Annotated in this window: 49 protein-coding genes, 1 other RNA gene and 1 pseudogene (2 of these 51 only partly in view); 35 read left to right on the forward strand and 16 right to left on the reverse strand. The window is 41.1% G+C overall.

What is annotated here, in order from left to right; all coding sequences use genetic code 11:
- The 10 genes from NO991_RS13245 to NO991_RS13290 form a co-directional block, all read left to right on the forward strand.
- Positions 1–152 carry the final stretch of an isoprenyl transferase gene (locus NO991_RS13245; protein ID WP_371352116.1) on the forward strand. Its footprint begins 628 nt before the window's first position, so the window shows 152 of its 780 coding nt (coding positions 629–780); its start codon lies off the left edge, out of view; the stop codon is at positions 150–152.
- A 22-nt stretch (positions 153–174) separates the two neighbouring features.
- Positions 175–1,041 carry a phosphatidate cytidylyltransferase gene (locus tag NO991_RS13250; RefSeq protein WP_054553119.1) on the forward strand — a complete coding sequence of 289 codons (867 nt, stop codon included), beginning with the start codon at positions 175–177 and terminating at the stop codon, positions 1,039–1,041.
- Positions 1,038–2,237: a 1-deoxy-D-xylulose-5-phosphate reductoisomerase gene (gene ispC, locus NO991_RS13255; protein ID WP_371352117.1), complete on the forward strand. Its 1,200-nt coding sequence runs from the start codon at positions 1,038–1,040 to the stop codon at positions 2,235–2,237. Before NO991_RS13250 ends, ispC begins: the two co-directional genes overlap by 4 nt.
- Before the next feature lies 1 nt (position 2,238).
- Positions 2,239–3,591 carry a sigma E protease regulator RseP gene (gene rseP, locus NO991_RS13260; RefSeq protein ID WP_300420398.1) on the forward strand — a complete coding sequence of 451 codons (1,353 nt, stop codon included), beginning with the start codon at positions 2,239–2,241 and terminating at the stop codon, positions 3,589–3,591.
- A 104-nt stretch (positions 3,592–3,695) separates the two neighbouring features.
- Complete coding sequence (bamA, locus tag NO991_RS13265; protein WP_166341552.1) at positions 3,696–6,167, forward strand: outer membrane protein assembly factor BamA; 2,472 nt, start codon at positions 3,696–3,698, stop codon at positions 6,165–6,167.
- A gap of 12 nt (positions 6,168–6,179) precedes the next feature.
- Positions 6,180–6,698 (forward strand): OmpH family outer membrane protein, encoded by a 519-nt coding sequence (locus tag NO991_RS13270; protein WP_054553115.1) that lies wholly within the window; start codon positions 6,180–6,182, stop codon positions 6,696–6,698.
- A gap of 9 nt (positions 6,699–6,707) precedes the next feature.
- Positions 6,708–7,748 carry a UDP-3-O-(3-hydroxymyristoyl)glucosamine N-acyltransferase gene (lpxD, locus tag NO991_RS13275; protein ID WP_054553114.1) on the forward strand — a complete coding sequence of 347 codons (1,041 nt, stop codon included), beginning with the start codon at positions 6,708–6,710 and terminating at the stop codon, positions 7,746–7,748.
- A 10-nt stretch (positions 7,749–7,758) separates the two neighbouring features.
- Positions 7,759–8,211 (forward strand): 3-hydroxyacyl-ACP dehydratase FabZ, encoded by a 453-nt coding sequence (gene fabZ / locus NO991_RS13280; RefSeq protein WP_054553113.1) that lies wholly within the window; start codon positions 7,759–7,761, stop codon positions 8,209–8,211.
- A gap of 2 nt (positions 8,212–8,213) precedes the next feature.
- A complete protein-coding gene (gene lpxA / locus NO991_RS13285; RefSeq protein WP_054553112.1) occupies positions 8,214–8,984 on the forward strand; it encodes an acyl-ACP--UDP-N-acetylglucosamine O-acyltransferase in 771 nt (256 codons plus the stop codon).
- Between the two features lie 109 nt (positions 8,985–9,093).
- Entirely contained in the window at positions 9,094–9,462 is a 369-nt protein-coding gene (locus tag NO991_RS13290; protein WP_054553111.1) for a septal ring lytic transglycosylase RlpA family protein, read from the forward strand.
- Here NO991_RS13290 and cydC read toward each other — a convergent pair.
- Genes cydC through NO991_RS13315 form a run of 5 tightly spaced genes read right to left on the reverse strand, consistent with a single transcriptional unit; the run spans position 9,459 to position 15,849 of the window.
- Positions 9,459–11,219, reverse strand: coding sequence for a thiol reductant ABC exporter subunit CydC (gene cydC, locus NO991_RS13295; protein WP_300358894.1), 1,761 nt, complete (start codon positions 11,217–11,219; stop codon positions 9,459–9,461). The genes NO991_RS13290 and cydC overlap by 4 nt on opposite strands.
- Positions 11,212–12,972 (reverse strand): thiol reductant ABC exporter subunit CydD, encoded by a 1,761-nt coding sequence (gene cydD, locus NO991_RS13300; protein WP_300358897.1) that lies wholly within the window; start codon positions 12,970–12,972, stop codon positions 11,212–11,214. Before cydD ends, cydC begins: the two co-directional genes overlap by 8 nt.
- Positions 12,962–13,114: a cytochrome bd-I oxidase subunit CydX gene (gene cydX, locus NO991_RS13305; RefSeq protein WP_054553108.1), complete on the reverse strand. Its 153-nt coding sequence runs from the start codon at positions 13,112–13,114 to the stop codon at positions 12,962–12,964. The genes cydD and cydX overlap by 11 nt, the downstream gene beginning before the upstream one ends.
- A gap of 12 nt (positions 13,115–13,126) precedes the next feature.
- A complete protein-coding gene (gene cydB / locus NO991_RS13310) occupies positions 13,127–14,266 on the reverse strand; it encodes a cytochrome d ubiquinol oxidase subunit II (protein ID WP_138617138.1) in 1,140 nt (379 codons plus the stop codon).
- On the reverse strand, positions 14,263–15,849 hold the full coding sequence (locus tag NO991_RS13315) for a cytochrome ubiquinol oxidase subunit I (RefSeq protein ID WP_054553106.1): 1,587 nt from the start codon (positions 15,847–15,849) through the stop codon (positions 14,263–14,265). The genes cydB and NO991_RS13315 overlap by 4 nt, the downstream gene beginning before the upstream one ends.
- A gap of 421 nt (positions 15,850–16,270) precedes the next feature.
- Between NO991_RS13315 and lpxB the strand changes: the two genes are divergently transcribed.
- The 6 genes from lpxB to NO991_RS13345 all read left to right on the forward strand — a co-directional run bounded on the left by lpxB (position 16,271) and on the right by NO991_RS13345 (position 24,225).
- The gene (gene lpxB, locus NO991_RS13320; RefSeq protein WP_300358903.1) at positions 16,271–17,428 is read left to right on the forward strand and encodes a lipid-A-disaccharide synthase; all 1,158 of its coding nucleotides are present in this window, start codon (positions 16,271–16,273) and stop codon (positions 17,426–17,428) included.
- Positions 17,418–18,023 carry a ribonuclease HII gene (gene rnhB, locus NO991_RS13325; RefSeq protein ID WP_138599325.1) on the forward strand — a complete coding sequence of 202 codons (606 nt, stop codon included), beginning with the start codon at positions 17,418–17,420 and terminating at the stop codon, positions 18,021–18,023. Before lpxB ends, rnhB begins: the two co-directional genes overlap by 11 nt.
- Positions 18,023–21,514: a DNA polymerase III subunit alpha gene (dnaE, locus tag NO991_RS13330; protein ID WP_054553103.1), complete on the forward strand. Its 3,492-nt coding sequence runs from the start codon at positions 18,023–18,025 to the stop codon at positions 21,512–21,514. The genes rnhB and dnaE overlap by 1 nt, the downstream gene beginning before the upstream one ends.
- Positions 21,515–21,530: 16 nt before the next feature.
- Positions 21,531–22,487, forward strand: a complete 957-nt coding sequence (gene accA / locus NO991_RS13335; RefSeq protein ID WP_054553102.1) for an acetyl-CoA carboxylase carboxyl transferase subunit alpha — start codon at positions 21,531–21,533, stop codon at positions 22,485–22,487.
- Positions 22,488–22,577: 90 nt separating this feature from the next.
- Entirely contained in the window at positions 22,578–23,888 is a 1,311-nt protein-coding gene (tilS, locus tag NO991_RS13340) for a tRNA lysidine(34) synthetase TilS (protein ID WP_371352118.1), read from the forward strand.
- A complete protein-coding gene (locus NO991_RS13345) occupies positions 23,881–24,225 on the forward strand; it encodes a hypothetical protein (RefSeq protein WP_166341542.1) in 345 nt (114 codons plus the stop codon). The genes tilS and NO991_RS13345 overlap by 8 nt, the downstream gene beginning before the upstream one ends.
- Before the next feature lie 25 nt (positions 24,226–24,250).
- Here the strand turns inward: NO991_RS13345 and NO991_RS13350 are convergent, their stop codons facing one another.
- On the reverse strand, positions 24,251–25,147 hold the full coding sequence (locus tag NO991_RS13350) for a GGDEF domain-containing protein (RefSeq protein ID WP_235373785.1): 897 nt from the start codon (positions 25,145–25,147) through the stop codon (positions 24,251–24,253).
- Positions 25,148–25,285: 138 nt separating this feature from the next.
- Here NO991_RS13350 and NO991_RS13355 point away from each other — a divergent pair, with 138 nt between their 5' ends.
- Positions 25,286–27,259: a monovalent cation:proton antiporter family protein gene (locus NO991_RS13355; protein WP_300358912.1), complete on the forward strand. Its 1,974-nt coding sequence runs from the start codon at positions 25,286–25,288 to the stop codon at positions 27,257–27,259.
- 7 nt (positions 27,260–27,266) lie between these two features.
- Here NO991_RS13355 and NO991_RS13360 read toward each other — a convergent pair whose 3' ends face one another.
- Positions 27,267–28,412 carry a patatin-like phospholipase family protein gene (locus NO991_RS13360; RefSeq protein ID WP_138599329.1) on the reverse strand — a complete coding sequence of 382 codons (1,146 nt, stop codon included), beginning with the start codon at positions 28,410–28,412 and terminating at the stop codon, positions 27,267–27,269.
- Between the two features lie 134 nt (positions 28,413–28,546).
- Between NO991_RS13360 and NO991_RS13365 the strand changes: the two genes are divergently transcribed.
- Positions 28,547–29,416 (forward strand): DUF3014 domain-containing protein, encoded by an 870-nt coding sequence (locus NO991_RS13365; protein WP_300358915.1) that lies wholly within the window; start codon positions 28,547–28,549, stop codon positions 29,414–29,416.
- A 136-nt stretch (positions 29,417–29,552) separates the two neighbouring features.
- An RNA gene (gene ffs / locus NO991_RS13370) (signal recognition particle sRNA small type) lies at positions 29,553–29,649 on the forward strand.
- A 423-nt stretch (positions 29,650–30,072) separates the two neighbouring features.
- On the opposite strand, the gene NO991_RS13375 is transcribed toward ffs, so the two are convergent.
- From NO991_RS13375 to NO991_RS13385, 3 genes are all read right to left on the reverse strand, one after another.
- A complete protein-coding gene (locus tag NO991_RS13375) occupies positions 30,073–31,047 on the reverse strand; it encodes a transposase (protein ID WP_371352119.1) in 975 nt (324 codons plus the stop codon).
- A 735-nt stretch (positions 31,048–31,782) separates the two neighbouring features.
- Entirely contained in the window at positions 31,783–33,573 is a 1,791-nt protein-coding gene (locus NO991_RS13380) for an ATP-binding protein (protein WP_166341534.1), read from the reverse strand.
- A 333-nt stretch (positions 33,574–33,906) separates the two neighbouring features.
- Positions 33,907–34,827: a LysR family transcriptional regulator gene (locus NO991_RS13385; protein ID WP_054553765.1), complete on the reverse strand. Its 921-nt coding sequence runs from the start codon at positions 34,825–34,827 to the stop codon at positions 33,907–33,909.
- A 218-nt stretch (positions 34,828–35,045) separates the two neighbouring features.
- Between NO991_RS13385 and NO991_RS13390 the strand changes: the two genes are divergently transcribed.
- From NO991_RS13390 to NO991_RS13435, 10 genes and pseudogenes are all read left to right on the forward strand, one after another.
- Entirely contained in the window at positions 35,046–35,861 is an 816-nt protein-coding gene (locus NO991_RS13390; protein ID WP_300358690.1) for an SDR family NAD(P)-dependent oxidoreductase, read from the forward strand.
- A gap of 22 nt (positions 35,862–35,883) precedes the next feature.
- A pseudogene (locus NO991_RS13395) lies at positions 35,884–36,603 on the forward strand (enoyl-CoA hydratase/isomerase family protein); the annotation flags it as partial.
- A 70-nt stretch (positions 36,604–36,673) separates the two neighbouring features.
- Entirely contained in the window at positions 36,674–37,501 is an 828-nt protein-coding gene (locus tag NO991_RS13400) for a DUF4437 domain-containing protein (protein WP_300581704.1), read from the forward strand.
- A 137-nt stretch (positions 37,502–37,638) separates the two neighbouring features.
- Positions 37,639–37,938, forward strand: a complete 300-nt coding sequence (locus NO991_RS13405) for a hypothetical protein (RefSeq protein ID WP_187490472.1) — start codon at positions 37,639–37,641, stop codon at positions 37,936–37,938.
- Between the two features lie 167 nt (positions 37,939–38,105).
- A complete protein-coding gene (locus NO991_RS13410; RefSeq protein WP_371352120.1) occupies positions 38,106–38,501 on the forward strand; it encodes an SIMPL domain-containing protein in 396 nt (131 codons plus the stop codon).
- 297 nt (positions 38,502–38,798) lie between these two features.
- Positions 38,799–39,521, forward strand: coding sequence for an SIMPL domain-containing protein (locus tag NO991_RS13415; RefSeq protein ID WP_294410121.1), 723 nt, complete (start codon positions 38,799–38,801; stop codon positions 39,519–39,521).
- A gap of 321 nt (positions 39,522–39,842) precedes the next feature.
- The gene (locus NO991_RS13420; protein ID WP_371352121.1) at positions 39,843–42,461 is read left to right on the forward strand and encodes a TonB-dependent receptor; all 2,619 of its coding nucleotides are present in this window, start codon (positions 39,843–39,845) and stop codon (positions 42,459–42,461) included.
- Between the two features lie 144 nt (positions 42,462–42,605).
- Positions 42,606–44,048 carry a glycoside hydrolase family 10 protein gene (locus tag NO991_RS13425; protein WP_300358677.1) on the forward strand — a complete coding sequence of 481 codons (1,443 nt, stop codon included), beginning with the start codon at positions 42,606–42,608 and terminating at the stop codon, positions 44,046–44,048.
- A 71-nt stretch (positions 44,049–44,119) separates the two neighbouring features.
- On the forward strand, positions 44,120–44,863 hold the full coding sequence (locus NO991_RS13430) for a hypothetical protein (RefSeq protein ID WP_300581694.1): 744 nt from the start codon (positions 44,120–44,122) through the stop codon (positions 44,861–44,863).
- A gap of 63 nt (positions 44,864–44,926) precedes the next feature.
- Complete coding sequence (locus NO991_RS13435; RefSeq protein WP_054553756.1) at positions 44,927–45,160, forward strand: hypothetical protein; 234 nt, start codon at positions 44,927–44,929, stop codon at positions 45,158–45,160.
- On the opposite strand, the gene NO991_RS13440 is transcribed toward NO991_RS13435, so the two are convergent.
- From NO991_RS13440 to NO991_RS13450, 3 genes are read right to left on the reverse strand one after another with little or no spacing between them, the layout of a single operon-like run.
- A complete protein-coding gene (locus tag NO991_RS13440) occupies positions 45,157–45,537 on the reverse strand; it encodes a diacylglycerol kinase (protein WP_054553755.1) in 381 nt (126 codons plus the stop codon). The genes NO991_RS13435 and NO991_RS13440 overlap by 4 nt on opposite strands.
- A 20-nt stretch (positions 45,538–45,557) precedes the next feature.
- A complete protein-coding gene (locus NO991_RS13445) occupies positions 45,558–47,183 on the reverse strand; it encodes a phosphoethanolamine transferase (protein WP_300358671.1) in 1,626 nt (541 codons plus the stop codon).
- 15 nt (positions 47,184–47,198) lie between these two features.
- On the reverse strand, positions 47,199–49,142 hold the full coding sequence (locus NO991_RS13450; RefSeq protein WP_300358668.1) for an LTA synthase family protein: 1,944 nt from the start codon (positions 49,140–49,142) through the stop codon (positions 47,199–47,201).
- 175 nt (positions 49,143–49,317) lie between these two features.
- Between NO991_RS13450 and NO991_RS13455 the strand changes: the two genes are divergently transcribed.
- From NO991_RS13455 to NO991_RS13470, 4 genes are all read left to right on the forward strand, one after another.
- On the forward strand, positions 49,318–49,992 hold the full coding sequence (locus NO991_RS13455; protein ID WP_054564072.1) for a response regulator transcription factor: 675 nt from the start codon (positions 49,318–49,320) through the stop codon (positions 49,990–49,992).
- Positions 49,992–51,401 carry a HAMP domain-containing sensor histidine kinase gene (locus NO991_RS13460; protein WP_300358661.1) on the forward strand — a complete coding sequence of 470 codons (1,410 nt, stop codon included), beginning with the start codon at positions 49,992–49,994 and terminating at the stop codon, positions 51,399–51,401. The genes NO991_RS13455 and NO991_RS13460 overlap by 1 nt, the downstream gene beginning before the upstream one ends.
- Before the next feature lie 75 nt (positions 51,402–51,476).
- Positions 51,477–51,665 (forward strand): DUF3185 family protein, encoded by a 189-nt coding sequence (locus NO991_RS13465; RefSeq protein WP_194442704.1) that lies wholly within the window; start codon positions 51,477–51,479, stop codon positions 51,663–51,665.
- Positions 51,666–51,731: 66 nt separating this feature from the next.
- Complete coding sequence (locus NO991_RS13470) at positions 51,732–53,900, forward strand: exonuclease domain-containing protein (RefSeq protein WP_300358658.1); 2,169 nt, start codon at positions 51,732–51,734, stop codon at positions 53,898–53,900.
- 40 nt (positions 53,901–53,940) lie between these two features.
- Here NO991_RS13470 and queC read toward each other — a convergent pair whose 3' ends face one another.
- Entirely contained in the window at positions 53,941–54,621 is a 681-nt protein-coding gene (gene queC, locus NO991_RS13475; RefSeq protein ID WP_268795049.1) for a 7-cyano-7-deazaguanine synthase QueC, read from the reverse strand.
- 122 nt (positions 54,622–54,743) lie between these two features.
- Between queC and queE the strand changes: the two genes are divergently transcribed.
- Positions 54,744–55,409 (forward strand): 7-carboxy-7-deazaguanine synthase QueE, encoded by a 666-nt coding sequence (gene queE, locus NO991_RS13480; protein WP_138619883.1) that lies wholly within the window; start codon positions 54,744–54,746, stop codon positions 55,407–55,409.
- Between the two features lie 170 nt (positions 55,410–55,579).
- Here the strand turns inward: queE and bcp are convergent, their stop codons facing one another.
- Together bcp and NO991_RS13490 are read right to left on the reverse strand one after the other, a co-directional pair.
- Positions 55,580–56,059, reverse strand: a complete 480-nt coding sequence (gene bcp, locus NO991_RS13485; protein WP_138600011.1) for a thioredoxin-dependent thiol peroxidase — start codon at positions 56,057–56,059, stop codon at positions 55,580–55,582.
- Positions 56,060–56,069: 10 nt separating this feature from the next.
- Positions 56,070–56,603: a glycine cleavage system protein R gene (locus NO991_RS13490; RefSeq protein WP_054553746.1), complete on the reverse strand. Its 534-nt coding sequence runs from the start codon at positions 56,601–56,603 to the stop codon at positions 56,070–56,072.
- 368 nt (positions 56,604–56,971) lie between these two features.
- On the opposite strand from NO991_RS13490, the gene bamC reads away from it, so the two are divergent.
- Positions 56,972–57,671, forward strand: the 5' portion of a protein-coding gene (gene bamC, locus NO991_RS13495) for an outer membrane protein assembly factor BamC (RefSeq protein WP_054553745.1). Its footprint extends 362 nt past the window's final position; only the first 700 of its 1,062 coding nucleotides appear in the window; the start codon lies at positions 56,972–56,974; the stop codon falls past the right edge of the window.

Here is a 57,671-nt window from a genome sequence, read left to right on the forward strand (position 1 = left end):
AAGCGGCTTATGCTGAGCTTTACTTTACCGATACGCTTTGGCCAGACTTCAATGAAGCTGCATTTGCTGACGCTATCGCATGTTACGTTGCCAGAGAGCGACGATTTGGTTGTACAGGCGAACAAATAAAACAATTACTCGCCGAGACCTAATTACTAGTTGAAGGTACACACATTGCTAAAACAACGAATTTTAACCTCGCTCGTGTTGGCACCACTTGCACTTATTTTGGTTTTTTATACCCCATTAACACTATTTAGTTATATCGCCGCTGGTATTGTTTTGCTCGGTGCGTGGGAATGGTCTGCATTTATGGGCCTATGCGATAAAGTTAAACGCTTTGGATTTGTAGCCGCAACGGCTGCATTTTTAGCATTACTCAACTGGCATTGGCCCATTGAATCACTTTGGCAAAATGGTCAATTAGTGGGTGATGCAAACTACCTATTTACCTTGTCATTTGCATGGTGGATTGTGGCAACTTATTTAGTTTGGCGCTACCCAGCTATGGCAAAGGCTTGGAATGAAGGCATTGTAATGCGTGCCATTGCAGGCTTTTTAACGCTAGTGCCACTTTGGCTTGCACTAAATACACTACGTAGCGCAGGGTATGGCGAATCTACTCACTTTGGTTCAATGTTAATTTTAGTTGTACTTGGTATTGTGTGGAGCGCAGATATTGGCGCTTACTTTACTGGTAAGAACTTAGGTAAACGTAAACTAATGCCAAAGGTAAGTCCTAATAAAACGATTGAAGGTTTATTAGGTGGTGTAGTGGCTTCGGTTGTTTTTGTTTTAGCATTTTGCCATTTCACTAATGTTGATATGAGTGTTTGGCCAATCTATGCCGTGATGACTGCATTTATCGCGTTATTCTCAGCCGTAGGCGATTTACTCGAAAGTATGTTCAAACGTGAAGTCGGCTTGAAAGACAGCGGTTCATGTTTACCAGGTCATGGCGGTATTTTAGACCGTATCGATAGCTTAACTGCAGCTGCGCCAATTTTTGTACTTTGCTACGCATGGACACTGAGTTTATGAGCAAAGTAGAGCAACTTGTCGTACTGGGCGCAACTGGTTCAATCGGTTTAAGCACCTTAGATGTTGTTTCTAGAAACCCGGAGCGCTTTGCGGTTTTTGCATTAGCGGCGGGTAAAAATGCCGAGCAAATGGCAGAGTTGTGTATCGCACATCAGCCTAAGTTTGCTGTAATGGCTGATCAACAAGCCGCTAGTGCGCTATCAAATTTACTTGCAAATAGCTCGTGTAACACACAAGTTCTAGCAGGTGTTGATGCGATGAGTGAACTTGCTGCACATACAGATGTTGATGCAGTGATGTCGGCGATAGTAGGTGCAGCAGGTCTGTTACCGACTTTAAGTGCAGTTGAAGCTGGCAAAAAAGTGTTGCTAGCGAATAAAGAGTCGCTAGTTATGTCGGGTCAGTTGTTTATTGATAAAGTAAAACAACATGGCGCCACTTTACTGCCTATCGACAGCGAACATAATGCGATTTTCCAATGTATGCCAGCATCATTACAGAATGCATCAGGCCTACTTGCTGATAATGGTGTAAGCAAAATCTTGCTTACAGGTTCTGGCGGTCCTTTCTTAAAGCGTGATTTAGCGACATTACCATCAGTGACTGTTGCTGAGGCAGTGGCACATCCAAACTGGTCAATGGGACAAAAGATTTCTGTTGATTCAGCGACTATGATGAATAAAGGCCTAGAATTTATAGAAGCCAAGTGGCTGTTTAACTGCTGTGCCAGTGATATTGAAGTGGTGATCCACCCACAAAGTATTATTCACTCTATGGTGCAATATCAAGATGGCTCAGTGCTTGCGCAAATGGGCAATCCAGATATGCGCACACCAATTGCTCATGCTTTAGCTTTTCCTGAGCGTGTCGATGCGGGTGTAAAACCGCTCGATTTTTCACAAATGGCAGATTTTACTTTCACTAAACCAGATTATGCCCGTTACCCTAATTTAAAACTTGCCATTGATGCGTGTGAAATGGGGCAAGGTGCAACCACCACAGTAAATGCGGCGAATGAAATTGCCGTTGCTGCCTTTTTAAATGGTCAAATCGGCTTTACAGATATTTATCGAATTAACGCTGAAACGCTCAACGCAACGCAAAACATCAACGTGCAAACTCTCGACGAGATTTTAGCTTGCGACCAAGCTGCACGTGTAAAAGCGACTGAGTTTGTAAAAAGAGGCATCAATTAGCATGTTTGATTTTTTCTGGAATCTTGGCTCATTTATTCTCGCCCTAGGTATTTTAGTGACTGTGCATGAATATGGTCATTTCTGGGTTGCGCGAAAAGCGGGCGTGAAAGTGCTACGTTTTTCAATTGGCTTTGGTAAGCCGTTGATCAAGTGGCACGACAAACAGCAAACCGAATATGTGATTGCTGCAATCCCACTAGGTGGTTATGTCAAAATGCTTGATGAGCGTGTTGACGAAGTGCCGCCAGAGCAGCGTCATTTATCATTTAATGCTAAATCAGTAAAAGCACGTATTGCGATTGTGGCTGCAGGCCCGATGGCAAACTTTTTATTCGCTATTTTTGCACTTGCTGTGATGTATATGGTGGGGGTGCAGTCATTAAAACCTGTGGTGGGTGAGGTAACTCAAGGCAGCCGTGCCGCTGCTGCTAAGATTGAGCCAAACCAGCAAATTATTAAAATTGGTGAAGACGACATTAACACTTGGCAAGATGCCACATTCTCGCTTATGAGTCGCTTAGGTGAGCAAAGTGTTGTGGTAACGCTTCGTGATCAAAATTATCAAAAACATGTGCGTACTCTTAATTTAGATGGTTGGAAATTAGATCAACAAGACGTACCACCATTAACCTCGATAGGTATTGTACCGTTTCGCCCTAAAGCACTTTTAGAAGTGGCCATGATCAGTAAAGGCTCGGCGGCAGAAGCTGCAGGTTTACAGGTTAACGACAAAATACTTGCTGTAAATGGTGAAAATATCAGCAGTTGGAGCAAGTTAGTTTCATTAATTCAGCAATCACCTAACAAATCCTTACAATTTAGTGTACAAAGGCAAGATAGTATAAAAGAACTGACGGTAACGCCACAAAGCAGAACCAATGATGCAGGCGTTGCTCAAGGATTTTTAGGCGTGTCTCCGGTGGTCGAGCCATGGCCAGAAAACTATATTGAAACTAGACATTATGGCCCCGTCGATAGTATTGTGCTGGGCATACAAGAAACATGGCGTTTAATTACCCTTAGTTTTGACATGATTGGTAATTTAATTACCGGTCAGGTGTCGGTTAAAAATTTAAGTGGCCCGGTGGGCATTGCAGTTGGCGCGGGAACTAGCGTAAGCTATGGCTTGGTTGCATTTTTAAGCTTTTTAGCATTAATTAGTGTAAACCTTGGCGTATTTAACTTATTACCGCTGCCAGTGCTAGATGGTGGGCACTTAATGTATTACATAATTGAACTTTTTCGCAAAAAGCCGGTCTCTGAAAAGACGCAAGAATTTGGTTTTAAAGTGGGGGCCTTGCTGCTTCTGTTTTTAACATGTTTCGCTTTGTTCAATGATGTATCGCGTTTATAACAAGTAAGCGAAAAATTCCAATTTGAACACGATTGTAAAACACCAAAAGTTTATTTAATAAGGTGTTGAGCGGTAATACAGTTGTAAAGGATAAAGATAACAAAATGGCTATAAAAAAACATTTGGCAGTTTCAAGTTTATTAGGCGCTAGCTTTGCAGCCCTAGGCCAAAACTCCTTTATTGTAGAAGATTTAAAAGTTGAAGGTTTACAGCGTGTTGCACTGGGTGCTGCGTTAACGCATATTCCGATCAATGTGGGCGATAATATTGATGAGTACACAATTTCAAGAACCATAAAGGCTCTCTATCGTTCTGGTCACTTTGACAATATTAAAGCATTACGTGATGGCAACAGTGTTATCTTCCGAGTGACTGAGCGCCCAACGATCAGTATGATCGAATTTGATGGCAATAAAGATATCAAAGATGAGCAGCTAAATGAGTCGCTAGACCAGCAGGATATCCGTACTGGTGAGCCGCTTGATAAAACAGTTCTTGATAACATTGAAAAAGGTCTAGTTGAATTCTTCCACAGTATTGGTAAGTACAATGCAAAGGTGGAAGTTAGTATCACAAAGTTACCTCGAAACCGTGTAAAACTATTATTTGAATTTGATGAAGGTGATGCTGCATCAATTCGTCAAATCAACCTCGTTGGTAACGAACTTTTCTCTGATGAAGAGCTACTTAAATTAGCTGAGTCACAGCAAGATTTGCCGTGGTGGAAGTTCATGTCGAGCGACCGTTATCAAAAGCAAACCATTGAAGGCGATTTAGAGAAAATTCGCAGTTACTACCTAGACCGTGGTTACCTGCGCTTTAATATCGATTCGACACAAGTATCTGTAAGCCCTGAGCGTGACTCTGTTTATGTAACAGCAAATATCACCGAAGGCGTTAAATACAAAGTGAAAGGCTTTGACTTTATTGGTGACTTGTTAGGCCGTGAAGAACTCATCAGAAGTGTTATCCCGCTGAAAACAGGTGAGCTTTATAATGGCTCTGTTGTGACCTCTTCAGAAGAGTTCATCAAAAGCTACTTAGCGCGTTTTGGTTATGCTAATGCTGAAGTGCGTACCATCCCAGAAATTGATGATGAAAATAAAGAAGTTCAATTAACGCTATCGGTTAATCCGGGTAAGCGTGTTTATGTTCGTCGTATCATTGTGGGTGGTAACCAAAATACCTCTGATGAAGTAGTGCGCCGTGAAATGACACAGCTTGAAGGTGCGTGGTTGTCCAATCAAAGCCTTGAGCGCTCTAAACTGCAAATTCAGCGTTTACCCTACATGGAAAGCGTTGATTTTAATGTGGTGCCAGTACCAGGTGTAGATGACCAAGTTGATGTAGATTTTACTGTGAAAGAACAATCTGCAGGTAGCTTTAACGCAGGCCTTGCCTATGGTTCTTACTTAGGTCTGCAATTTAACATTGGTGTCAGTGAATCAAACTTCTTAGGGACCGGTAACCAAATTGGTTTCAACATCAATACCTCACGTGGTTCTGAGCGTATTAGTGTGTCTTATACTGACCCTTACTTTACGCCTGATGGTGTATCGCAAGGTAGTAGCATTTTCTACAGTAACTACGATGCGAGTAAGTTTAGCCTAATCGACTATAAATCGAAGAGCTATGGTATTGGTACTAACATTGGTTTCCCAATCGATGCAGTAAACCGTATTAACTTTGGTGTTCGTTGGGTACAAGAAGAACTGTCAGATATTGCTGAGTACGAGCAAACACGTGTTATTCGTGAAACCTTCTTAGATCCAGATAACCCAGATGCAGGTTTTGACTTTACTAAGTACGAGCTAAGTGCAGGTTGGTCACGCGTTACTGTAAACCGTGGTTTATTCCCAACAGCAGGTTCGCGTCAATCTCTTAACTTAACTGCGACAACGCCAAACTCTGATTTACAGTACTTTAAGCTAAATTATGATTCGCGTTTCTACTGGCCAATCAGTAATGACCACCGCTGGGTGTTCTCAACGCGTGCGGCACTTGGTTATGGTAATGGCTATGGTACAACCAATGGTTATGACCAAACACTGCCATTCCAAGAGTTCTTCAGAATTACTGAAATGGAACTACGTGGCTTTGACCGTAATACGATTTTACCACGTGCTGTATCACGTGTTCCGCAAAGCATTCCTGGTACACCATTACCTGATGGTACGACAACAGGTAGCATTGGTGGTGCATCAGAGTTTGACCAGCTTTACACAGCAGGCCGAATTGGTGGTAACGCCAAAGCGGTCGCAGGGATGGAGCTTATTGTTCCAACACCTTTCTTAGATGAAGAAAACACTAGCTCTGTACGTACCAGCTTCTTCGTAGATGCAGCAAACGTATGGGATACAGAGTTTAATATTGACCGTTATCAAAACCTGTCAACAGATGAGCGTGCTAAATTGGATGATTATGCAGATCCGATGCGCTTTAGGGTTTCAACCGGTCTTTCTCTACAATGGATCTCTCCGATGGGTCCAATGCTGATCAGTTTTGCGTATCCATTGCAAAAAGAAGAAGATGACGATACGAAGACCATCAGCTTTAATATTAGTAATACATTCTAAAGGAGTTTTTTCGTGAATAAATCAATTAAATCAACAGCTTTTGCACTACTTGCTACTTTATCTATGGGCCTATCTACTAACGCATTTGCCCACAAAGTAGGTATTGTTGATATGCAAGAAATCTACAAACAAATCCCACAAATGGCGAAAGTAGAGCAAACTTTAGAAGCTGAATTCTCTGAGCGTCGTCAAGAACTAGAAAAACTTCAAGGTGATATTCGTTTTGAAGCTGAAAAGTTCAAGCGTGAAGCGACAACTATGAGCGACAAGCAAAAAGAAGAATTACGTACTAAGATTCAAGGTATGCAGCAGCAACTTGCTGAAAAAGGTCGTCCTTTAGAGCAAGAAATCAAAATGCGTCAAAACCAAGAGCTAGCTAAAGTTCAAAAGCTAATCTTAGATGCAATCGAAGAAGTAGCGAAAGCTGGCAAATTCGATGAAGTTAAAGTTAAAGAAACAACGATTTATGTTAACCCTAAAACTGTCGATGACTTATCAAGCAAAGTTGTTGAAAAAGTAAGTAAGCAATAGAAATCATATATGCAAAACTACACGCTTTCGCAGATAGCGGATCTTCTGGGCGCTGACCTTCAAGGTGACGGCGCTACAGAGATTAAAAAAATATCTACACTTGCAAATGCCCAACATGGGCATATTGCATTTTTAGCGAACAAGAAATATCGCTCGCAATTAGATGATACTCAAGCAAGTGCGGTGATTTTATCATCAGCAGACGCTGAGTACTTTTCGGGTAATAAGCTCATTGTTGCTAACCCTTATGTTTGTTACGCCAAGCTTGCTCAGCTAATGGACACCACACCGCGCTCAGCAGTGACGGGTATTCACCCTAGTGCAGTCATTCATGATTCAGCTTCGATTGGTAATAATGTCGCGATCGCCGCCAATGTGGTGATTGAAGCGGGTGCTGTTATTGCTGACAATGTGCAGATTGGTCCAAACTGTTTCATTGGTGAGCATGCAAAAATTGGTCAAAGCACTAAGCTTTGGGCAAATGTAAGCATTTACCATGAAGTTGAGATTGGCAGCGACTGTTTATTCCAAGCGAATACAGTCGTGGGCAGCGATGGTTTTGGTTACGCTAATGAGCGTGGGGAATGGGTGAAAATACCGCAACTTGGCCGAGTAATCATCGGTGATAAGGTTGAGGTAGGCGCGTCTACTACGATTGACCGTGGTGCATTAGACGATACGATCATCCATAGTAATGTAATTATCGATAATCAATGTCAAATAGCGCATAATGTCGAGATCGGCTCAGGCACAGCGGTTGCCGGTTGCACGGTTTTTGCCGGAAGCGTCGAGATCGGTAGGAATTGTCAGATTGGTGGTATGGTTGCAATTAATGGTCACCTTAGCGTATGCGATGGTGCTATAATCACCGGCATGAGTATGGTGACGAAAGCAATCACAGAGCCTGGAATCTATTCATCAGGATTACCTCATCAAACTAACAAAGAATGGCGCCGAAGTATTGCCCACATCCGCAATCTTGGCGATATGAAAGACCGCATTAAAGCTCTTGAGTCACTGACTAAGTCACTCAATATTGAAGACAAATAAGGATGCTATTTTGGCAAATGAATTAAATAGTCTTGATATCCAAGATATTTTAAGTTTACTTCCGCATCGTTACCCGATGCTACTTGTTGACCGTGTTCTAGATTACACGCCAGGCGAGTCGTTACATGCGATTAAAAATGTAACAGTGAACGAACCTATTTTTACGGGTCATTTTCCTAATCAACCTATCTTTCCAGGTGTGTTGATTTTAGAAGCAATGGCCCAAGCAACTGGCTTACTTGGCTTTAAGACAGTTGAAAATCGTAGCGATAACGAACTATATTTATTCGCTGCGATTGATAATGCGCGATTTAAACAGCCAGTATTACCTGGCGATACTATGCATTTACATGTAGAGTTTTTAAAAGAGCGCCGCAATATATGGAAGTTTGCAGCAGAAGCAAAAGTTGACGGCAAAGTAGTGTGTACTGCCGAAATCATGTGTGCGAGAAGAGAGTTTTAATAGTGATCCATCCTACGGCGATAATCGAACCAGGTGCAAAACTTGGAAATAACGTATCAGTTGGCCCTTATAGCTACATCGGTAACGATGTAACTATTGGTGATAACTGTATCATCGAATCTCATGTGGTTGTAAAAGGCCCATCGACGATTGGTTCTGGTAACCATATTTTCCAATTTGCTTCGGTCGGTGAAGCGTGCCAAGACAAAAAGTACGCGAATGAGCCTACAACCTTGATCATTGGTGACAACAACGTGATCCGTGAGTGTGCGACCATTCACCGTGGTACGATTCAAGACCAAGGTGTAACAAAAATTGGTAGCAACAACTTATTTATGGCTTACACACACGTTGCGCATGATGCAGTAGTGGGTGATAACGTTATTTTTGCTAATAATGCCTCTGTTGCTGGCCACGTACACGTAGGTGACTGGGTGATCCTTGCTGGTAATTCAGGTGTTCACCAGTTCTGTAAAATTGGTTCACATGCCTTTGTTGGTATGTACTCAGGTGTTAATAAAGATGTGCCACCATTTGTAACGACCATTGGCACGCCGGCAGGCCCTGTAGCAATCAATACTGAAGGCATGAAACGCCGTGGTTTTGAAAGCGATGAAATCATGGCAACACGCCGTGCATATAAAACGCTTTACCGTAAGAGTTTAGGTGTTGAAGAAGCAATCGCTGAGCTAAGTGAAGATGCTGCGAAGTATCCAGCTGTTCAGTTGATGATAGACTTCGTGAAAAGCTCTGAGCGCGGAATTATTCGCTAATCAAAAGCTAATTACTAAAAGCCACCGTAAGGTGGCTTTTTTGTTTTTATAGTTCAGGTTTTGCTAAGTCAGTGCTTGTTATCTTCACGACAAAAAAGGATCTAGTAATATGAATAAACTCATCATCTTTGCATTGTTAAGCTTAATAATAAGTGGTTGTAGTAGTGCGCCTTCGGTATCTAAAGGAGCAATAGAAAAAGGCAAAGCCAGTTATTACGCTGATAAATATCATGGCCGAATGACAGCAAGTGGTGAGGTGTTTAATCAACAGGCATGGAGCGCGGCTCATCAAACGCTTGGCTTTGGCAGCAGAGTGAGGGTCACCAATATTAGTAACAATAAAAGTGTGATTGTTACCATTAATGACCGCGGCCCATTTATCCGCGGTCGTATTATCGATTTATCAAAAAAGGCGTTTTCACAAATTGCCTCAGTCAAGCAAGGTGTGATTGACGTTACTGTTGAGCAGCTCGATTAAAAACGGGTAATAAGCTCTACGTAGTCGGCTTCATTAGCCATCAATTCAGCATGACTTGCAAAGGCTCTTACTTGTCCTTGTTCTAACCAAATAACCTTATCAACACGACTTAGCATTGCTGGGTCGTGGGTAATGGTCAACATGGTTTTATCTGCCCATATTTTCTCAAGTGTAGTCAGCAAGTTTTGCTTAGTGTGGTTATCTAGACTCTCTGTTGGCTCATCAAGAATGATTAAATTACCTTGCCTTAATAGGGCTTGAGCTATGGCAATACGACGTGACTGACCATGAGAAAGCTTTCTGCCTGCGGTTCCTAAGCGGGTATTAAGGCCGGCTTTTAAGTTCTTAAGCCAAGAGCCAAGTTCAGCGTTTTCACAGGCTTCAATTAGCATCTCATCTGTCGCATCAAAAGCTGCATAACGAAGATTTTCACGTAGCGTGCCATCAAAAATATGATGCTGCTGGGCAACTATCGTTAGCTGCTTAAAGCGTGTTGCAGTGCTCAAGCTTTCAAGTTCAAAGTTATCTTGCTTGGTGGTGAGCTTTAATGAGCCTGATTGCAGCGGCCAAAGGCCCGTGAGTAAGTTAACTAGAGTGGTTTTGCCACTGCCACTGGCACCGACTAGGGCAACTTTACTGCCGGGTGTAATCGCAAAATTGATATTGCTAAGGGCTTTACTTTTTGCCCCCAAGTATTGGTAATTGACCTCGCTTAGCTCAAGACCAAGCCCTGATTTGTCAGCTAATTGGTTTGCTAGCTGATCATCTAAGTTGTTTGGCTTTTCGGCTAAGCTGTTGTGTTTATCTTCAAGATCAAACAGTCGCTTTGCGGCACTTAAAGTAAGCGGCAATTCAATAAATGCCGTAGGCAGGGTGAGCACGGTTTCAAAGCTTGCTAATACAAATAACGCGAGCATCGCCAGTTCAACGTTTTTCATACTCCCCATTGCAACCAGTGGAATTATCATAAAGACACTGGCCAGCATGGTGAGTTGGATCACCAAAGTGCTTAAACCATTACTGTTTGCCACGGCTTTGTGGTGATTATAGAGCTGGTTGTTGTATTGTTTACTGAGTGAGTCACAATGCGCTAATTGCGCCGCGTGTGCTTGATAGACAGCAAGCTCTCTGGCACCTGATAGTGTATCGGCAAGTTCAGATCTTAACTCGGCTGAGAGCTGGGTTTCTGTATCCGCTTGTTGATGAAGCTTATGGCTTAACAATGCGGGAAGCAGCACGCCAATAATCATCAGTGAAGTAAAGCAAACTAATGCAACCTCAGCGTTATACATGGCCATGAAGGCCATTACTATAGGAATGCTGATCAAGGCGACAATAATCGGCAGCAGTACATTGAGGTAGAATTTATCCAGCGCATCTACATCATTCTGTAGCCGGTTAAATAAATCGCTACTACGACTCATTGCTAAGTCAACATTGTTCAGTTGGCTCAGAGTCTTGAACATGTTTACGCGAATTTCGCTCAGTAATAAAAAGGTAGCATTATGAGTTATCATCCGCTCACCGTAACGAGACGCTGTGCGCACGATAGCTAAAAAGCGGATCACTCCAGCTGGGGTAAAGTAATTCATCTGCACACCCGCAATGCCCGCCGCTGCCATGGCTGCTAAAAACCACCCAGATATAGCGAGCAAGCCCACATTAGCGAGTACCGTTAAGCTTGCTAAAAAAGCCCCTAAAAGCAACATGCCAGTATGAGGTTTGCACAGTTTTAATAGACGTATAAAGTTATGCATGGGCGTCACCTTGACTCACCAGTTTAGCAAATAGGCCAGCTTGCTCAGTCAGTTGCTGGTACTGACCAGATTCAACAATGTGACCTTGTTGCAGAACGTAAATATTATCGGCGTGTTTAACCGTATTCAGTCGGTGAGCAATAACCAGCACTAAGTGATCTTTTGCATAATCGCGGATTGCTTGGTTGATTAAATGCTCGGTTTGGCTGTCTAAGTGAGCGGTAGGCTCATCTAACATCAGCACTGGGGCATTCTTCAAAAATGCACGGGCAAGGGCTATGCGCTGCTTTTGCCCACCAGAGAGGCCTTCGCCTTGTTCACCTAGCAAGCTATCAAAGCCATCAGGTAAGGCAGTAATAAACTCAAGTGCTCCAGCTTTACTTGCTGCTTCATCGAGTTCTGTTTGGCTTGCATTGGGTTTAGCTAAACGCAGGTTCTCTGCAACGGTCCGATAAAATAACGTGGCTTGCTGTGGGATCCACGCCAGCTGTGCTTGCCAATCAGCTAATGCAGTATCACTAAGTGGTTGCCCGTTAATGCTAATGGCACTATTGGCCTGATGATGAAAACCCAATAGGCAATCAAACAAGGTACTTTTACCCGAGCCACTTTCACCCACAAAGGCAATTAAGCCTGTGCTTGGCAGGGCTAAGTTGATATCAGTTACCCCTTCGTTTGTTTCTGGGTAATGAAAGGTAAGCGCATTCAGCTGTAGATCTTTTATCGGTAACTCAAGTTTAGATGTACCCAAATGTTCATCAGCGTCGCTTTGATTGATAATGTCGACCATATCAGCAGCGGCGCTGATCCCTTCGAGTTTTGCATGATAATGAGTGCCCATTTGTCGAAGTGGTAAGTAAAACTCAGGGGCCAGTAGCAACACCACAAATCCAGTGGCAAAATCGAGCGTACCAAAAAATAATCTAAAGCCAATGATAACGGCAACAAGGGCGACACTAATGGTGGCTAAAAACTCAAGGGCGAAAGACGATAAAAAGGCGACTTTCAATACCCCCATAGTAGCACCACGGTAATCATCAGAAATCTGACTGATGCTATTTAGCTCACGCTTGGTTGCATTAAAGAGCTTGAGTTGAGTCAAGCCTTGTAATCGGTCAAAAAAGTAATTGCCAAGTACCGCTAGCTGTTGCCAGCGGTCTTGGTTTAACTGCTCCGCTTTATGACCCACTAAAATCATAAAAAAGGGGATCAGCGGGGCAGTTAAAAGGAATATGAGGCCTGCTTTGTAATCGGTTGGAAAAATCACCACTAATATCGCTAGTGGAATAAGCGCACTGTAAGCCACACTTGGAATGTAATTAGCGTAATATTGATGCAGTGCTTCAACCCCATTATGTAAGGTGTTAAGTGTTGCGCCATGACCTTTTTGTTCACTGTAGGCTGGCCCAAGTTTGCTGAGCTTTTCTAGCAATGTATTTCGCATCACGTTTTTTATTTTTAACGCGGCGCGGTTACTTACGCGTTCACTTAGGGCAACCAACAAAGCACGAACTAAAATTAGCCCAGCCAGCGGCCATAATAATGGGCTTACGGCTTGCAAGTTTGCTTGTTCAAACATGACTTGATGAGCCGCGTTTGCAAGAAGATAACAAGAGGCAATCATTAATAGGGCGTTGAGTGTGCCCAAACTAATGCTTAATTTAAGAAGCCCTGAAGCGGACTGACTATATTGCTTTAAAAAAGCGCGCAGCGTTTGTTGCTGCGCGCGATTTGGTCGGGGTTTAGTTGTCATCGGTGTTTTTGAGTCTCGCGTAAAGCTCTAGCTCATCATCAGCAATCGAATCTTTATGTTGGTGAAATTCGTACCACATTACGTTGATCACCCCAAGGGTACAGGCTAATAGAACACCTAAAATCCAGGCAAAATACCACATAATTAAATCTCCTTAGTAGCTACCGTGCGTGTTGTTTTCGATTTCACTGATGGTTACTTTGCGCCACATCTTCACATAGCACCACGTTGTGTAAATAAGGATAAGTGGTACAAAAATAACCGCTGCAATAAACATCACGTTGAGAGTCATATGGCTCGAAACCGCATCCCACATAGTTAAACTAATATTTGGGTTGTTACTCGAAGGCATAACGAACGGGAACATTGACATACCCGCAGTTAAAATTACGCCTGCAAGCATTAGGCTTGACGCTGCCAATGCCATTGCCGGTTTTTGTAATTTAGATAACACAATCGCCAGTGCCGCCATCACGAATGCAAGGGCAGGGAACAGCATGGTTAATGGCATTTTTGTATAGTTATCAAGCCATGCACCTGGTGCCTGCGTGACTGTTTTACCAAGCGGGTTTGCAAAGCCTTGAGTATCGCCCATGCTAACGATTTTATAACCGTCAATTTGCGATACCCACACACCTGCCAAGGCAAACAACACAATAAACGCCATCAGCGCATATTGACCGTATTGTGCTGAGCGTTTTGCAACCTCTGCATCCGTACGAAGTTGTAGCCACATGCCTGCATGACCAACCAGCATTAGTACGCTTACTAAGCCTACAACAATGGCAAATGGGTTTAATAACGCAAAGAATGAACCTTGATAACTAACACGCAGTAGGTCGTCGATATGATAAGGCACGCCCAGTAATAAGTTACCAAATGCCACACCAAATACTAAAGCAGGGATAAAGCTGCCTGCAAATAAGCCCCAATCCCAGTTGTTTCGCCAACGTGGTGAGTCTATTTTTGAGCGGTAATCAAAACCAAGCGGTCTGAAAAATAACGCAAATAACACCAGCATCATAGCAAAGTAAAAGCCAGAGAACGCGGCCGCGTATACCATAGGCCAAGCAGCAAACAGTGCACCCCCAGCGGTGATGAACCAAACTTGGTTACCATCCCAGTGAGCACCTATGGTGTTAATTACAGTACGGCGCTCCACATCGGTTTTACCAACTAGGCGAAGCAAAATTGCCACACCCATGTCCATGCCATCGGTCACTGCAAAGCCAATCAGTAATACACCAATTAACAGCCACCAGATTAGTTTTAATGTTTCGTAATCAAAAATCATGACTGAGCTCCTTGGCTTGCAAGTGAATCTGCTTTAGCAAGTTCATGGTGATATTTACCAGTATGAAGCGAGCTTGGACCTTGTTTAATAAAGCGCAGCATTAACCAGCCTTCTACAGCAGCAAGTCCTGTGTAAAAGATAATGAAGCCAGTAATGCTGATAAGTAAATCGTTTACCGTCAGAGATGAGGTTGCCAAGAAGGTTGGTAGAATCTCTGAAATAGCCCATGGTTGGCGGCCATATTCAGCAACAATCCAACCAAATTCAATGGCAATCCACGGCAGTGGAATACTCCATACCGCAGCCCATAATAACCAGCGTTTTTGCTCAATAATGCGGTGCGCGTTGTAATAAAATGCAAGCACGAATACGCCAAGCATGATCACACCGCAACCGACCATAATTCTGAAGGACCAAAACATAGGACCAACTTTAGGGAACGAATCTTTCACTGCTTTTTGAATGTGCTCTTCTGTGGCATCTACCACGTTAGGCGTATAGCGTTTTAGTAGTAAACCATAGCCAAGGTCGTCTTTTAAGCTATCGAATTTTGCAATGTTTTCTGGAGTGTCTTCACCACCTCGAAGCTTCTCTAAGTATTCGTATGCAACCATGCCATTACGAATTCGTACTTCGTGTTGCTTTTCTAGATCTTTAATACCCGTTACCTGTTCATCAATAGAGCGAGTAGCAATGATGCCCAGTGCATAAGGTATTTTAACAGCAGCGTGGGTGACTTGCTCTTCTGAATCAGGAATACCGACCAGAGTGAATGCAGCAGGGGCTTCTTCGGTGTGCCACTCAGCTTCAATGGTTGCGAGTTTAACTTTTTGTACCTCGCCAACTTCGTAGCCAGATTCATCACCAAGTAAAATAACACAAAGGATAGACGCTAAACCAAACCCAGAAGCAACCGAAAACGAGCGTTTAGCAAAAGCAAGATCGCGACCTTTTAGGATGTACCAGCTACTAATGCCCAGTACAAACATAGATGCTGCAACATACCCTGCCGAAACGGTATGAATAAACTTAACTTGTGCGACGGGATTGAATACCAGTTCAGCAAAGCTGGTCATTTCCATGCGCATGGTTTGATAATTAAACTCAGCCCCTACAGGGTTTTGCATCCAACCATTGGCAATCAAAATCCATAAAGCTGATAGGTTAGTACCTAGAGCCATAAGGAAAGTTGCAGCTAAATGCTGACGTTTTGTTAGTCGCTCCCAACCTAAAAAGAACATACCGACAAAGGTTGACTCTAAAAAGAATGCCATTAAGCCTTCAATCGCTAGCGGTGCGCCAAAAATATCGCCCACGTAGTGAGAGTAGTAAGACCAGTTGGTACCAAACTCAAACTCCATGGTTAGACCTGTCGCCACACCAATCGCAAAGTTAATACCAAATAACTTACCCCAGAATTTAGTCATATCACGATAAATTTCGCGACCAGTCATCACGTAAACGGATTCCATGATCACCAAAATCCACGTCATACCTAAAGTAAGGGGAACAAATAGGAAGTGAAAGAGGGCAGTGATTGCAAACTGCAATCGCGATAGATCCACAAATGTTTCATCTATCATTGTTTAGCTCCTTGTTAGCGAGTGCGGTAGACACGACAAATTATTGGTTATGAAGTTTCAGTAATTATTGAAACTTTGTGAATATTAACCTTGTATTCATTTTAGTCAATAGAAAAATAAGAAAATAAGATTAAATAATTGTTCATCATTTCTACAGACTAGAGATTAAAGCTTAACTTTTCAATCGATTAATTACCTTATCAAAAACTTTTAGCCAGTTTTTATAGAACAAAAAGATTACTCACTTATAGGTATTCTCTCGGCTAAAAAATTAATTGTTTACTTTCTTAGCTGGTTACCTAGGTTAATGAATAAGCACTTATTTAAATTCTAGTATTAATTACTCGTGTGACATTTATCCGACTGCTAAAACACGGTAAACTCATTTTTATTAGTGCCAAAAGTTGCGAATTATCAACGAATGAAAGAACAAACAAAGCCGTTACGTATTGCCTTGGTGGCAGGTGAGTTATCAGGTGATATTTTAGGTGAAGGGCTAGTAAAAGCACTTAAACGCCGTTTTCCAGATGCCATATTTGAGGGGATTGCAGGCCCGCGTATGCAAGCGGCTGGCTGTAAAACATTATTCGATATGGACGAATTATCTGTAATGGGCTTAGTTGAAGTACTTGGCCGATTACCGCGCCTACTAAAAATACGCAAACAATTGGTGCAGCATTTTATCGATAACCCACCAGATGTATTTATTGGTATAGATGCCCCTGACTTTAACTTACGTGTTGAAAAGCCGCTAAAAGAGGCGGGTATTAAAACAGTACAATATGTTAGCCCGTCAGTGTGGGCGTGGCGCGAAAAACGCATTCATAAAATCAGTGCCGCCACTAACTTAGTGTTGGCATTATTGCCGTTCGAAAAAGCCTTTTATGATAAGCACGATGTACCTTGTACGTTTGTGGGTCATACTCTGGCTGATGATATTGCTCTTGAGCACGACCAAACCGAGGCTCGTAATCAACTTGGATTGGCACAAACTGATAAAGTGCTTGCATTACTACCTGGTAGTCGAGGTTCTGAAGTAGGGCTTTTAAGCGAAACTTACATTGAAACAGCGGCGAAATTACAAGCGCAAAATCCTGATCTTAAAATTGTGGTGCCGTTAGTCAATGAAAAACGAAAAGCACAGTTTTGTGAGATTTTAGAAAAAACAGCCCCTGTTCTAAAACTGCAATTATTGGATGGTCAGTCAAATCTTGCAATGCAAGCCGCTGATGCCATTTTGCTTGCCTCAGGAACCGCAACACTTGAAGGTATGCTGTACAAAAAGCCGATGGTTGTGGGTTATAAAATTAAGCCATTGAGTTACTGGATTTTCAAAACCTTATTCACTTTTAACATTAAGTATTTCTCGTTGCCTAATTTATTAGCCGATGAAGAACTCGTCCCAGAGTACCTACAAACTGAGTGTAATGTTGAAAACCTATCGGCTGCGCTAACACCTATGCTTAATACCGATAACAGCGAACTAAAGGCGCGCTTTTTAGCCATACATAAAAACATTAGATTAAATGCCAATGAACAAGCTGCAGCAGCAGTCGCGGAGTTACTAAATGCAAATTGAACGACCGAATGTTAATTATATTGCTGGTGTAGATGAAGTTGGCCGTGGTCCATTGGTCGGTGATGTTGTTACTGCTGCGGTAATACTGGACCCAAATCAGCCAATTGCAGGGTTAGCCGATTCTAAAAAGTTATCAGACAAAAAACGTCAATTATTAGCGGCAGAAATAAAAGAAAAAGCCCTGTGCTATGCAATTGGTCGTTGTAGCCCAACTGAGATTGATGAGCTAAATATTTTACATGCCACCATGCTCGCGATGAGTCGCGCGGTTGAAGGCTTAAGTGTAAAGCCAGAGTTTGTTTTTATTGATGGTAATCGTGTGCCTAGTCAATTAACTGTGCCAGCACAGGCGGTAGTAAAAGGCGATAGCCTAGTCGAAGAGATTTCAGCGGCATCTATTTTAGCGAAAGTTGCCCGCGATGAAGAAATGATTGAGCTTGATAAGCGTTACCCTGACTATGGTTTTGCAGGCCATAAAGGCTACCCAACTAAAGCACACTTTGCAGCGCTTGAACAATACGGTGCTATTGCAGAACATCGTAAAAGCTTTAAACCTGTTCAGCGCATTTTGGCGTTAAAAGGAGAGCAACTGTAATGCCTGCGCCGCAATTTGTTCACTTACGTGTTCACTCAGATTTCTCAATGGTGGATGGCCTCGCTAAAACTAAGCCAATTGTCGCTAAAGCAGAAGAGCTGCAAATGCCTGCGTTGGCTATCACCGATCAGATGAACTTATGTGGTTTGGTGCGTTTTTATGGTGCTGCCCATGGCGCGGGGATTAAGCCTATTGTCGGCGCAGATTTTTGGCTCAGAAGCCCTGAATTTGAAGATGAACCTAGCCGAATTACCATCTTAGCGAAAGATAACGAAGGCTATAAAAACCTCACCTTGTTGATTTCTAAAGCATACCAACGAGGGCATTTATTTCACCGCCCGGTAGTAGACCGTGAATGGCTAGTGGAGCACAAAAGTGGCCTAATTTTATTATCTGGCGCTAAAGATGGCGACTTAGGTAAAGCCCTATTAAAAGGTAACCCTGGGCTTATAGAATCGGTCGTTAGCTTTTATAAGCAACATTTTAGCGATCATTATTACATTGAGCTTATTCGTACGGAACGTGCTTTAGAAGAAGACTATTTACACCTAGCTGTTGAGCTTGCCGCAAAAGAGCAGTTACCTGTAGTGGCAACTAACGAAGTAGTATTTTTAAAGCCAGAAAACTTTGAAGCCCATGAAATCCGCGTAGCAATCCATGACGGTTACACCCTAGAAGATAAACGTAGACCAAAACGTTTTTCTGAGCAGCAATACCTTAAAACGGCTGAGCAAATGGCTGAGCTATTTAGCGATATTCCTGAAGCGCTAGAAAACACTGTTGAAATTGCTAAGCGCTGTAATGTGACCGTGCAGCTCGGGACTTACTTCTTACCAGATTACCCAACCGGTTCGCTAAAAATTGAAGACTTCTTGGTTAAGGTCTCTGAAGATGGTCTTGAAGAGCGTTTACAGTTTTTATTCCCCGATGAGCAAGAGCGAAAAGAAAAACGTGGCGAGTATGATGAGCGTCTGAAAATAGAGCTCGACGTAATCAACCAAATGGGTTTCCCAGGTTACTTCTTGATCGTAATGGAGTTCATTCAGTGGAGTAAAGATAACAATATTCCGGTAGGTCCAGGGCGTGGTTCTGGTGCTGGCTCATTGGTTGCTTATGCACTGAAGATCACCGACCTCGATCCACTCGAATTTGACTTACTATTCGAACGTTTCTTGAACCCAGAACGTATCTCAATGCCCGATTTCGACGTCGATTTCTGTATGGATAGGCGTGATGAGGTAATTGATCACGTAGCGGCGCTTTATGGTCGTGACGCGGTATCTCAGATCATTACCTTTGGTACTATGGCTGCAAAAGCGGTTATCCGTGACGTAGGCCGTGTACTTGGTCACCCTTACGGCTTTGTTGATCGTATCTCTAAACTAGTACCGGGCGATCCGGGCATGACCTTGGCTAAAGCGTTTGATGTTGAGCCGCGTTTACAAGAAGCCTACGACGGTGATGAAGAGGTCAAAGAGCTTATTGATATGTGTCGCATCCTTGAAGGCTGTACACGTAACGCGGGTAAGCACGCTGGTGGTGTTGTAATATCACCCACCACAATCACTGACTTTGCCGCTCTTTATTGTGATGATGAGGGTAAATTCCCGGTAACGCAATTTGATAAAAATGACGTTGAGACAGCAGGTTTAGTAAAGTTTGACTTCTTAGGTCTTAGAACACTCACCATCTTGCAGTGGGCGCTTGATATGACTAACGAGCGCTTAGCTCGTGAGGGTAAAAAGCCCGTTGATATCAACGCTATTCCACTTGATGATAAGCCAAGTATTGAGTTACTGCTACGCGCCGAAACCACCGCGGTATTCCAGCTCGAATCTCGTGGAATGAAAGACCTTATTCGTCGTCTAAAGCCCGACTGCTTCGAAGATATGATCGCACTGGTAGCACTATTTCGCCCTGGTCCATTGCAATCAGGCATGGTAGATAACTTTATCGACCGTAAGCATGGCCGCGAAGAATTATCTTATCCAGATGCGCAGTGGCAACACGATAGCTTGCAACCAATCCTTGAGCCAACCTACGGTATCATTCTTTATCAAGAACAAGTAATGCAAATTGCTCAGGTACTGGCTGGTTATACGCTAGGTGGCGCTGACATGCTGCGTCGTGCGATGGGTAAGAAAAAGCCTGAGGAGATGGCAAAGCAACGTTCAACCTTCGAAGAAGGCGCTGTTAAAAACGGAGTTGACGGCGAACTTGCAATGAAAATCTTCGACTTGGTAGAGAAGTTCGCAGGTTATGGCTTCAATAAATCTCACTCAGCTGCTTATGCCTTAGTATCGTACCAAACGCTGTGGATGAAAACCCACTACCCAGCAGAGTTTATGGCTGCGGTAATGTCGGCAGATATGGATAACACCGATAAAATTGTTACCTTGGTAGATGAATGTGAAAACATGAAACTGACCTTGTTACCGCCGGATGTTAATGCCGGTGAGTACAAGTTTACGGTTAATCTACAAGGTGAAATTGTTTACGGTATTGGTGCCATTAAAGGGGTTGGTGAGGCACCGGTTGAAGCTATTTTAGAAGCTCGTAGCGAAGGTGGCCCGTTTAAGGACTTATTTGATTTTTGTGCCCGTGTTGACTTAAAGCGTTTAAACAAGCGTGTTGTTGAAAAGCTTATTTATGCCGGAGCGCTCGACCAACTTGGCCCAGATAAAACCCAGCCTGGCCGTGCAACCTTACTCGCAAGCTTAAAAGATGCCATGCGAGCGGCCGATCAGCATCATAAGGCTGAGTCACTTGGGCAGGCAGATTTATTTGGATTACTTGCTACAGAGCCAGATGAAGTTGAACAAGCATTTATTAAAGCCACAGATTTAACCGACAATGAGTGGCTAGACGGTGAGAAAGAAACTTTAGGTCTGTACTTAACTGGTCACCCAATTAATCAGTATCGTAAAGAGTTAAAGCATTATACGTCAGGAAGGCTGGTTGATTTACAACCCACTAACCGCGATGTGCAGTCAACGGCTGCAGGCTTAGTGATTTCTGCTCGTACCTTGATAAACAAAAAGGGAAATCGATGGGGTCTTGTAACTTTAGATGACAAGAGTGCCCGTATTGATGTACGCTTATTCCCAGAACAGTTTGAAATGTACCAAGATTTGCTGCAAGTAAACAATATCTTGGTAATATCTGGACAGGTCAGCTTTGATAACTTCTCTGGTGGCATTACAATGACCGCTAGAGACATATGCACCATCGCACAGGCGCGAGAAAAACGTATAAAAGCGATTAAAATGACCTTGAATATGGTGCAGATCGAGGCGAACTTCTTCGATAATTTACAAAAAGTGCTGGAACCTTATAAGTTTGGTACTTGTCCTATTAAAGTATTCTATCAACGTCCGGATGCGTTGGCTGAGATTACTTTAGGAACCGAATGGTGTGTTACGCCGAGTGATGACTTAATTCACAAGTTATCGCTGATGGCGGCGCAAGATGTAGAACTAGAATTTAACTAATTAGGTAGTTTAGAGCATGAGCCTCAATTATCTTGATTTTGAGCTTCCAATCGCTGAATTAGAAGCAAAAATTGAAGAATTACAAAATGTAAGCCGCGCTGGCGAATTAGACCTTGGATTAGAAGAGGAAGTCAGTCGATTAAAAGAGAAAAGTGCTGAAATGAAAGAGAAAATTTTCTCTGAATTAGGTGCTTGGCAGGTTTCTCAGTTAGCCCGTCATCCGTTGCGTCCTTATACTCGTGATTACATCGAGCGCATTTTCACGGAATTTGACGAACTAGCAGGCGACCGTACTTTTGCTAACGACCCAGCTATTTTAGGTGGTGTTGCACGTTTTGAAGGTCAACCAGTGATGGTTATTGGCCAACAAAAAGGGCGTGACACGGCTGAAAAAATTAAACGCAACTTTGGTATGCCAAAGCCAGAAGGTTACCGTAAAGCATTACGCTTAATGGAAATGGCTGAGCGTTTCAAAATGCCAATCATGACTTTTATCGACACCCCAGGTGCATACCCAGGTGTTGGCGCTGAAGAGCGTGGTCAAAGTGAAGCAATTGCGCGTAATCTTAAAGTAATGGCTGCGTTAAAAGTACCAACTATCTGTACTGTTATCGGTGAAGGTGGTTCTGGTGGTGCTTTAGCTATTGGTGTGGGCGACCGCGTTAACATGTTGCAATACAGCACTTACTCTGTAATTTCGCCAGAAGGTTGTGCATCAATCTTATGGAAAAGCGCAGACAAGGCACCATTAGCTGCAGAAGCCATGGGTGTAACAGCTGCACGTGTTAAAGAGCTTGATTTAATCAACAACGTAATTGATGAGCCACTTGGTGGCGCACATCGGAATTACGATGCGATGGCGCGTAACCTTAAAAACCAACTTAAGCGTGACCTAGCTGACTTACAAGGCCTTTCACTAGATGAAATGCTTGATCAGCGTTACAAACGTTTAATGTCGTTTGGCTATTGCTAAACACAGCTTAAAATTGAAAAAAGCCGCTTTTGCGGCTTTTTTGTTTTATAATGCCGATAACACAGACGCTTGTATACTCATTGGTTTTTAATGCAAACATCAGATTTATACCACCATTTTTTAGCACAATTGCAGCCTTTGCTGAACGCTCAGCAAACTTGCTTTAGCGTTGCCTTATCTGGCGGTGTAGATTCGGTTGTGTTGTTACATTTAATGAAGCAAGCTCAACAGCAGCACTCAGAACTTAAGCTTGAAGCTGTGTATGTTAATCATGGTTTGAGCAAGTATGCTGATGAGTGGCAAGGGTTTTGCCAATCGCTATGTGAAGAGTTCAACGTGGCATTTAAAGCTGTGCTGGTTGAAATTCATCAGCGCTCGCGTACATCACTTGAGGCACAAGCAAGAGAGGCTCGGTACCAAGCACTCGACGAAAACTGTATGTTAGGTAGTGTAATACTGCTTGGTCAGCACTTAAATGATCAACTTGAGACCTTCTTACTTCGCCTAAAGCGTGGTTCTGGCTTACAGGGCTTAGCATCAATGCCACAAACACGATTATTAGCGTCTGGGCGTGTGTGTTTTAGACCCTTGATTAATATCTCGCGTGAGCAAATTGAACAATTTGCCGATGAATTTGCTATTACCCATATCACCGATGATTCAAATGTTGATGAGCGCTTTGACCGTAATTTTTTACGTCATCAGGTTCTGCCTATTTTAACGGAGCGTTTTCAAGGGTTTGAAAAAAGTGCAGCGCGCAGTATTCGGCTGTTACAAAAGCAGCAATCACTGCTCGATGAATATACGCAAAGCGACCTTACACACTGCCAAAATTCACAGGGTGGTTTAAGCTGCGAGGCAATAGCGAGGTTTAGTAAGCCCAGACAAGCAAACCTTGTCCGTGCGTGGCTGAATCAGTTTACCCATCAACTACCTTCTGAGAATCAGCTACAGCAAATTATTGAGCAAGGTTTAACGGCAAAAGCCGATGCGCAGTTAAAAATTTGTTTGCAAAGCGGTGATGTTCGTCGGCATCAGCAGCATTGGTACTTTGTGAAGGAGCAGGCAATACCTGAGGCGATGGATATAACTTTGCAGGGCATTGAACTGACAGATGGCCGAAAACTAATAGTGAAAGCGGGCAAGGGCATTAGAAAACCAAAGCAGGATGAGCAAGTAAGGGTTGAGTTTAATAAGCCACAAGCACGTATCAAACCTTTATATAAACCCGGCTCAAACACCTTAAAACATTGGTTTAAAGATGCCAAAGTAGCTCCTTGGTTACGTGCGCAGACACCACTAATTTTTTATAACGATCAACTTGTGCAAGTTGTTGGCTACTTTGTTAGTGAACAGCACAGTGTTGAAGATGGAATTCTTTGGGAGACACTCTATGAGTGAACAACCTCATGTTGGTTTATCACTAGTTAATAAAGCACCACTTGGCTTTGCGTTGTCGGTGCTAGTGGCTGTAATTGCTGGTTTTGCTTATACAGAGCTGACAATAAATACACTTTTTTATGCGCTAGCTGGCGGCCTAGTATGCTCATTATTGCTGCTAGGTTACTGGTCAGGCAAAGGCGGTATTTTCTTTATATTGGGCGTGCTTACGCCGCTGGCATTAGTGATGGTATCGCCCCTTACCACCATGGCTGCCTTGCTTTACTTATTAAGCGGCTTCTTCGCTGGTTTTTGGTTAGTATTATTTGGTTATAAACTTATAAACAAAAAAGCCTAGCGGGGGATGCTAGGCTTTTACTCAATTAGTAAGCTCTTGCGCAGTTTCTTCCTGCTGCTTTTGCCTTATAAAGGCCCTTGTCAGCACGGGCAAACACTTCGTTTTCGCAATCTTGGTTATTGGCGAGTGTATAACCAATACTTGATGTAACATCATATTGAGCCATCAATCCTGAGCTAGCAACTAAGCTCATAATGCGATCGGCAATCACTTTATTAGTGGTAAATTCAGGATCGTCAATTAGCAATGCAAACTCATCTCCACCAAAGCGGAAAATTGAGTCGGTACCGCGAACACTACTGCGTAATACATTGGCAAATTCTTGCAGCACATCATCGCCAATTTTATGACCAAAGTTATCGTTTACTTGTTTAAAGTTATCTAAATCAAGCAACATTAAGCTAAATGGGCGATGTTGACGGCGGCAACGTTCTAGCTTTTGTGCCAAGCTGTCATTAAATTGACTACGGTTATTTAAGCCTGTTAGCGCATCTTTAGTCGCTAAACGTAATACGCGGGTGTACATAAGCGCATTACGCAGTGGATAAACCAAAGCTGTATGGAGCTGCTTTAATTTTGCTTCAATCGCTTTACCCATAGGGAACTGACTAAAGTAAATTAGCTGCCCTAAGCGTTCACTTTCGATATCTAAATCAAAAGAGTACGGTGTTTGGCTGGTATCGCTGCCTGCGCTTTGTGACACTCCGAGTGCAGATTGGAACTGTAAGCCAGATAAATTGATTAGTTGCTTTGCGTGCTCGGCAAAAATAGTCAAAATTTCTTCGATTGATAACGTGGTTTGTAACTTTGCGACCAAATCGTGTGGACTATTTGTTTCATTTATTCGGTAATGCTCTGCCGAAAACGGCAGAAACTCGCCTCGCGCAGACACCCGCTGCGTCAAAATATGGACATTTTCCATGATAATTCTCCCCCCGGAGTGTTTAGATACTCCCATGTAGCGAGATTTGTGCCATATTTTTAAACTGGCCGAAAAACAGAAGGTTGCTATATTTAAAAGAGAAACCAGTTTTGTCACTAAGTCTAGGGAGTTGATTGCTTGCAAAATGTGCTGATCCAAGTGTTTGGCTTGCTTGTCGCTGCCGTATTATTTGTTTGGTTTTTCAAGCGAATTGGTTTACCACCCATTCTTGCTTATCTTGCGACAGGCGTATTGGCAGGGAGTCATGGTATTGGCTGGATGGCGCAAAGCCATGAAATGCACTTTGTTGCTGAGCTCGGCATTGTGTTTTTACTGTTTAGCTTAGGGCTTGAGTTTTCATTGCCGCGTTTAATGGCAATGCGCAATATTGTATTTGGCCTTGGCTCCTTACAGGTCGTGGTGACCAGCATAGTGTTTATGCTAATTTTACTGCTGCTAGAGCACAGCCTTTTAAACAGTTTTACTATTGCTAGTTTAATGGCGCTGTCTTCAACAGCGGTGGTGGTGAAGCTACTTAAAGAATCTGGAGATTTAAACCAGCGCCGCGGCCAGTTGGCAATAGGGGTGTTGCTGTTTCAAGATATTGCTGTTGTCCCTCTGCTCATTGTTTACCCCTTGCTAGCCCAAAGTGGCTCTGAAGAAATTGCCGGTGCATTGGCTTTTGCACTTACTAAAGGTGCTTTAGTGTGTATTTTATTGTTCGGCATAGGTAAATGGATTTTGCCTAAAGTGTTTAGCGAAATAGCGCTGGTAAGAACCGATGAGCTATTTATGCTAACGACTTTATTGGTTGCCTTGTTTGCCGCAGGCTTGACTTACCTATTTGGTTTATCGATGGCGTTAGGCGCATTTTTAGCCGGCATGATGTTAGGAGAAAGCCATTATCGTCACCAACTAGAAGCCGATATTCGACCGTTTCGCGATATATTAATGGGGCTATTCTTTGTGACTGTTGGTATGCAGCTAGATGTGCTTTATGTACTTAATAGTTGGTACTGGATCATCGCGGTATTAATTGGTTTATTGCTATTTAAAATAGCGGTGCTTGCGATTGCTGCGCAAGTGATGGGGGAGCGAAAGCAAGATGCGGTATCAGCGGGTATTATGCTTTGGCAAATGGGGGAATTTGGTTTTGTGTTAATTGCACTTGCTTCTCAGCATTTGTTAATAAGCTCAGAGCAAGCTTCGTTTTTAATTGCAGTTGGCGTGCTTTCGATGGCGCTAACGCCTTACTTAATTGAAAAAACACCGCTTATTCTCAAAAAACTTGGCCTTTTAAGCCATACAGGACAGTACTGGCAGCAGCCTGCGACAAGTAGTCCTTTGTATCAAAATCATGTCGTTATTTGTGGTTTCTCCCGTGTTGGGCAAACTGTTGCGCGCTTTTTAAAGCCAGAAGCAATTGAATACGTCGCGGTCGAAAGTAACCCTATCTTATTGCAAGAAGCGAAAGCGGCTGGTGAACCGGTTATATTTGGCCATGTGAATCAAAAAGATATTTTAAAATCAGCGGGTGTAGAGCGGGCAAGGCTAGTCATTATTACCTTTACCGATTTTGAGCAAACGCAAATAGTTGTTGATGCCATCAAACAAATAGCACCTGATGTAAAGATATTGGTAAGAATGCGTGATGATACTGAGCTTGAAACCCTTAAAGAGCTTGGTGTTACTGAAGTGGTACCAGAAACCCTTGAAGCAAGCCTTATGTTAGTTTCGCATGTACTTTATATGTCTGGTGTGCCGATGACACGGATCATACGCCGTGTTAGTAAAGAGCGGCGCAATCGTTATAAATTTTTAAATGGCTTTTTCACTGGTGATAAACTTGATGGCGAAGAGGCCAGTTCAGATAGGCTTGAGTATTTACATGTTATAGCTCTGCCAGAGCATGCTTATGCGGTTAATCAGAAAATTAGTGAGCTTAAGCTTGAGCAGCGCCGTGTGTCGGTTAGAGCGCTGCGCCGACAAGACCGTGAAATTGACGCGCCTTCATCACAAACAATTTTATTAGCAGGCGATATTTTAGTGCTGCAAGGCAAGCCACGCCGAGTAGAGCGGGTAGAGAGGTTTTTACTCGACGGTATGGAGTAGCGATTAGCTACTCCAACTCTAAAAATTTACGAATTTCAGGTAGCTTTTTAAGGCCATCTTGGTAGCCAATTTCTATGAGCTTTTGGGTATAACGTTTTTCAAACAGTAAGTAGCTTGTTAAACTCGATTGCGAACGTTTCTTAACACCTATCATACGTAGTAACACCTTAATTGCCATGGGCATGTCATCATAAAACTGAGCTGCGATTGCATTAAAGTTTTGCGATGGATTGATCACGCAAGTTTCGATTTGTTTAAGCTCTTGGTGTTTGTCACGGGCAGGTAATAGGCTCAGCGTGCGATTGATACGTTGTAAACGTTCTAAATCAGACTGAAGTGTGTCGGTAAAGACGCTATCGAGTAAGTGACCAGCAATATTGGAAAGGCCAGGGTAATGAGGCTGATAACCCGGCGGATGCAATTCTTTTGGTTCATCAACACCAATAATAAAGATTTTTTCAGCACCTAAATGAACCGACGGACTCAGTGGCGAAAGTTGGTGAATAGAGCCGTCGCCGAAATAGTGGTTATACACATTCACACTTGGGAACACCATAGGTATGGCACTCGACGCCATTAAGTGCTCAACATTTATGCGGGTTGCTTGTCCTTCACGTTTTGCTCTGCGCCACGGCTTTTGTGTAAGTGACTGAAAAAATGCCACAGAGTCACCTGTGGTATAGCTCGAAGCAGTAATCGATACTGCATCTAGGTAATTTTTATGCAGGTTTCGTTCGATACGCGATAAATCGAGTATTTCGTGCAACAGTTTTCGCAGCGGCTTATTGTTCAGCAAACTCGCTGGTGGGTGATTTATATGTTCAGATTGAAAACTTGTAAGCATGTTGCGGGTAATATGCAAAAACACACTTAAAAAGTCGCTTTTATAAACCTGAGAGGTCGAAAAATTCTTCCAAACCCATTCAAGTTTTTTGCATGCTAAATGTGCACACGATGCATAACATGCTAATGCAGCGGAATTAATTGCCCCAGCTGATGTCCCATTAATAATAGTAAAGGGCAGCGGTGCTGTACGAGGCATGCTTTGCGTTATCGCTTTAAGCACACCAACTTGATAAGCCGCTCGCGCGCCACCACCTGTTAGTAATAAAGCGATTTTAGAGTGTTGTGTTTTTTTTAACTTACTGCTCATGGTTGCATTTAAATAGTTGTGCGTCTTTACTTTATTTATCAACTGTAAGTCTTTAAGCTAGAAGAAGCAAAGATTAGCTCAAGGCTAAATGGTTTTTTCGTATTTTTATCTGTTTTATTTTTAAGGGAGTGTCTATGTCAGAGCATTCGTCAGAGCCTGAAGTACAAAAGGGTTCATCAAATAACAACCTGATTTTTGCGGTGGTTGTGCTTATCCTTGTTGCTGGTGTGGCAGCGTTTATATTATTGAAGCCTGAAGATAAACCAGTGCAAGTTGTTGAAGACATTGTTAGCGAACAAGCGCCAGTTGTTGAGAATCAAGAGCCAGAGCCTGACCCAGAACCTGAAGTTTCAGAGCCTGAGCCAGAGCCCGTTGTTGTAGATACTGCACCAGAGCGCACTCCAGAGCCAGTTCCAGAAGTTGAGCCACTACCAACGTTAAATGAAAGCGATGAAGTGGTTGTTGCTCGCATGGATGAGTTACTAAGCGACCAAGTGATGAGCTTAATGGTGACTGATGATCTTATTCGCCGTGGTGTTGTGTACGTTGATAACATCGCAAAAGGTAAAGTGGCAGTTAGCCATGCACCTGTAGAACGCCCTAAAGAGTCGTTTAAAGTTATTGAGGGCGATATTTTAACAATCGACCCAAATAGCTATGAGCGCTATACACCTTACGTAAAACTATTTACTAGCTTAAGCGCTGCTCAAGTTATTCGTATGTATGATGAATATAAACCCCTTATCAGTGAAGCTTATGCAGAAATTGGTTACGAAGGTGATGCATTCACAGGCACGTTAGAAGAAGCGATTGATGTACTGCTTGATACGCCAGAGCCAAAAGGTGATATGCCACTCGTTCGTAACTCAGTTACTTATCAATATGCTTACTCTGAGTGGGAAAACTTACCCGATGCGCAAAAACAACTGCTGCGTATGGGCCCAGAAAATATGAAGAAAGTGAAAGCCGCGCTGCGCAACATTAAAGCTGAACTTGAAAAGTAAGCGATAACCCCCTTAATGACAGTGCGATTGTATACCAAGTATGCAATCGCACTTTCTTTTTCGAATACCCCTTGAATAACTGGCTAAAAGTAGAGATAATCCCTCCCGCGCCAAACAAGGCCCTCAATGGTAGTCTTATTGGTCCTCTCGCAACACTAGCAGGTGAACCTGGTCAGGCCCGGAAGGGAGCAGCCACAGCGTGTGATGTGTGTGCCGAGATGCGGCTGGTAAGACTGCCACCCAAAATTCTATTTGGGTGACTTATTTCATTTAAATCCCTTTTAAATTTTTTTAGAACCAATCTTTTATTCTTGTATTAATCTAACTTTCTTTGAGCTTTTTATTTCTTAAGTTATCAAGACATCCACTTTAAGGTTATCTAGGCACCCAAGTTAGACAATATAAATTCAGGCTCAATTTTGATGATTTGATTGAAGATGACACAGCTGGTTAGGTACAGGTAATAAAGTTATTCGGACACCCACTTTTGTAGGTATTTTAATAACTAATTTTAAAGCCGACTTGCTTAGTCGTTCTAAATTAATTTACAGATAAATGTTATGTTTAGGTGATTCTGTAGACATTGTCTGATTAGCGCCTGATTTGGGCAAGCTTAGCTCAAAGGCAGACCACTTTAAACATTTTCGAGTTTCGGTTTAGGCAAATAGTGCACGACTAGTGCTAATAGAGCTTCTTCGTTTTCGTTTCATGTGATTCGTATAATCGTTGATGGCTTGTTCTTTACCCGCTGTATTTTTAAATGAGCGGGTAAAGGAAGTGGTGAGTGTAAGCCAGTTGTCAGTACAAATGTTTAGTCTTTCAAGTATTGGTAATGCATCTTCTGGGATTTTCCCTGGTTTATCTTCTCGTATTGAGCGACCAGTCCAATCAACGAGTTGCAGGTATGTTTTGAGCTCATATGGCAGACCTTTAGGCATATGCTTACGTGGTTTACCTGCAAAGCGCATAAGTGATTTTGGTTGCTTATTATTTTGAGCTGACTCAATGCGTGTTTTTATACTGGTGTAGTCAGATTGCTCAGGTAAATCAGCCGCTTTCGCTCTTACAGGGTTTAGGTCAACATACGCAAGACAAGCTGCAAGAGCTGCTTCATCAAGTAATGCTTGTGACTTAAAGCGACCTTCCCAAAAACGACCTTTACAGTCATCTTCTTGATTCGCTTGTCGTGCAATACTCTCATTAAGAACGCGCATAAACCAACTGATGCTACTGAGCCTCTCTCGATATAAATTTACTCTGGCATTAATCGCAGAAAGCTCTGCTTTTGTTAGCAATTCGCCATTTAAGAATTGTTGGCAAAGGAATGTACTTTTAAATAACTTGTGCCATCTAATCAGAATCGCTTTATTATTCAAACGATTTGCTTTTGCTATATCAATATGAAGTACTAGATGAGTATGGTTACTCATAACTGCGTAAGCACAAACATCAATACAAAATATACGACCAAGTTGAAGTAGTTTCTTTTCAACCCAATCGCGCCGGTGTTCATACGAACGACCTGTTAGTGGGTCTTGCCCGCACAAATAAGCGCGACGAACGCTGCGTGAAATACAGTGATAGTAAGGCGTGTTTGAAACGCTAATTAAGTTTCTACGAGGGGTTGCCATGCTCTTCTCCTCCATGAGTTGAACACTATAAGCTTAGCTGTAATTCTAAAGAGTGAGAAACAGAAAGTAGTTTATTCACTTTTTTGTTAAACAATTGACAATTTGTTTCGCAAGTAATCTTAGGTTGATTATACTTTAAAAACTAGTAAGTTAACTCGAAATCATAAATGTTGACTTGCTAGAATCCCAACATATAAGTTTCTTTATTTCTAGCTCTTTTAGTATGTTGAGTAGTTCGGTTTCAGAAAGACAGCAGTTCTGTTTTAGGTTATCAATAGAAATTTCTTTATTAGAGTTGTTAACTTTTGAGGCTAACATAATACGATAAATTAATTTTGACTTGCGATTCATAATGCACTCCCCACATTTGCATAGCATTTTATAATAAATTGCTACTCTCTAATTTGTTAAAGCTTGGTTTTGTTGAGGAAAGGCATTGCAAGCTTCCTCTATATAGTTTCATTACAAGCAAATTAGATGTGTTTATTATTAGATTTTATGTGTATTGATGATTTTTTCGACTATGAGCGATCTTTTTCGCTAAGTCAAATGCAATTGATATGCTAATTTTACCAAAAGTGGGTGTCTAATTACGTGATGTCTCTAGTCCTCTCTAAAGTAGGTGATTAATTATCTTTAAACATGGGTGTCTTTTTATCATTTCTCAGACACTAGCTGTTGGGATTTAAACTGTTAGTGCTGGAGTCATGTGCTCTAATTATGGGGCCGTTTTTATTAATCAGATAAGTTTTGGCTGTGCTGTGAAATGGCATTATTCAAGGCTTCAAAGAGCAGATGTTTTTCAACGGGCTTACCAACATGGCAGTAAAAACCACAGTTCTTGTATTCAATAATATTTTCTTTCATGACATTTGCTGTTAACGCGATTACCGGAGTCGTAGGGTTTAATGCTCGAATGTGTGCACAGGCTTCAATCCCCCCCATTTTTGGCATTTGGATATCCATCAGGACGAGCATAGGGTTTATTTTTTTAAATAAATCTATAGCCTCTAGACCATCTTTGGCAAACTGAACATTGGCATTTGTTTCGGCCATTAAGGATTGAATGACCATAGTATTAAGTGGGTTATCTTCAGCAATTAGAACTGTTTTACCTTCAAGATTGGGAACATCAGTTATATGGGGGCTTTCTATGATTTGCTGCTGCTCTGCTATTTCTAGCGGTAAAAATATGGTAAAGCGTGTGCCTTCGCCTAATTTACTATCAACGTCTATAGTACCTCCCATCCGTTTAATTAAGTTTGTTGTTATTGACATGCCAAGGCCTGTGCCGCCAAAGCGGCGTGTAATACTATTATCAGCCTGTTGAAAGCGTTGAAAAAGATTTGCCAAACCTTCTTCACTCATACCTATTCCTGTGTCTAATACTTGTAACTCGATACCTGGGATTAAGTTTTTTACTTTTTTCTTTACAATAACTTGTATACCACCTTGCTCTGTGAATTTCACAGCGTTAGAAACTAGGTTTAAAATTATTTGCCTAATACGAACAGGATCACCAATCCATATATTTTCGACATTTTTGTCTATATCAATGTTTAGCTCGATAGACTTTTCGTTACAGATAGGTAAAAAATCAGAATTTATAGATTCAACTATTTTTATCAAAGAAAAGTTAACATTTTCGATTGTAAGCTCGTTCGCTTCCATTTTAGAAAAGTCTAAAATATCATTAATAATAGTAAGTAATGATCGGCATGAAAAAAGAGCTTTTGAGACAATTTCTATGTTTTGGGGCTTTTGAATATTAGGTTGCAGGATTTGTAGTAAACCCATAATGCCATTTAAGGGGGTTCTAATTTCATGACTCATATTAGCAAGAAATTCTGATTTAATTCTTGCCCCTTCTAATGCTTGATCAGTTAAAGCTTGTTGCTCTTTATATGAGGTAGATAGCTTTTTAAAGTAAAAGAGCAAAATACCAGCCAAAAGTACAATCGTCAGAATATGAACTGTATATGCAAATTTAAAGTTTTCATTTATCGCCACACTCTTTTTCTTAAGCATGGTGTTTACGTGGCTTTCAAAGTCAGATAGGGCTGCAAGGGCTTTCGCATCATCAACTTTTACAATGTCGTCAATAGCTTCACTAGAAGCGCCTTGTTCAATCATTTTGAGCGCTAAATCAAGCTTTTCCTCATAATTAGCTAGGGTCGTTCTTACACCGCCGAGAGCTTGCTTGTCGTAATTTTCTACAGCTTCTAGCTTTTCTAGTATTACTTTTATTTCGTAAATTTCTTTTTTTATACTAGGGAGGTAAAGATCAACATTTTTTCTTAAAATTAGATTTTTAAAGTGGTGTATAAAGCCACCATATCCTAACCTTTGCACCAAGGTGTCATGTAAAACATAAACGTTGCTTGCAGTATTGGAATAATCACGCCATTGGTTATCAACATGCTTGTAAAAGAATAATGAAGTCACTGTTAGCAGAATGACTAATATAATAACAATTACCGCGTTTACTCTCAGCCTTGTTTGAGTTTTCTTTAGCGATTGAGTCATGAGTCTTGTACCTACTAATTAGTAACTCTAAGCATAGCATTTAAAAAGACAATCCGTGACTTTTATTACTTAAGTTTTACCTATATCATTATTTAATAATACTTAATTATGTTTTATGTAAGGCTATTGCTACCTATGTTAAGAGTTTCTGATTTTCGACTGCATGGATACAGAAGGGAGAGCAATGCGGGAGCAATTGCCGAAAATAACTAAATAATGAAATTTTTGCTTTGTTATCAACGAGGTTTTATTGCCTCAAAATAGTCTACCTAATTAAGCGCATAGGTATTAGTTTTTGCTATTAAATCGTGCAGGGTGCTCATAATAGAGTAATCATTTTTTATTTATCGTTTCCCACTCTGGCGAGTTACCTATTTTTTCGACTAAGAAATCTATAAGAACTCTTACTTTAGCCGTAAGTACATTTGATTTCGGGTATACAAGCCAGATAGCGCTGTTATCACTTATTTGATAATCAGGTAAAACTCGAATTAAAGAACCTGCTTCTAGCTCAGTATGAATATTCCACAATGAACTCATACAGATACCCACGCCAGCTTTTGCTGCTATACGCATACTTGCGCCATCATCACACAAAATGCGTGGCTTACTTTTTTCAGGTGGAAAACTAAAATGATCGCTGCAATTAGGGGTAATTAACTTGCGGGGTTTGGTATTTAAAAACACTAATAATTGATGTCGGATAAGCTCTTCAGGATTCCTCGGAGTGCCATTACGAGCCAAGTAGTCTGGTGAGGCACACAATATCCGAGTGTCTTTGGCAAGGCGTCTGCAAATCAAGCTACTATCTTCCACAGCGAGGTTTCTCAGTGCTAGATCAAACCCTCCTTCAATTAATTTAACTTGGCCATCTGAGAGCATGAGTTCAAGGTTTATATCTGGGTAGCGGTCTAGGAATTCTGGCAAAATAGGCATGATAAAGCGCTGCGCAAACGTACTTGATGCAGCAAACCTCAATGTTCCGCTAATATTAAGGTTACCTTGTCCTAAGGTTGCAAGCGCGGCTTCTTGTTGAGCAAGGATCTCTTTGGCATAAGGTAAAAACTCCATGCCAGCAAGTGATAAAGTTACTTTCCTTGTCGTTCTGTGGAATAGGTCTGCTCCAACTTGCATTTCTAATTTGGCTAACCAGGCACTTGCTACAGATGGAGTAAGGCCCAGCTGCTCGCCTGCAGCACTAATGTTGAGTGTCTCAGCCGCTAACACAAATAGTTTAATGCAATTAGTGTCCATCAATTATCTCGAAAATCAGAATTCTGATTCTTTTTATACGTTATTTATTCGTTTTATCCAAAGCCTTAAGCTTTATTTGTAAAACTAAACATGACAAATGCAACTAAAGGGGAGAGTTTTATATGTGTAAGTAAGCCTTATTTATCAACTGCATAGCAGTGATGAATTTATTTGCTTGACTAACTTCACTGACCCCTTATTAAAAGGAATCATTATGTATGCCTAAAACAATTTTATTAACAGGCGCTACAGATGGCATTGGCCTTGAGACGGCAAAAAAACTTGCTTCATTAGGTCATACGCTTTTACTTCATGGTCGTAGCCAGCAAAAGCTTTTACAAGCAAAAGAGTTGATAGAGGCGCTTTATAGCAGTGCAAAAATTGATACGTTTTTAGCTGACTTATCAGAGCTAAAACAGGTGGTTGAATTAGCCAATCAGGTCAAAGCTAAATATTCACATATTGATGTACTGATCAATAATGCTGGCGTTTTTAAAATAGCAAATAACCTAGGCGAGGGAGATCTAGATGTACGCTTTTTAGTGAACACGATTGCGCCTTATATTTTGACCAAATCTTTATCTGCTCTTATGAATGAAAATAGTCGCATAGTGAACCTATCTTCAGCGGCGCAAGCACCGGTTAGTATTGCAGCACTTAAAGGCTTGCAAGCATTGTCTGATAGCAGTGCTTATGCGCAAAGTAAATTAGCGCTAACTATGTGGACGCTACAATTGGCAAAACAATGGGCAGACAATACTCCTTCTTTAGTGGCAGTTAATCCAGCCTCTTTTTTAGGAAGCAAAATGGTTAAGGAAGCATATGGTTCACAAGGAAAAAATTTGGCTATCGGGGCTGATATTTTAGTTAAGGCTGCGTTAAGTGACCAATTTACAGGTATGACTGGCCGTTATTTTGATAATGATATTGGTGCATTTTCGAACCCACATCCAGATGCGTTTGATACAGCAAAAAATACTACTTTGATTATGGCGATGGACGAAGTTTTAACTCGTCTAGATGTAAAAATTTAGAGTTTATTTTTACGATAGCTTTTTTACAGCCGCAACCAATAAAAACACTAAAGTTGTTATTTTTCAATCAGCAAACCCTGAAATTTGGGTTTGCCACTATGATACTGAACTATTGAAAGATATGTCAGTTGAAGTTGTTTCACGCGATGAAGCGAAGCTGCTGGACTTACAATCAATTTGTGAGCGCTTAAGTAAAGTGCCGCAGGCAACAATAGCAAAACTAGAAGGTTTTGCACGCGGTGGTGGCCATGAACTAGCGCTAGCGCTTGATATGCGATTTGCAGCTCGTGGTAAGTTTAAATTTATGCAAATGGAAGTTGGTATGGGTATTTTACCCTGTGGTGGCGGTGCTTCAAGAATGGCTCGCCAGACAGGTTTAGGTCGTGCTTTAGAAATTATTTTGAGTGCCCGTGATTTTGATGCAGATGAGGCTGAGCGCATGGGTACCATTAATAAAGCGCTTAACCCCGATGAGATTGATGAATACGTTGATACGCTAGCAAACCGAATTGCTCAGTTTCCTGCTGAATCAATTAATGCATGCAAACAAATGGTATATGAATCAATTGATAAGCCAATTGCGGAGGCATTAAAAGCAGAAGCATATTGGTTATATCAAGCAACCAGTAAAACACCTGCAATTAAGCGCTTCACTATTGCCGATGAGCAAGGCCTTGAGCATGACATAGAAAATCAGCGTAATTGGCCGGAGTTAGTGATGAAGGTACAAGAAATAAATTAGTACTGTGCTAACAACAAGATTTGTAATCCCAAGAGAGTTCTCTTGGGTTTGCTATTAGAGGAAATTTAATATGTTAAAGCTATTATCACTAACAACAAGTGTAGTACTTATTGCTGCATTTTCAGCCGCTGCTGATGAAAAAAGGTTGGATAATCCCCAGTCTGAACTTGTCCCCGTAGAGTCCATAAACTGGGGATATTTAAACCCTCTACGTGGTGATAAAAGCCCTGGCGCAGCAAACTTATGGGGCGACAGAACAATAGATTCTGCAACCGGTATGCTAGTGCGCTTTAAACCGGGCTTCTCATCTCCTGCGCATATTCATAATATTTCATACCGTGGCATTGTCATTAAAGGACTGATGCATAATGATGACCCAAATGCAGAATTGAATTGGATGGCAACAGGGTCATTTTGGACGCAACCTGCAGGGCAAAATCACATAACAGCTGCTAAGGCTGAGACCAATCTCATATACCTTGAAATCGATGAAGGGCCTTATTTGGTTAAGCCTTCTAAGGCGCAGTTTAACAATGGCGAGCACTCACTCAATCTTCATGCAGACAATATGGTATGGCTTACTAGCGATGAGTTAACGTCATTAGACTCTAAAAAGGTTACCCTTACCCCTCTTTGGCAAAAACAAAATCAACAAGGTGTTTTAGTTAAACTTGATGCGGGTTTTAATGGGCAATTAACAAGTGAAAGAGGTTCATTACGCGCAGTTTTGATCAGCGGCGAGCTTAACTACCGATCTGTTGAACATAGTGAAGCAAAACAAATTGAGGCTGGTAGTTACTTCTCGTCAGTTGCCGGTTTTAAACATCAGCTAAAGACTGAGGGTGGAGCAATCGTTTATGTGCGATTTAACAATAAACTACAGATCAGTGAACAATAACTATTTCAAAAGATAATGTTTTAAATTAACTAACTCTACTGTACTTTTTTTGTACTTGCTGTATCTTAAGTTGGTACGCAATTTTAAGGTTTCATTGAGTGTAGACTAACACTCATATGTTAAGTGGAGTAAAGGATATGCACGCACACACAGTTATAGAGTCAGCAGCAACTATTCAATCGGGTGTCGCAAAAGCGGATGGTAAGCTTGTAGTTACTGAACAAGACATTGTTTTTGAACCGTTTAATAAAGAGCTAGGCTTAGGCCCATACACATTTTCCCGAGCGCAAATCAATAACGTTGGTAAGTGTTCAGGTAAAGGCGCGGGTATTTTGCCAATCACAGCAGATGGAATTCGCATAACTTTAAATAATAACGATATATTTGAGTTCATTTTAGCAAACCCAGATGAGTGGCTAAGCGTACTAGCTCACTAAGCAAATCTTCAAAAAGACGGCATATTTTAGCAACTTGTCATAATATGCCGTGTTAGCTTTTCATTAATTAATTTCCTTTCTTCGCAACTATTTACACTTAAAAACAGCATACATTGCTATACATTCACATCCTAGCAAGGCATCATAACTTTTTCTAAGGAGAGGTTATGATGCTTAAATCTTTGTTACCACTGGTTTTATGTACCAGTTCTGCAATAGCTGCAACAAGTCTGCCGGATAATCGTCATATTGTTGTTAAAGGTGAGGCTGTTGTGCTTACAGCCCCCGACAGGGCTGACATCACGTTAGAGTTTGAAACTGTTAAAGCTGAAAGTGTGCAGGCTAAGCAGCAAGTCGATGAACAAGTAAATAAACTCCTTGCGGGCTTAAATAATTTCTCAATAGACGAAAAAAGTATCTCTGCGGGTCGAATTTTCGTAGAGCCGAACATGCGCTATGACGAAAACGATAACCAAGTTAAAGATGGTTTTCGCGCTACCCGCAAGGTCAAAGTCAGCCTTAAACAACTCTCCCTTTTGGATGGCTTTTTAAACTTTTGGTAAGTGTTCAGGTAAAGGCGCGGGTATTTTGCCAATCACAGCAGATGGAATTCGCATAACTTTAAATAATAACGATATATTTGAGTTCATTTTAGCAAACCCAGATGAGTGGCTAAGTGTACTAGCTCACTAAGCAAATCTTTAAAAAGACGGCATATTTTAGCAACTTGTCATAATATGCCGTGTTAGCTTTTCATTAATTAATTTCCTTTCTTCGCAACTATTTACACTTAAAAACAGCATACATTGCTATACATTCACACCCTAGCAAGGCATCATAACTTTTTCTAAGGAGAGGTTATGATGCTTAAATCTTTGTTAGCACTGGTTTTGTGTTCCAGCTCTGCGATGGCTGCAACAAGTCTGCCGGATAATCGCCATATTGTTGTTAAGGGTGAGGCTGTTGTGCGTACAGCCCCTGATAGGGCAGATATCACGTTAGAGTTTGAAGCTGTTAAAGCTGAAAGTGTGCAGGCTAAGCAGCAAGTAGATGCGCAAGTAAATGAACTCCTTGCGGGCTTAAATAATTTCTCAATAGACGAAAAAAGTATCTCTGCGGGTCGAATTTTCGTAGAGCCGAACATGCGCTATGACGAAAACGATAACCAAGTTAAAGATGGTTTTCGCGCTACCCGCAAGGTCAAAGTCAGCCTTAAACAACTCTCCCTTTTGGATGGCTTTTTAAACTTTGCGCTTAAAGTGGGTGTCAATCAAATCGAGCAAATTCAACTTTTATCAACCAAAGCCTCAGATTACGAGCAAGCCGCTCTTGATAAAGCAGTTGCGAATGCCAAACAGCAGGGAAGTAGCCTTGCTAGCGCATTCGAAGCGAAACTTGGTCGGGTGTATAGTATTCAATCACAAGAAGTAGGTAGTCACTTTGGCTATGGCAGCAACACAAATATTGAACGAATCATGGTAACGGGCTCACGTATTAATACAGTCCCAGAAGGTAAGTATTTACAAGAATCGATTACCTTCAGAGCAAGTGTCAATGTTGTGTTTGATTTAGTTTTGGAATAATTAATTCCCTGTTTTTAAAACATCAAGGCAGCCTATGAATCTTTAAAAGCAGCTTTGATTTCTTCTCTTTTCATTGCTATCAAGGTATTGATTGTATTTAGTTTATCTCTTTATGGGTGGTGAGCGATTAAAAGTTGAGAATTAAATATTTTACCCTAAGCGTATTTTTTAGAATAAAATATCTTGATTTTATAATTTATTACTAATATTGTAGCCGCATTGTAACAATAAAGTTGTTACCAATTGTTGTTCTTAAGAGCATTTATGTAGTTTGTAGTCACAAAATCTCTCACTTTACAAAAACTATAAGGTTACAGTTCCATGAATAAAAAATTCTCAGCGCTAGCGGCTGGTGTTAAAAAAGCACTTATTCCTACTTTAGTTTTAAGTACATCAGTATCTGTTTATGCAGCAGGTCAACTGCCAGAAAAGAAAAAAGCAACTAAAGAAGATATCGAGCAGATTGAAGTAAGAAGTTATGCTGCATCAGTTGAGAAAAGCATTAATATGAAGCGCTTTTCAAACAGTGTAGTTGATGCCGTTTCTGCTGAAGATATTGGTAAATTTCCAGATCAAACTGTCGCTGATGCACTACAGCGTATTCCGGGTGTACAAGTTGAAAAAGACCTAGGTGGTGAAAGCGACCGAGTTAGTATTCGTGGTACTGCACCGCATTTAAATATTACCTTGTTAAACGGGCAAAACGTTGCTTCAGCAACTGCTTCAGCTTCAATTACGCGTCCTTCACGAGGGTTTAACTACTCGCTGCTACCAGCTGAATTAGTAGATACGCTTGAAGTATATAAGTCGGCAGAAGCAGACATTGATGAGGGCTCTATAGGTGGTACCGTTGTTGTAAAAACTCGTAAACCGCTCGATAGTGAAGCGAATTATGCAGCGCTCTCTGTTAAGGCTTATCATTTTGAAAATGCTGAAGAAACTAAACCGTACCTTTCTGGTTTGTATTCGTGGAAAAATGAAGCACAAGATTTTGGTTTTAATCTAGGATTTGTTCATAAAGAAACTGCGACCCAACGTGATAGCAAAGAAGTTCGATTCGGCTATCGCAGTACCGATGCAGATCAAGATGGCAACGCAGAGTTTTACCCTGGCGCGGTAGGCTATAACCGATACGCAAGTGATAGTGATTTAGATACCGCAACTTTGACGTTTCAATATGCAGCAAATGACAACGTAGATTTTGTTTTTAATAACTTATATTCAAAATCTGAGCATGAGTCATACGGAACTTACTCAAGCGGCTTTATTTTGCAAAACATTGCAAATGTAGAAAATCCAGTCATTGTTGATGGTACTTTAATTTCGGGCGATCTGCCGGCCCATAATAACTTAGGATATTATGGCAATGCAGGTTATGAGGGGGAGTTTAAAACTCAAGCGCACGATTTAAAAGTGACATATAAAGCAGACAATTACACTGTTACAGGTCAGCTAGGTTATAGCAAGGCTGATGGTGAAGTAAGTGATGTTTACTCAGAATATTACGCAAATACAAGCGCATCATTTACATTAGACAATGGGAAGCCAGATGTAACATTAGACGCTGATTTAAGCGCTGATGATTATCGCTTAGACTACAACCATAAAAATGACATATACAACGACTCAAAGGAAGTTTACGGACAGCTAGATTTTGAGTATCTATTAGATGGTGACTTCTTCAAAGCAATCAAGGCTGGGGTTAAGTACCGAGAGCATTCCAAAGCTGCAAGTTTAATAAAAGCGAATTATCCAAAAGTATCATCAGATGGTGAACAATTTAACTTAGGCATGTTCGCAAGCGATTCGACAGATAATGCAATTTTATGGCAGTTTGATAATTCAAAATATGCTGATTGGATATCATCAACAGCACCTTCTACAGCGCCATATGAACACCTTGATTACACATTTGATTTAGAAGAAACCGTCACCGCAGGGTATGTAAAAGCGGTGTTCGATCATAATAAGTGGCGCGGTAATTTTGGGGTTCGAGCTGTGAAAACAGAGCTTGATTCTCGTTCTGTTGAATACACAGGGCGCAGCTTTGCACCTGAAAATATTCAAGATATCTATAGCTCTAATAGCTACGATGATATTTTGCCAAGTGTGAATATCAACTACGACTTTACAGATGATGTGGTTGTGCGTTTTGCTGCGGCAAAAGTCATGTCTCGCCCTGATTATGACTTCTTATCTGCCCGCAAAAGTGGTTATTGTGCTGTAGCTACAGGCTGTAAAGGTTCTGAGGGTAACCCGAACCTGAAGCCTTACCGTGCGACTCAATATGACTTATCTGCTGAGTGGTACTTTAATGAATCATCTATTTTATCGTTTGCTTATTTTTATAAAGATATCGACTCATACATAACCAATGCCACTATTGAAAAACAATGGGCCACGACAGATCCAGATACAGGCGTGGAAGAAGTTCGTGACTTTTTAGTGACCCAGCCTCTGAACGGTTTAGGCGGTGAGAACTCAGGTTTTGAAGTTAACTACACGCAGAAACTTCCTTACGGCTTTGGAGTACAGACAAACTACACCTATTCAGATGCACAGTTAAAACAAACTGCGGAGCAAAAAGAGGCGGGTGAAGAAGCCGTTTTACCTAATAATTCAGAAGATACCTTTAACGCGACAGTATATTATGAAAATACAACCTTTAGTGCCCGTGTTTCTTATACTTATCGTTCAGAGTATTTCTACACTAACTATCTTGGTTTGAACCAATATAAAGATGGTTTTGGTCAGTATGATCTTAATATTAGTTACAATGTTACTGAAGATTTAAACCTTGTATTCCAAGCAATTAACCTCACGGATGAAGAGCAAGAAGCAACGTCGGGCAATAGCACCGGCATGTCAGATGCTAATCGCCCATTAGCGATACACGATTATGGTCGTCGTTTCTTACTTGGCGCACAAATGAAGTTTTAATTTTTCCTTTTGAATTTGATACATGTAGGCACAGCAAGTCTTTGTTGTGCCTTTTTTGTGGGGTATACAATGTACTTTAAAAACGTTTTCTCTTTGATAATGTGCTTTGTTTTGAGTGCGTGCAGTTTCGTACAAATAAAGGAGATGTCTAATACTGAAAAGCAGTTGTTAGGTAACATCCATCAAGATCACGTTGCAAGGGAGTTTCGTGCGGCATGGGTTGCCACTGTTGCCAATATTAACTGGCCTAATGAGCCAGGGCTGTCAGTTAAAGAGCAAAAAGAACAAGCTATTCAAATTCTTAATTCACTTCAAAAACATAACTTTAATACGGTTATTTTTCAGGTTCGACCGCAAGCCGATAGTTTGTATCAAAGCTCTTACGAACCTTGGTCTTATTACCTTTCTGGTGAGCAAGGTAAAGCGCCTGAGCCGTTTTATGACCCATTAAAATTTTGGATAGAGCAAGCACATAAACGAGGTTTAAAGTTGCATGCATGGATAAACCCTTATCGTGCTCATCATCATATAGGGGGCCCAATTTCAGAACACTCAGTTGTTGAAAAAATGAATGATAAGGTAGTAAAACTCAAAAATGAGACCTATTGGTTTTTACCAACCGATCAAGCCGTGGTTTCACATACATTAAATGTATTAACCGAACTTGTAGATAGCTATGATTTAGATGGTATTCATTACGATGACTATTTTTACCCTTACCCTTCTTACAACAACGATGAAGATTTTCCTGATGCTGAACAATACAGGCAATATGTGGCTGAAGGCGGGGCACTTTCGATAGGTGATTGGCGTCGTGAAGCTGTAAATCAGTTCGTTAAACGCTTATATCAACGAGTAAAGCAATCGAAGCCTCATGTACTTGTTGGCATAAGCCCATTTGGTATCTATAGACCTGGTGAACCTGAAACTATTCGCGGGATGGATCAATATGACAAGCTGTTTGCTGATGCTAAGCTTTGGCTTAATGAAGGATGGCTTGACTATTTTTCGCCGCAACTTTATTGGCCAATAAACCAGTATGCACAAAGTTACCCGCTCTTATTAAGTTGGTGGCAATCTCAGAATACGCATGAACGACATCTGTGGCCTGGTATTAATGCGTTACGCTCATTTGATGAGGCCGGCGTTGATGAAGTCGTGAATCAAATCATGATTAATCGTGGTTTTTTATCAACATCACCCGGTACAGTGTTTTGGAATGTAGCAGCACTTGATGGCAGCCAATTGATGAGTGATGTGATTGCACAAGGCGTTTATCAGCATCAAGCATTAATACCAGAAACTCCGTGGATAGCTGCGCCGCACTTAGCGGCTGTTAATGTTGATATGAATTATGTTGGCGAAGACATCCAGCTTACTTGGAGTCACCCTAATTCTGAGCAAGTATCACAGTTACTCGTCTATTTAAAATATGCACAGCAGTGGCAATATTATTTCTACTCAAGTGAGGAGAGTGTAATTTATGTTGCGGCCTCTGAAGGACAGCGACCATTAGAGGCAATTAAGGTAATTGCTATTGATAGACTCGGTAACCAAAGTGATGAGATTGAGTTGTTAATCAAATAGCGCCTGTACTGTAAATACAAAAATTTGTTACGCTTTGAATAATCAAATTTTTAACTATAAAAGTGAATACAATGAAGTATTTTGCGGTCATTTTCTTAGGTTGCTTTATCTCATTTTCAACAGTTGCCGCAACAAAGCACATAAATATTGTCAAACCTGTGGTTGCGGCATTTAAGGCGGGGGATAAAGCTGTCATTGCTAAGCGAGTGCATTATCCACTGCAGCGTAAAGAGCCGCTGCAAGCAATTGAAAATGAGCAAATGCTTATAGAAAAGTTTGAGCAAATTTTTGATAAAGAGTTTGTCGAACAAATCGTGAACTCAAATATTCGCCATGATTGGGAAATGATGGGGTGGCGTGGCATTATGTTTGATTCAGGCAAATTGTGGTTAGACTTTGATGGCTCCATTTGGGCTGTGCCTTATGAATCAGAGGCAGAAAAAGCACAACGCGAAGCATTGATTGACGAGCAAAAACAAGCATTACACAAAAGCCTCCGTGAATTTACAAAGCCGATACTAACGTGGCAAACAAAACAACATTTAATTCGTATCGATGAACTGGCTGATAATCAATACCGCTATGCAGCATGGGGGATTGATCAATCTATGCAAGATGAGCCAAGCCTTGTGATCACAGGGGGCACATTAAGTTTTGATGGCAGTGGGGGCAATCATTTTTACACCTTTACTAACAACGGTTATCGTTATGTCTGTCATGTTACTGCGCTTGGTACTGAACACTCGCCATCAGGGCTGTTAGAGGTGTTTAAAAATAATGTACAGATATTGTCTGAGCCTGCTTTAAGTTATTAGTATGTTCCTCTTATTTTGCACTACACTTATTCTTCCAAAGGAGTTTTTCTAAAGGAGTAAGTTATGGGTACAAAATTTTGGGTGATCAGAGCCGCTAAAGTTTTTACGCTGGTGTCTATTTTATTATTTATGATAGAAATTTTAAAAGGTCACGAGACACTCAGCGCGTTAGGTTTTGCGCTACTTTGGTCTTTTATTGCCACGGCCATTTTTATTGCAACCCGTTTATATCATTCATCAAAAGGGCGCCACTGTGCACTTTGTAATGACACCCCTGATGATAAAAAAGTAAGCTAACTTAGGTTATTAATAAACACGCCGCCCCAGACCAACACACAAATTGTTAGAGCAATCAGTACGGCTGCGGATCCTAAGTCTTTAGCTAGGCCTGATAATGGATGAATTTCAAGGCCTATTCGGTCTATGGCGGCTTCAATTGCCGTATTGACGACTTCAGCAAACATCACAAATAGCACTGATACAAGCAGCATTATTTTCTCATACAGGCTGATCTGCCAGACAAAAACCACTGCTATGGCAAGGACCAACAGTATCAGCTCTTGTTTAAAAGCAGACTCATGCTTTGCCAACCACGTGAATGCTCGTTGGGAGTTTTTGAATGCGAGGAGGATACGTTTAATGCCAATGGGTTTGTTAGTGCTATCAAATTGCATAGTTTGAAATCTCTATTTCGTTAGCTTTGTGTTGAGCAAGCATTAAAAATATCTTGCTCTGGGCGATATTCAATGCTTTGTATATGAGTTAAGCCAAGTAGGGTGTCAAAAATGTTATCGTGCGAAAAAGCATGGTTACGCTGCTGTTCGATACATTGATTAAAGCGGGTATCGGCCAGTTTATTACTCCAAAATAGCATAGGCACATGGGTTTGCTCTTTAGGCGCTAATGCATATGGGAAGCCATGTAAGTACAAGCCTTTTTCACCCAGTGATTCACCATGGTCAGAGACATACAGCAGGGCTTTATCATCCGCCGGACTGTTTTGCAGTAATTTAATAAGCTTACTCAGCACTAGGTCGGTATAAGCAATGGTATTGTCATACGTGTTTGTCAGTTGCTCAGTGCTACAATTTTGAATATCGCTACGTGGGCAGTCCGGCAAAAATTTACTGTCTTTTTCTGGATAGCGGCGATAGTAGGTTGGCCCGTGTGAACCTATCATATGTAACACTATTAGTTGGTGCTTCGCATGACTCTTGGCAAGCTTTGCAGCTAATGCTTCAACCAATACTTCATCAAAACAATAACGTCCGTCACAAAGTGGATTGCTCTTTGTGGGTTCTACCGTTTGTGAGTTTACTCGTGCGCAAACCCCTTTACAGCTGCTATTGTTATCAATCCACGTTACTTCTACACCACTTCGTTGAATGATATCTAGGGCATTTTCTTGGCTTTGCGCGATGCGCGAATCATAGTGATTGCGGTCTAAGCGCGAGAACATGCAAGGTACTGAAATGGCCGTTGCGGTGCCACATGAACTTACATCACTGAAATATTTAACGCCAAGTTTAGGGGTATATTGATTAGTCGGCTTGTCGTAACCTTGCAGTGAGAAATTTGCTGCACGGGCAGTTTCACCTACCACCATAATCGTCAGTGAACTTTGTTGCTTAGCTAATAGGTATGGTGTTTTATCTAAGACTTTAAATGGTAAAGGTGGATAAAAATAATTATCGCGCAGGTACTTATAGCCCGCAGTATAAAATGCAAAAGGGGTAATGTAGCTGGTTAATTGGCGATTATTACGCCCTACAGAGGCGTAATCTTTATAAAAAGGAACGGCAATAACAGCTACAGCAATAAACGCTGTAACGTTAAGAAATGCAAAGCTTTTAAGACGAATACGAAAGTTTCCGACAATTTTAAAGCGACAAAACAAGTAAGCAGGCAGTACGCCTAGCACAGTAATAAAAGCGATAACTTGTACATTAAGATATGAAAATGCTTCGCCTGAATTTGTTTCTAAGATATTTTGCAGCATGCTTTTATCAAAGATAACACCGTAATTTAAGGTTGCATAAAACAACAATGATGAAACCACGATGCTTGTTAAAAGCACGGGTTTTACGAAGGTGATTAACGATAACCAACTTAACACCATTGCCGTCAGTGCTAATAAGAAAAACGGTACGCTTGCTATAAATAACCAATTGACATGTTCAGGTTTGCTGGCTGCTTCAAGCGTGTTAAATAAAAACAGGCCATTAAATGCAATCACCAAGTACAACGACACCAACCAGACAAATTGGCTGTAGCTAACGTGCCATTTTTTAGTAAGGAGTTGTTTAATTTGCATGATCATAATGATTCCTCATCGCTACGATTTATTTGGTAAGCGATACAACTGTTCGGTATAAGCTAAATTGCTAAATAAGACGTGCGCTAAGGCTTTTTTGGCAAGCTCAACGCTGCTACCTGTGTTATTGATGGCAACTTGGGTTTTACTTGTAGGGTCATAGCGCCAATAGCTCACTTTTTGGTTTGGCATCAGGATCACGGCTTGACCATTTTCTACGTAAGCAAAGTTGTCGTAGTACTGCATCATGGCGCGCTCAACAGGGTATTGTTTCGTTAAATCATAACCAAGCATAGGGGTTGCTTGCTCAACGCCTAATAACGACAACAAAGTAACAGGTAAATCAATTTGGCTGACTAAGCGAGTATCGCGCTTTGCATCCATTTCACTATTTAAGATCACAGCAGGGATATGGAAAGATTTAAGCGGCACAGGCTCTGAACCAAACACGCGCACATCATGATCTGCAACCACTAAAAAGACGGTGTCTTGCCAGTAATCTTGCGTTTTTGCCTTTGCGATGAATTTACCGAGTGCATAGTCAGCATATTTGATTGCTAGGTCGCGTTTGTAGTTTTCTGGGTCGTGGCCTTCAGGCAGTGTTACTTTACTCTCTGGAATATCGAATGGGTCGTGGTTACTTGAGGTAAACACAAGACTGAAAAATGGTTTGCTTGATTTATTTAGCTCACTTAGCTCTATATCAGCTTGATTGAACAAGTCTTCGTCGCTTGCTCCCCAAGATGAGATAAACTCTGGGCTTTGCATGTCATTAATATCGACAATATCGCTAAAGCCATTGCCTAAGAAAAAGCTTTTCATATTATCGAAATGACTTTCACCGCCATAAATAAACTGGGTGGTATAGCCTGTGCGGGCTAATACATCAGCAAGAGAGAAAAAGTTACGCTGAGATTTAGAAAGTTTGACCACCGAGCGCGAAGGTGATGGGGTAAACCCAGTTGTTACCGCTTCGATACCGCGCACTGAGCGTGTGCCAGTGGCGTATAAGTTATCAAACCCCCAGCCTTGTTGATAAAGCTTATCTAGTTCAGGAGTCACTCCAATGCCACCTAGTTCACCAACAAAGCGTGCGCCTAAGCTTTCTTCTAAAATGATCACTAAATTCTTTTGCTTGCCTGTGTTAAAAGGTGTGTTGTTGGCAAGAGTAGGAATAGTTCCAGTGATAAACTGCTGTTTATAGGCTGCTTGCTTTACTGTTTGTAAAATCTCATCACGTGGCATGGTACCGTATAAACTACTGGCATTTTTTTCATTGCCCATATTCTTAATAGCAAAGGCAACACTGTAAGTTGAATTAAGTGCCAAGGAGTTAACTAGTGAGTCACTTGAAAAGTACACTAACGCAGGATTTAATGGGCGATGGCTTACTGTGCCCCTTGCGCTAATTAAGCAAACTAATAAAGTTGTAACCAGTATTACCACTTGGCCAACCGTTTTAGTATTTTGCTGTTTGCTAAATGCTGTATTTATAAAACGGTACGCAAGTACACAGCTAAGCGTTGCAATAATTAAAGTGCTTATCATGGCAAACAGGTGGCCATGTAATAGCATAGAAAAAACTTCTTGAGGGTAGTCTAGGTATTCAACAAATAAACGATTTGGTCGTACATCGTATTGGGTAATAAACGCGGGAGTCGAAGCCTCTACAACCACGATTAAAGTCACAACTATGCTGCTATAAAGAGTAAAAACATGCTGAAAAAAAGCGTTTTTGCTGCGCACAAGCAGATCAGCGAGTAACATCAAAACAGCCAAGGCTGACAAGTAGCCTAAACTACTTAAGTCGACTCTTAAGCCGCCAAATAAAACGGCAAGGCAATCGCCATCAGCTAACCTTTGGTGTTGCCATACAAGCAAGGCTATTCTCGACAGTATAAAAACTGACATTAAAATTAATGAAAAACGGAACAAAGGTTTTAAAACAGAGAGTTTTGCTGTCATAGTCGTACTTACTTAATCGAAACTACGGCAATACTAGGAGTCGAAACTTAAGAAACCCTGATGGTAATCTTAATATTTTCTAAACTAGAAAAACTTCAGTAAATCTTAAGTGAACCTTAAGATTAAAAGCGTAAGCTGATGACGCTAAAGCGGTTTTTACCTAAATGAGTAACTTATGAAATTGTTGATTATAGAAGACTCGGTGTCATTAAGACGTAGTCTACGAATTGGCCTTGAGAATCTAGGTTTTACTATTGATGAAACCGGCGATGGTGCTGAAGGTTTGAGTATGGCAATGACAGGTGAGTACGAATTAATCATACTCGATATTATGTTACCCAGTATTGATGGTATTACGTTATTACAAACCATAAGAGCAAAACAGCTTGATGTGCGTGTGCTAATTTTATCTGCCAAGCAAGAACCAGAAGACAGAGTGAAAGGGTTACTCACCGGGGCCGATGATTACCTGACCAAGCCATTTTCGTTTGATGAGCTGCATGCAAGGCTATTAAATTTAATGCGTCGCGGTGGCCTGAAAACAATCAGTGATGTGATACGCATCGATAACTTGGCTTTAAATTTACAATTAAAACTCTTGCAAGTTAACGACACTGTCATCGATTTAACCCCCAACGAATATAAAATAGTCGAGTGCTTGTTTAGTAATCAAAACAAAGTGATCACAGCTGAAAAGTTAAGTACCTATATTGCTGGGCAATATGACTTAGTTTCAAAAAACTCCATTGAAGCGCACTTATCTTCAGCGCGTAAAAAGGTGAGGGCAGCAGGTAGTGAACTACCTATTCAAACTAAGCGTGGTTTTGGTTATATCATTCAAGGAAAATAATGAAGTCAATTCGCAGTAGGTTAGTAACCACATTATCGATTACTATAACGGGGCTAGTGCTGAGTATTTTAGTTGCTACTGATATCGCCGTTGATAGTTGGATTGATAACGAATTTAATCGTGGCATGAAATCCAAAGCCGGTATGCTTATGTCATTGATTGATATTGACGAAGAAGGAATTGATTTTGATTTTTCAGGGCTGTTTATGCCTGAGTTTTCTGGCAATACAGAAACTGAGTATTTTCAACTTTGGTCGCAGTCTGGCGTGTTCGCGCGTTCAGAAAGTTTGGATCTTTTCTCACAAAAGAGCTTACCTTTAGAAAAAATTAAACTGGGCGAGACAAAAATCATCAATATCGAGTTACCTGATGGTCGAAATGGTCGAGTTATTTATACTCGCTTTATACCGCCTTTAGACCTAGATGATGATGAAGACCTCACTGAAGGTGTTAACACCTCTTTGCAACAACCCATCACGTTAGCTTATGCGGCTTCATCAGAAGAAGTTGATTTTGTTTTATGGCTAATCGACGTTATTTTTGTTGTTTCTACTGTGTCGGTAATCGTATTCATTCGTCTATTTGTGCGTAAATCAGTCGACAGTTCTCTAGCGCCGCTGAATAAACTAAACCGGGATATTAGCCAACTGAGTATTGCTGATAAAAATGCTGTAATCGCAATAGAAGAACCTGTCAAAGAGTTGCAACCCATTGTTGATAGCTTAAATGCTTTTATCCAAGAAAACCGCCAGCTTTATTTTCGAGAAAAACGCTTAACCTCAGATATTGCTCATGAGTTAAAAACGCCGATTGCTGAGCTTATAAATATGGCTGAAGTGGCCATTCGTTTTCCAAATGAAAAAGAGCTTGAGGAAGACTTCAAACCCGAAGTGCTAAAAATTAGCCAGCGCTTAAAGAGTATTGTGTCGAACTTATTACTACTGCATAAGTACAGTGATGAAGCACTCCCAAAGCAAGATGCATGTGATTTAAATCAGGTTATTTTGCGCACCTTAGAAAAGTGTGATTTAGAGCGGGTTAAGTTTGAGTTTCAAGGTGATATTCCTGCCGTTGTCAGTAACTTATTTGCCCTTGAATCAATTATCACCAATCTTGTAAATAACGCAAAACAATACAGCCCCGATGAGAGCATTGTGACTGTAAGCACGCTATTGAGTAAAGATGATAAGTTGTATCTCTCTGTTACAAATGAATTAAAAGTCCCATTAACAGAAGACGATTTGAGCCAGTTATTTGATCCACTCTGGCAAAAAGACAGTGCCAGAACCTCTAATGATAACTTTGGGTTAGGCTTATCTATTGCCAAATCGTTAAGTAAAGCAATTGATGCTGAACTTCAGGTGTCGTTAAGTGGGCAAAACATAACCTTTAGTTTGATTATTTCTTAAGGCTTTGCAGGCGTTTAATATGTGTGCAACACTGACGTTATCAGAAAGAAATTAATAACAATAAGGAACAACACGATGGGAAAAATTATAGGTATTACTTTAATCGTTATTGGTGTGGCGCTCGCTGTATGGGGATATAACGTTTATGATTCTGCAAGTGCACAAATTAGCCGTACTTTTAGTGGTGATACACCAATTGAAGCTTGGCTCGGTATGGTCGGGGGCGCAATTTGCGCAATTGTGGGTATTTTAAAAGTTAAATAACCGCAAACATTGAAATCAATTGGCTAATACCTGATACTGTGTTTATATACAGTGTCGGGTTTGGCTATGAAAACACAATTACCAGCAAAATATTATTTAAGTCATTTCTTTGAGCTTGCTGAATTTATTCAATCTCAGTGCAAGCATCTGCTTCTAGCAGAGCAGCGGTTATTTCTTGAAAAACTCCTTCAGCTTGATGAGCAAAGCTTATGTACTTTGCTGCGTATATATTCTCGAAAGCCAAAAATCGTTGCGTTGTCATCTTTAAATTATGAAGAGATCCCCAACCTGCACGGTGCTATCTTTAAGCTAAAACAACAAGGGCTGGTGGCACATCCTAGTAGTGACGAATTAGATCTATTGCTTGAGCATTTAACCAAGCCAACCCTGTTAACCTTATTAGCAAATGATGAGTTAATGGCGACTAAACCTGATTACAAAAAGTCAGCCAGTAAACAGCGCTTGACCCAACTGTGTAAAGAGCATATTGATCGCAACCACAGTGAATTAGAGGCGTTGTTTAGTCAGTTCGTGGTCAATAGTCGTAGCCAGTACTATGAATACTTTGAGTTTTTACATAGCGGCCGACTAAGTGGCGGCGATATCAATCATCAAAATCGTTTTGTGATGCGTGATTTAGGGATTGCAAAAGTGCGTGGTGATGTGAGTGAGAGCATCTCTCGTTTTCAAACGCTAGCCGAAGCACAAACGCATTATCAATTAAATAAGCTGCGAATGCAGTTCAAAGAAAGTGACTCAGAATCACAGTATCAAAACTTAGCCCAAGCGCTTTTAGCCATTAGCTGTGAAGATGAATTAGCCCAGAGTATCAAAAACAAGTTACTGATCCGCTTGTATAAGCAGCTTAAAGAGCATGACTTAGCATTTGCATTACTTGAGCACTGTGAAGGCAGTAGTGAAGCGCAAGAGCTTGCAATTCGCCAGCGTTACAAACAAGGTGATAAAAGCTGGGTTGAACAAAAGCTTGAGCAAATTATTCAAGACCCACTTGATGATGGCATTTTGTATTTTGCAGAGGACTTTTTACAGCGTAAATATAATAAGCAACAACGCTCACGCCTAACACAAATGCTCATTGATACCGAGCATCAATTAGAGGTTGATGATATTTACCGTGGCGATGTAGAGCAAGGAGTGTGTGAGCATTATCAACAGCTGGGTAATACGGTATTTTTTACCGAGAATAATCTTTGGTTGAGCTTCTTTACCTTAACGTTTTGGCAAGAGCTCTTTATAGAGACCCCGCACCCGCCGTGTAATGAATTTGATCTTTATCCAAAGGTGTTGCTGGCTGATTGTTTTTACACAGTGCAACAAACACAAATTGAGCAAAAGCTTGCCAAATTCACTAGTAATGAAGCCTTATATAAATATGTTTGCAAAAACGCAGGGCAGTTTTATGAAGCCCCCAATAGCGTGTTTGTGTGGCACAGCGACATGTTAGAGCCGCTAGAGGTATTAATAAAACACAGCCCGCTTGCAAATTTAAAAGCGCATTTACTACAAATGACAAAAACCTTTAAGCAGCTCAAAGATGGCTACCCAGACTTGATGGTGTTAAAGGGGGATACACTCACCTTTGAGGAAGTGAAAGCCCCTGGCGACAAATTAAGACGCAACCAACTTGTCAGTATTGAGGTGTTAAAACAACAAGGCTTTGCAGTAAATATCGTTGCGGTAAATTGGTTTAATGATCCGAATCGTATTTACAGTGTGGTGGATATAGAAACCACCGGCGGCGTACAAGGTAATAATAAAATTACCGAAATAGCGGTTGTGCAGTTACGAGCGGGTGAAGTAATCAATAAATGGGCGAGTTTAATCAATCCTGAGCGCAGTATTCCTGCTTTTATCACCAAGTTAACGGGGATAAACGCTGCTATGGTACGTGATGCGCCACGCTTTGAAGAGATTGCCGATACACTGCGCTCACTATTAAAAGGCAGTGTATTTGTTGCTCATAATGTGAATTTTGACTTCGGCTTTATTCGCAAAGAATATGGTGCACTTGGGCAAGGCTTTAAAATGCCAAAGCTATGTACTGTAGTTGAATCACGAAAGGCATTTCCAAAGCTTAAGTCATATTCGCTTGGTAACTTAGCGGCACATTTTGAATTGAATTTAACGAATCACCATAGAGCGTTAGCTGATGCAACTGCCACAGCAGAGTTGTTAAATCTGATTCAACAAACACAATCAAAAAAGGCGAGTTAAACTCGCCTTTTAAACTTAACCTGTCCTATTCTAAATAAGATTATTCGTATTCGATAGGGTCAGTAACGTTATTTAAAGCAAAGGCTTCTAAGCGCTCTTGGCAAGCACCACATTTACCACAGGCCTTGTCGCGGCCGTTGTAACAGGTCCACGTTTGGCTGTAGTCAAGACCCATTTTTAAACCGTCTGTCAAAATGTCGATTTTGGTATTGTTTAAGTATGGGCTGAAAATTTCAACAGCGTCGTAGTTGGCAATACGGCAAACATCATCCATTTTTTGTACGAACTCAGGGCGACAGTCTGGATAAATTGCATGGTCGCCTGAATGGGCACCGTAATAAACTTTACTAGCTTTTAAAGACACCGCATAACCCACAGCCAGTGAGAGTAAAATCATATTGCGGTTAGGCACAATTGTGCTCTTCATGCTTTCTTCTTCGTAGTGACCTTCTGGTACTTCGATATCATCAGTTAGTGATGAGCCACCAATTAATTGGTTGATCGCTGAAATATCAACAATCTTGTGAGAAACACCTAACTTTTCACATACTTGAGCAGCTACTTTAAGCTCTTTAACATGACGCTGGCCGTAGTCGAAAGACAGGGCATACACTTCGTGGCCTTGTTGCAGGGCTTTATTTAATACGGTAAATGAGTCCATACCGCCGGAATAAATCACAACTACTTTTTGCGTCATATCTGTTTTGCTCTTACTTTTGATAGAGGTTTACTTCAGGGCGCGATATACTACACGGCTCGGGCCTAAATAACAATTTTTGCGCGTGTTTTTGGTTTTTTTGATGGTATGTATTTTATACCCTTGCGTCGTAAGTGAGATGTCTTTTGTACAAAATTAACGAAGTGTTTGAAACAATTCAAGGTGAAGCGAGTTTTACGGGTACACCTTCAATCTTTTTACGTTTACAAGGCTGCCCTGTGGGTTGTGCTTGGTGTGATACAAAACAAACATGGGACGTTGATAATGTGTACAAAGTGTCACTTGATGACACCGTTGAGAAAAAAGCAGACTCAGATCATTGGGCAGAAGCAACAGCAGAGCAAGTGTTAGCGCTATTTAAAGAACGTGGCTACAACGCAAAACATGTGGTGATCACCGGTGGTGAGCCTTGCATGTACGACCTAAATCCAGTGTGTGAATTATTACACGCAAATGGCTATTCGACTCAAATTGAAACCAGCGGTACATTTGAAATTTTAGTCCCTGAGCAGACATGGGTGACTGTATCACCAAAAATTAATATGCGTGGTGGCTATAAAGTATTACGCAGTGCAATGCAGCGCGCTGATGAGATTAAACACCCAGTGGCAATGCAAAAGCATGTGGAAGAGCTCGAAGATTTATTCTTAAAAACAGGTGTGAATCCACGTTTAGTGTATCTACAACCAATTAGCCAAAAGATCTCAGCAACTAAACTTGCTATTGAAACCTGTATTGCAAAAAACTGGCGTTTATCGGTTCAAGTACATAAATATTTAGGAATTAGCTAGGGTTTAGCCGTCAGCCGTCAGCCGTCAGCCGTCAGCCGTCAGCCGTCAGCCGTCAGCCGTCTGATCTGTGATCTGACCCCGATAAAGTAGACACGGGGTTTAATATTTCCATTTAAAAACAAAAAAGCGTTGCACCATGGCAACGCTTTTATACTATGTTCTTGTAACTATCAATTCTGCGCTAAATAGTCCAACACCACCTGATGATGGTCTTTGGTTTTGAACTTATCAAACACATGTTTGATTTTACCGTCTTGGCCTACAAGGAAGCTAATACGATGAATTCCTTCGTATTCTTTACCCATAAACTTCTTGTAACCCCAAATACCAAAGGCATCAGCAATCGCGTGATCTTCGTCGGCTAATAAATCAAAGTTAAGCTCTTTTTTGGTTTCAAAATTCTTTAAACGCTTGATTGGATCAGGGCTGATACCTACAACACGTGTATTTAATTTAGCTAGCTCAGCTTTTTCATTACGTAAGTTTTCTGCTTGCACAGTGCAACCTGGTGTTGATGCTTTAGGGTAGAAATAAACCAGTACTTGCTGCTCTTTTAAAAGATCAGCGAGTACGATAGTTTCGTCATTTTGATTTTGTAAACTAAAAGCTGGGGCTGTGTCGCCTGCTTGTAATGGATTAATTGTTTTCATGCTTTGCTCCTTAGCGAATGCGTCTGAAAATATAATCTACGTTCAAACTACGAGAAAGATCTTCAAAGCTCACTTTAAAGTTATCAATATCGACTTCAACAGGAATATTAAACTCAAGTTCACAGCGCATTTTAAGCTCGTCATCTTCATCATAAGTGTCCGATTTAAGAGAACAAATGCTGATGTTGTTATCAGCAAAAAAGCGCGTAACTTTACTTAATGTTCCTGGTGTATCAATACCTGTGTATTCGAGGGTGTAACCGGCACAAAATTCACATGCAACATGACTTGCAGTGCGTTTCATCATGGTTAAAAGGCCTAGTTCCATTCCTTTAGTTGGCAAAGTATGTTCAATGCGGCTAATTGCCGACATATCACCTGCTAGTAGCATGATAAAGGTGAACTCGTTGCCCAAAATAGCAATGCGACTGTCAATTATATTGCAATGGCAATCACTCACTAACTGAGTTAATTCGCTGACGATACCGGGTCTATCTTCGCCAATCGCAGTGAGTACTATCTGATGATTTGTAAAAGCAGTCATGGAATTTTAAATACCTAGTAATTAACAATACCAATGGATATAAGCTTGATTAAGCTTTAATTTCACGTGAGTTTAATACCGCACGGCGGCGAAGTTTAACATAATTTGCTTAGTTAACGATAGCGACGATTAATTAAGCCGTGAATAAAGTGCGCTCTTTCTTGTTTTTAGGGGCATCAGAAAGTACCATAGTTAAAATTTTGCAAGGCGATAAGCATTCAAACACGTTACGCTAGCCCAATCTATTCGGGTTTTTTGCATAAAAACAAGAAATGTAAAGTTAAAAGTGATTTTACAGTGAACCAAATCGGTATTACCCACTCATATATTTGTTAAAAGAATTAAGGGTTTGCTAAGGAGAAATATCTGTGCAGTATTGGATCTCAAAGGCGCTTGCTGTAAGCGTAGTGGTAAGTTTAACTGGGTGCGGTGTATTTACCGACGAAGCGCACCACAAACGCAATTATCGTGCTAATCAACCAGTCAAAGCACCTGAAGGTTTAGCGCAACCGGCTCAAGATCCGACATATAAAATGGACGTTGCGCAATACGACAATAACCCTGAAGCGAAAAACTACCGTCCGCCAGCACAGGTTATTACCATTGCTCAAGGTAGTTGGGTAGAAGAGGGTGACAAAGATGCGCGTGTTTATTTTGATAAAAACGACGGTATTGTTGATTTAGACGAGTTTATTTGGGACTCGATCCACGCCGTGTTGAACGAAAAAAATACTTCTGCAATAAAAGAAGATAAGCTTTTAGGAAGTGTTGAAACAGATTGGTACACAATTATAAAACCAGAAGATGGTTGGTTTTGGGAAAGCGAAACCGAAGTATCACAACAACGTTTCTTATTTACTATTGAAGAAAAATCGCACCAACGTACTGCGTCATTAAATGCTAAGTTAGTAGATTATAAAAGCGATAGTCAACCACTTACACCGCTTTTACAGCAACAGTTAGAAGTGCGTGCGTTAAACCAAGTTGTCGCTGAATTTGATTATCGCTATCGTCAACTTGAAGTTGAAATGCGCAAAAAGCAAGGTGTTATCTCGTTAGAGATGGGGT

Source organism: Pseudoalteromonas sp. DY56-GL22 (genome assembly GCF_041414715.1).
Taxonomy (GTDB): Bacteria; Pseudomonadota; Gammaproteobacteria; order Enterobacterales; family Alteromonadaceae; genus Pseudoalteromonas; species Pseudoalteromonas simplex.

What these genes read in the sequence shown, in the direction of transcription:
- accA (WP_054553102.1), top strand. Translation starts at nt 21,531, where the DNA reads ATGAGCCTCAATTATCTTGATTTTGAGCTTCCAATCGCTGAATTAGAA.
- ispC (WP_371352117.1), top strand. Translation starts at nt 1,038, where the DNA reads ATGAGCAAAGTAGAGCAACTTGTCGTACTGGGCGCAACTGGTTCAATC.
- NO991_RS13360 (WP_138599329.1), bottom strand. Translation starts at nt 28,412, where the DNA reads ATGAGCAGTAAGTTAAAAAAAACACAACACTCTAAAATCGCTTTATTA.
- NO991_RS13400 (WP_300581704.1), top strand. Translation starts at nt 36,674, where the DNA reads ATGTTAAAGCTATTATCACTAACAACAAGTGTAGTACTTATTGCTGCA.
- NO991_RS13380 (WP_166341534.1), bottom strand. Translation starts at nt 33,573, where the DNA reads ATGACTCAATCGCTAAAGAAAACTCAAACAAGGCTGAGAGTAAACGCG.
- NO991_RS13375 (WP_371352119.1), bottom strand. Translation starts at nt 31,047, where the DNA reads ATGGCAACCCCTCGTAGAAACTTAATTAGCGTTTCAAACACGCCTTAC.
- NO991_RS13465 (WP_194442704.1), top strand. Translation starts at nt 51,477, where the DNA reads ATGGGAAAAATTATAGGTATTACTTTAATCGTTATTGGTGTGGCGCTC.
- NO991_RS13460 (WP_300358661.1), top strand. Translation starts at nt 49,992, where the DNA reads ATGAAGTCAATTCGCAGTAGGTTAGTAACCACATTATCGATTACTATA.
- NO991_RS13435 (WP_054553756.1), top strand. Translation starts at nt 44,927, where the DNA reads ATGGGTACAAAATTTTGGGTGATCAGAGCCGCTAAAGTTTTTACGCTG.
- rnhB (WP_138599325.1), top strand. Translation starts at nt 17,418, where the DNA reads ATGCAAATTGAACGACCGAATGTTAATTATATTGCTGGTGTAGATGAA.
- bcp (WP_138600011.1), bottom strand. Translation starts at nt 56,059, where the DNA reads ATGAAAACAATTAATCCATTACAAGCAGGCGACACAGCCCCAGCTTTT.
- rseP (WP_300420398.1), top strand. Translation starts at nt 2,239, where the DNA reads ATGTTTGATTTTTTCTGGAATCTTGGCTCATTTATTCTCGCCCTAGGT.
- NO991_RS13290 (WP_054553111.1), top strand. Translation starts at nt 9,094, where the DNA reads ATGAATAAACTCATCATCTTTGCATTGTTAAGCTTAATAATAAGTGGT.
- cydD (WP_300358897.1), bottom strand. Translation starts at nt 12,972, where the DNA reads ATGACAACTAAACCCCGACCAAATCGCGCGCAGCAACAAACGCTGCGC.
- lpxD (WP_054553114.1), top strand. Translation starts at nt 6,708, where the DNA reads ATGCAAAACTACACGCTTTCGCAGATAGCGGATCTTCTGGGCGCTGAC.
- NO991_RS13470 (WP_300358658.1), top strand. Translation starts at nt 51,732, where the DNA reads ATGAAAACACAATTACCAGCAAAATATTATTTAAGTCATTTCTTTGAG.
- cydX (WP_054553108.1), bottom strand. Translation starts at nt 13,114, where the DNA reads ATGTGGTATTTTGCCTGGATTTTAGGTGTTCTATTAGCCTGTACCCTT.
- dnaE (WP_054553103.1), top strand. Translation starts at nt 18,023, where the DNA reads ATGCCTGCGCCGCAATTTGTTCACTTACGTGTTCACTCAGATTTCTCA.
- NO991_RS13365 (WP_300358915.1), top strand. Translation starts at nt 28,547, where the DNA reads ATGTCAGAGCATTCGTCAGAGCCTGAAGTACAAAAGGGTTCATCAAAT.
- NO991_RS13420 (WP_371352121.1), top strand. Translation starts at nt 39,843, where the DNA reads ATGAATAAAAAATTCTCAGCGCTAGCGGCTGGTGTTAAAAAAGCACTT.
- NO991_RS13490 (WP_054553746.1), bottom strand. Translation starts at nt 56,603, where the DNA reads ATGACTGCTTTTACAAATCATCAGATAGTACTCACTGCGATTGGCGAA.
- NO991_RS13440 (WP_054553755.1), bottom strand. Translation starts at nt 45,537, where the DNA reads ATGCAATTTGATAGCACTAACAAACCCATTGGCATTAAACGTATCCTC.
- NO991_RS13350 (WP_235373785.1), bottom strand. Translation starts at nt 25,147, where the DNA reads ATGGAAAATGTCCATATTTTGACGCAGCGGGTGTCTGCGCGAGGCGAG.
- lpxB (WP_300358903.1), top strand. Translation starts at nt 16,271, where the DNA reads ATGAAAGAACAAACAAAGCCGTTACGTATTGCCTTGGTGGCAGGTGAG.
- NO991_RS13450 (WP_300358668.1), bottom strand. Translation starts at nt 49,142, where the DNA reads ATGACAGCAAAACTCTCTGTTTTAAAACCTTTGTTCCGTTTTTCATTA.
- NO991_RS13315 (WP_054553106.1), bottom strand. Translation starts at nt 15,849, where the DNA reads ATGATAGATGAAACATTTGTGGATCTATCGCGATTGCAGTTTGCAATC.
- NO991_RS13410 (WP_371352120.1), top strand. Translation starts at nt 38,106, where the DNA reads ATGATGCTTAAATCTTTGTTACCACTGGTTTTATGTACCAGTTCTGCA.
- NO991_RS13390 (WP_300358690.1), top strand. Translation starts at nt 35,046, where the DNA reads ATGCCTAAAACAATTTTATTAACAGGCGCTACAGATGGCATTGGCCTT.
- cydB (WP_138617138.1), bottom strand. Translation starts at nt 14,266, where the DNA reads ATGATTTTTGATTACGAAACATTAAAACTAATCTGGTGGCTGTTAATT.
- NO991_RS13445 (WP_300358671.1), bottom strand. Translation starts at nt 47,183, where the DNA reads ATGATCATGCAAATTAAACAACTCCTTACTAAAAAATGGCACGTTAGC.
- NO991_RS13425 (WP_300358677.1), top strand. Translation starts at nt 42,606, where the DNA reads ATGTCTAATACTGAAAAGCAGTTGTTAGGTAACATCCATCAAGATCAC.
- NO991_RS13345 (WP_166341542.1), top strand. Translation starts at nt 23,881, where the DNA reads ATGAGTGAACAACCTCATGTTGGTTTATCACTAGTTAATAAAGCACCA.
- NO991_RS13405 (WP_187490472.1), top strand. Translation starts at nt 37,639, where the DNA reads ATGCACGCACACACAGTTATAGAGTCAGCAGCAACTATTCAATCGGGT.
- NO991_RS13430 (WP_300581694.1), top strand. Translation starts at nt 44,120, where the DNA reads ATGAAGTATTTTGCGGTCATTTTCTTAGGTTGCTTTATCTCATTTTCA.
- NO991_RS13415 (WP_294410121.1), top strand. Translation starts at nt 38,799, where the DNA reads ATGATGCTTAAATCTTTGTTAGCACTGGTTTTGTGTTCCAGCTCTGCG.
- NO991_RS13385 (WP_054553765.1), bottom strand. Translation starts at nt 34,827, where the DNA reads ATGGACACTAATTGCATTAAACTATTTGTGTTAGCGGCTGAGACACTC.
- cydC (WP_300358894.1), bottom strand. Translation starts at nt 11,219, where the DNA reads ATGCATAACTTTATACGTCTATTAAAACTGTGCAAACCTCATACTGGC.
- tilS (WP_371352118.1), top strand. Translation starts at nt 22,578, where the DNA reads ATGCAAACATCAGATTTATACCACCATTTTTTAGCACAATTGCAGCCT.
- bamA (WP_166341552.1), top strand. Translation starts at nt 3,696, where the DNA reads ATGGCTATAAAAAAACATTTGGCAGTTTCAAGTTTATTAGGCGCTAGC.
- NO991_RS13455 (WP_054564072.1), top strand. Translation starts at nt 49,318, where the DNA reads ATGAAATTGTTGATTATAGAAGACTCGGTGTCATTAAGACGTAGTCTA.